The 55621-nt window shown below is 63.8% G+C and carries 54 protein-coding genes (2 of these 54 running past the window's edge); 24 read left to right on the forward strand and 30 right to left on the reverse strand.

Annotated elements, in window-relative coordinates:
- On the forward strand, positions 1–155 hold the end of the coding sequence (locus KVP70_RS15285; protein ID WP_217943074.1) for a thiamine pyrophosphate-binding protein. 1540 nt of this gene lie to the left of the window's left edge; only the last 155 of its 1695 coding nucleotides appear in the window; the start codon falls outside the window, past its left edge; its stop codon occupies positions 153–155.
- A gap of 109 nt (positions 156–264) precedes the next feature.
- Here KVP70_RS15285 and KVP70_RS15290 read toward each other — a convergent pair whose 3' ends face one another.
- Complete coding sequence (locus KVP70_RS15290) at positions 265–822, reverse strand: hypothetical protein (protein ID WP_217943075.1); 558 nt, start codon at positions 820–822, stop codon at positions 265–267.
- A gap of 71 nt (positions 823–893) precedes the next feature.
- Positions 894–1970, reverse strand: a complete 1077-nt coding sequence (locus tag KVP70_RS15295) for a porin (protein WP_217943076.1) — start codon at positions 1968–1970, stop codon at positions 894–896.
- A gap of 1150 nt (positions 1971–3120) precedes the next feature.
- Here KVP70_RS15295 and KVP70_RS15300 point away from each other — a divergent pair.
- The 5 genes from KVP70_RS15300 to rpoH all read left to right on the forward strand — a co-directional run bounded on the left by KVP70_RS15300 (position 3121) and on the right by rpoH (position 7993).
- Positions 3121–4065, forward strand: coding sequence for a MerR family transcriptional regulator (locus KVP70_RS15300; protein ID WP_217943077.1), 945 nt, complete (start codon positions 3121–3123; stop codon positions 4063–4065).
- Between the two features lie 119 nt (positions 4066–4184).
- Positions 4185–5231 carry a signal recognition particle-docking protein FtsY gene (gene ftsY / locus KVP70_RS15305; protein WP_217943190.1) on the forward strand — a complete coding sequence of 349 codons (1047 nt, stop codon included), beginning with the start codon at positions 4185–4187 and terminating at the stop codon, positions 5229–5231.
- 18 nt (positions 5232–5249) lie between these two features.
- Positions 5250–5906 carry a cell division ATP-binding protein FtsE gene (locus KVP70_RS15310; RefSeq protein WP_217943078.1) on the forward strand — a complete coding sequence of 219 codons (657 nt, stop codon included), beginning with the start codon at positions 5250–5252 and terminating at the stop codon, positions 5904–5906.
- Positions 5903–6823: a permease-like cell division protein FtsX gene (gene ftsX, locus KVP70_RS15315; RefSeq protein ID WP_217943079.1), complete on the forward strand. Its 921-nt coding sequence runs from the start codon at positions 5903–5905 to the stop codon at positions 6821–6823. Before KVP70_RS15310 ends, ftsX begins: the two co-directional genes overlap by 4 nt.
- 270 nt (positions 6824–7093) lie before the next feature.
- Entirely contained in the window at positions 7094–7993 is a 900-nt protein-coding gene (rpoH, locus tag KVP70_RS15320) for an RNA polymerase sigma factor RpoH (RefSeq protein WP_217943080.1), read from the forward strand.
- Between the two features lie 128 nt (positions 7994–8121).
- Here the strand turns inward: rpoH and KVP70_RS15325 are convergent, their stop codons facing one another.
- Positions 8122–8385, reverse strand: coding sequence for a hypothetical protein (locus tag KVP70_RS15325; RefSeq protein ID WP_217943081.1), 264 nt, complete (start codon positions 8383–8385; stop codon positions 8122–8124).
- A gap of 136 nt (positions 8386–8521) precedes the next feature.
- Between KVP70_RS15325 and KVP70_RS15330 the strand changes: the two genes are divergently transcribed.
- Together KVP70_RS15330 and ggt are read left to right on the forward strand one after the other, a co-directional pair.
- Positions 8522–9013, forward strand: coding sequence for a hypothetical protein (locus tag KVP70_RS15330; RefSeq protein WP_217943082.1), 492 nt, complete (start codon positions 8522–8524; stop codon positions 9011–9013).
- An 18-nt stretch (positions 9014–9031) separates the two neighbouring features.
- Positions 9032–10792: a gamma-glutamyltransferase gene (gene ggt / locus KVP70_RS15335; protein ID WP_217943083.1), complete on the forward strand. Its 1761-nt coding sequence runs from the start codon at positions 9032–9034 to the stop codon at positions 10790–10792.
- Here the strand turns inward: ggt and KVP70_RS15340 are convergent.
- From KVP70_RS15340 to KVP70_RS15355, 4 genes are all read right to left on the reverse strand, one after another.
- Positions 10789–11667, reverse strand: coding sequence for a hypothetical protein (locus KVP70_RS15340; RefSeq protein ID WP_217943084.1), 879 nt, complete (start codon positions 11665–11667; stop codon positions 10789–10791). The two genes, ggt and KVP70_RS15340, sit on opposite strands and share 4 nt — an antisense overlap.
- Positions 11664–12995 (reverse strand): hypothetical protein, encoded by a 1332-nt coding sequence (locus tag KVP70_RS15345; RefSeq protein WP_217943085.1) that lies wholly within the window; start codon positions 12993–12995, stop codon positions 11664–11666. Before KVP70_RS15345 ends, KVP70_RS15340 begins: the two co-directional genes overlap by 4 nt.
- Positions 12992–13537, reverse strand: coding sequence for a PAAR domain-containing protein (locus tag KVP70_RS15350; protein WP_217943086.1), 546 nt, complete (start codon positions 13535–13537; stop codon positions 12992–12994). The genes KVP70_RS15345 and KVP70_RS15350 overlap by 4 nt, the downstream gene beginning before the upstream one ends.
- 83 nt (positions 13538–13620) lie before the next feature.
- Complete coding sequence (locus KVP70_RS15355; RefSeq protein WP_217943087.1) at positions 13621–14757, reverse strand: cytochrome P450 family protein; 1137 nt, start codon at positions 14755–14757, stop codon at positions 13621–13623.
- A gap of 122 nt (positions 14758–14879) precedes the next feature.
- Here KVP70_RS15355 and lepB point away from each other — a divergent pair, with 122 nt between their 5' ends.
- The 5 genes from lepB (at position 14880) to KVP70_RS15380 (ending at position 20942) form a co-directional block, all read left to right on the forward strand.
- Positions 14880–15560: a signal peptidase I gene (lepB, locus tag KVP70_RS15360; protein ID WP_217943088.1), complete on the forward strand. Its 681-nt coding sequence runs from the start codon at positions 14880–14882 to the stop codon at positions 15558–15560.
- Between the two features lie 69 nt (positions 15561–15629).
- Positions 15630–16370 (forward strand): ABC transporter ATP-binding protein, encoded by a 741-nt coding sequence (locus tag KVP70_RS15365; protein WP_217943089.1) that lies wholly within the window; start codon positions 15630–15632, stop codon positions 16368–16370.
- Entirely contained in the window at positions 16367–18754 is a 2388-nt protein-coding gene (locus tag KVP70_RS15370) for a CPBP family intramembrane glutamic endopeptidase (RefSeq protein ID WP_217943090.1), read from the forward strand. Before KVP70_RS15365 ends, KVP70_RS15370 begins: the two co-directional genes overlap by 4 nt.
- Positions 18755–18853: 99 nt before the next feature.
- On the forward strand, positions 18854–19924 hold the full coding sequence (locus tag KVP70_RS15375) for a DJ-1/PfpI family protein (RefSeq protein ID WP_217943091.1): 1071 nt from the start codon (positions 18854–18856) through the stop codon (positions 19922–19924).
- Positions 19925–19946: 22 nt separating this feature from the next.
- Positions 19947–20942: a GlxA family transcriptional regulator gene (locus tag KVP70_RS15380; protein ID WP_217943092.1), complete on the forward strand. Its 996-nt coding sequence runs from the start codon at positions 19947–19949 to the stop codon at positions 20940–20942.
- Here the strand turns inward: KVP70_RS15380 and KVP70_RS15385 are convergent.
- Both KVP70_RS15385 and garD read right to left on the reverse strand, forming a co-directional pair.
- Positions 20939–21748 carry an NAD-dependent epimerase/dehydratase family protein gene (locus tag KVP70_RS15385; RefSeq protein WP_217943093.1) on the reverse strand — a complete coding sequence of 270 codons (810 nt, stop codon included), beginning with the start codon at positions 21746–21748 and terminating at the stop codon, positions 20939–20941. The genes KVP70_RS15380 and KVP70_RS15385 overlap by 4 nt on opposite strands.
- 17 nt (positions 21749–21765) lie before the next feature.
- Positions 21766–23328, reverse strand: a complete 1563-nt coding sequence (garD, locus tag KVP70_RS15390) for a galactarate dehydratase (RefSeq protein WP_217943094.1) — start codon at positions 23326–23328, stop codon at positions 21766–21768.
- Positions 23329–23649: 321 nt separating this feature from the next.
- Here garD and KVP70_RS15395 point away from each other — a divergent pair, with 321 nt between their 5' ends.
- The 7 genes from KVP70_RS15395 (at position 23650) to KVP70_RS15425 (ending at position 35077) form a co-directional block, all read left to right on the forward strand.
- Positions 23650–24354 (forward strand): FadR/GntR family transcriptional regulator, encoded by a 705-nt coding sequence (locus tag KVP70_RS15395; protein ID WP_229224842.1) that lies wholly within the window; start codon positions 23650–23652, stop codon positions 24352–24354.
- A gap of 216 nt (positions 24355–24570) precedes the next feature.
- On the forward strand, positions 24571–27294 hold the full coding sequence (locus tag KVP70_RS15400; RefSeq protein ID WP_217943096.1) for a TonB-dependent receptor: 2724 nt from the start codon (positions 24571–24573) through the stop codon (positions 27292–27294).
- An 11-nt stretch (positions 27295–27305) separates the two neighbouring features.
- Complete coding sequence (locus KVP70_RS15405; protein WP_217943097.1) at positions 27306–29180, forward strand: glycoside hydrolase family 28 protein; 1875 nt, start codon at positions 27306–27308, stop codon at positions 29178–29180.
- A 58-nt stretch (positions 29181–29238) separates the two neighbouring features.
- Positions 29239–30033 (forward strand): rhamnogalacturonan acetylesterase, encoded by a 795-nt coding sequence (locus KVP70_RS15410; protein WP_217943098.1) that lies wholly within the window; start codon positions 29239–29241, stop codon positions 30031–30033.
- Complete coding sequence (locus KVP70_RS15415; RefSeq protein WP_217943099.1) at positions 30030–32657, forward strand: pectinesterase family protein; 2628 nt, start codon at positions 30030–30032, stop codon at positions 32655–32657. Before KVP70_RS15410 ends, KVP70_RS15415 begins: the two co-directional genes overlap by 4 nt.
- A gap of 10 nt (positions 32658–32667) precedes the next feature.
- Entirely contained in the window at positions 32668–34512 is a 1845-nt protein-coding gene (locus tag KVP70_RS15420; RefSeq protein WP_217943100.1) for a glycoside hydrolase family 28 protein, read from the forward strand.
- A 79-nt stretch (positions 34513–34591) separates the two neighbouring features.
- The gene (locus KVP70_RS15425; RefSeq protein WP_217943101.1) at positions 34592–35077 is read left to right on the forward strand and encodes a hypothetical protein; all 486 of its coding nucleotides are present in this window, start codon (positions 34592–34594) and stop codon (positions 35075–35077) included.
- 10 nt (positions 35078–35087) lie between these two features.
- On the opposite strand, the gene KVP70_RS15430 is transcribed toward KVP70_RS15425, so the two are convergent.
- The 12 genes from KVP70_RS15430 to KVP70_RS15485 form a co-directional block, all read right to left on the reverse strand.
- On the reverse strand, positions 35088–35357 hold the full coding sequence (locus KVP70_RS15430; protein ID WP_217943102.1) for a hypothetical protein: 270 nt from the start codon (positions 35355–35357) through the stop codon (positions 35088–35090).
- Positions 35357–35578, reverse strand: a complete 222-nt coding sequence (locus KVP70_RS15435) for a hypothetical protein (protein ID WP_217943103.1) — start codon at positions 35576–35578, stop codon at positions 35357–35359. The genes KVP70_RS15430 and KVP70_RS15435 overlap by 1 nt, the downstream gene beginning before the upstream one ends.
- 85 nt (positions 35579–35663) lie before the next feature.
- Positions 35664–37250, reverse strand: coding sequence for a glycoside hydrolase family 43 protein (locus tag KVP70_RS15440; protein ID WP_217943104.1), 1587 nt, complete (start codon positions 37248–37250; stop codon positions 35664–35666).
- A gap of 11 nt (positions 37251–37261) precedes the next feature.
- Entirely contained in the window at positions 37262–38140 is an 879-nt protein-coding gene (locus KVP70_RS15445; RefSeq protein WP_217943105.1) for an SMP-30/gluconolactonase/LRE family protein, read from the reverse strand.
- Complete coding sequence (locus KVP70_RS15450; RefSeq protein WP_217943106.1) at positions 38128–39702, reverse strand: aldehyde dehydrogenase (NADP(+)); 1575 nt, start codon at positions 39700–39702, stop codon at positions 38128–38130. The genes KVP70_RS15445 and KVP70_RS15450 overlap by 13 nt, the downstream gene beginning before the upstream one ends.
- 69 nt (positions 39703–39771) lie before the next feature.
- Positions 39772–40683, reverse strand: coding sequence for a 5-dehydro-4-deoxyglucarate dehydratase (gene kdgD / locus KVP70_RS15455; protein ID WP_217943107.1), 912 nt, complete (start codon positions 40681–40683; stop codon positions 39772–39774).
- A gap of 144 nt (positions 40684–40827) precedes the next feature.
- A complete protein-coding gene (locus tag KVP70_RS15460; protein ID WP_217943108.1) occupies positions 40828–41595 on the reverse strand; it encodes a FadR/GntR family transcriptional regulator in 768 nt (255 codons plus the stop codon).
- A 149-nt stretch (positions 41596–41744) separates the two neighbouring features.
- Positions 41745–42563, reverse strand: coding sequence for an HDOD domain-containing protein (locus KVP70_RS15465; RefSeq protein ID WP_217943109.1), 819 nt, complete (start codon positions 42561–42563; stop codon positions 41745–41747).
- 130 nt (positions 42564–42693) lie between these two features.
- Positions 42694–43275 (reverse strand): TerD family protein, encoded by a 582-nt coding sequence (locus KVP70_RS15470; protein ID WP_217943110.1) that lies wholly within the window; start codon positions 43273–43275, stop codon positions 42694–42696.
- Between the two features lie 18 nt (positions 43276–43293).
- A complete protein-coding gene (locus KVP70_RS15475) occupies positions 43294–43992 on the reverse strand; it encodes a TIGR00266 family protein (protein ID WP_217943111.1) in 699 nt (232 codons plus the stop codon).
- Between the two features lie 30 nt (positions 43993–44022).
- On the reverse strand, positions 44023–44598 hold the full coding sequence (locus KVP70_RS15480) for a TerD family protein (protein WP_217943112.1): 576 nt from the start codon (positions 44596–44598) through the stop codon (positions 44023–44025).
- Positions 44599–44693: 95 nt separating this feature from the next.
- Positions 44694–45743 (reverse strand): DUF475 domain-containing protein, encoded by a 1050-nt coding sequence (locus KVP70_RS15485; protein ID WP_217943113.1) that lies wholly within the window; start codon positions 45741–45743, stop codon positions 44694–44696.
- Positions 45744–45847: 104 nt separating this feature from the next.
- On the opposite strand from KVP70_RS15485, the gene nhaR reads away from it, so the two are divergent.
- The 3 genes from nhaR to KVP70_RS15500 are packed head-to-tail and all read left to right on the forward strand — an operon-like array spanning position 45848 to position 48969.
- Complete coding sequence (gene nhaR / locus KVP70_RS15490; RefSeq protein WP_217943114.1) at positions 45848–46759, forward strand: transcriptional activator NhaR; 912 nt, start codon at positions 45848–45850, stop codon at positions 46757–46759.
- 44 nt (positions 46760–46803) lie between these two features.
- Positions 46804–48141: a hemolysin family protein gene (locus tag KVP70_RS15495; protein WP_217943115.1), complete on the forward strand. Its 1338-nt coding sequence runs from the start codon at positions 46804–46806 to the stop codon at positions 48139–48141.
- Positions 48142–48156: 15 nt separating this feature from the next.
- Positions 48157–48969 (forward strand): substrate-binding periplasmic protein, encoded by an 813-nt coding sequence (locus KVP70_RS15500; protein ID WP_217943116.1) that lies wholly within the window; start codon positions 48157–48159, stop codon positions 48967–48969.
- Here KVP70_RS15500 and KVP70_RS15505 read toward each other — a convergent pair.
- The 6 genes from KVP70_RS15505 to KVP70_RS15530 are packed head-to-tail and all read right to left on the reverse strand — an operon-like array spanning position 48966 to position 54022.
- Entirely contained in the window at positions 48966–50006 is a 1041-nt protein-coding gene (locus KVP70_RS15505) for an AI-2E family transporter (protein ID WP_217943117.1), read from the reverse strand. The genes KVP70_RS15500 and KVP70_RS15505 overlap by 4 nt on opposite strands.
- Complete coding sequence (locus KVP70_RS15510; RefSeq protein ID WP_217943118.1) at positions 50006–50605, reverse strand: SCO family protein; 600 nt, start codon at positions 50603–50605, stop codon at positions 50006–50008. The genes KVP70_RS15505 and KVP70_RS15510 overlap by 1 nt, the downstream gene beginning before the upstream one ends.
- Before the next feature lie 2 nt (positions 50606–50607).
- Entirely contained in the window at positions 50608–51501 is an 894-nt protein-coding gene (cyoE, locus tag KVP70_RS15515; protein ID WP_217943119.1) for a heme o synthase, read from the reverse strand.
- Positions 51502–51520: 19 nt separating this feature from the next.
- A complete protein-coding gene (locus KVP70_RS15520; RefSeq protein ID WP_217943120.1) occupies positions 51521–52687 on the reverse strand; it encodes a COX15/CtaA family protein in 1167 nt (388 codons plus the stop codon).
- A gap of 2 nt (positions 52688–52689) precedes the next feature.
- On the reverse strand, positions 52690–53307 hold the full coding sequence (locus KVP70_RS15525) for an SCO family protein (RefSeq protein ID WP_217943121.1): 618 nt from the start codon (positions 53305–53307) through the stop codon (positions 52690–52692).
- On the reverse strand, positions 53291–54022 hold the full coding sequence (locus tag KVP70_RS15530; protein ID WP_217943122.1) for an SURF1 family protein: 732 nt from the start codon (positions 54020–54022) through the stop codon (positions 53291–53293). The genes KVP70_RS15525 and KVP70_RS15530 overlap by 17 nt, the downstream gene beginning before the upstream one ends.
- A gap of 39 nt (positions 54023–54061) precedes the next feature.
- Here KVP70_RS15530 and KVP70_RS15535 point away from each other — a divergent pair, with 39 nt between their 5' ends.
- A complete protein-coding gene (locus tag KVP70_RS15535) occupies positions 54062–54265 on the forward strand; it encodes a twin transmembrane helix small protein (protein ID WP_161082547.1) in 204 nt (67 codons plus the stop codon).
- A 153-nt stretch (positions 54266–54418) separates the two neighbouring features.
- Here KVP70_RS15535 and KVP70_RS15540 read toward each other — a convergent pair whose 3' ends face one another.
- The 3 genes in view from KVP70_RS15540 to KVP70_RS15550 are tightly spaced (at most 16 nt apart) and all read right to left on the reverse strand, a layout consistent with a single transcriptional unit that may run on beyond the window.
- Positions 54419–55279 carry a cytochrome c oxidase subunit 3 gene (locus KVP70_RS15540; protein ID WP_217943123.1) on the reverse strand — a complete coding sequence of 287 codons (861 nt, stop codon included), beginning with the start codon at positions 55277–55279 and terminating at the stop codon, positions 54419–54421.
- A 16-nt stretch (positions 55280–55295) separates the two neighbouring features.
- Positions 55296–55502 carry a DUF2970 domain-containing protein gene (locus tag KVP70_RS15545; protein ID WP_217943124.1) on the reverse strand — a complete coding sequence of 69 codons (207 nt, stop codon included), beginning with the start codon at positions 55500–55502 and terminating at the stop codon, positions 55296–55298.
- Positions 55503–55513: 11 nt separating this feature from the next.
- Positions 55514–55621 carry the 3' end of a cytochrome c oxidase assembly protein gene (locus KVP70_RS15550; RefSeq protein ID WP_217943125.1) on the reverse strand. 450 nt of this gene lie beyond the right edge of the window, so only the last 108 of its 558 coding nucleotides appear in the window; the start codon falls outside the window, past its right edge — the gene reads right to left on this strand; its stop codon occupies positions 55514–55516.

Genomic DNA, 55621 nt, shown 5'->3' on the forward strand with positions numbered 1-55621 from the left:
CGACGGCGGACTTCGCACCGGCATTGGAACGCGCGCTGGCCTACGCCAACAGCGAGCGGCTGCCGGCCGTGATCGAGCTGCGCTACGACGGCAACCTGATCACGCCGGGCGCCACGCTCGACACCATCCGCAAGAACGCGCTGGCCGCCAAGTAACCCCGGCGGGGGTCAGGTCTGACATTCGGACACGACCTCTACCGTACACGCCTGTACGGCCGGGGCCGTGTCCGAATGTCAGACTTGACCCCCAATGAAAACCGCCGGCTCAGAGGCCGGCGGTGGTGGTCTTGTCGGCCTCGATGACCGGGGCCGGCAACTCTTCTTGCAATTCCTTCTTCTGCTTGGGCGCCGGACAGGCGCGGCAGGCGCCGGCCTTGCGGCCGAAATCGGTCACCCGCGACAGCCGCATCGGCACCGCCGCGTCACCGCAGTAGCCGCCATCTAGCACCAGCGTCTTGCCGCCGTCGGCCAGCTTGCCGCTGATGGTGCGCTCGTCCTCGTCCGGCGGCCGCACCGTGAAGTACAACTGCTGGCCGCGCGGGTCGATGGTGACGTCGCTGGCCACCACCGGCCAGCTCAGGCCGCCAGCTGTGTATTCATACAGCACCGTATCCACTTCTGAAAACCGTTGCAAGGTGATGCGCTGCCCGCCGAACTCGCCGCTATCCATGTGGATGCACAGGTCCGAGTACACCACCATGCCATAGCGCGGCAGGCTGCCGCCCGGCGCGGCCGGCTTGCGCGCCACCTTGGGCGCGGCGAACACGGCGCAGGAAGCGAGCAATATGGCGCCGGCCAGCGCGGCGCGTCGTGAGGTCGTCATCGTAACGGCTTTCAGAAATGAACAACGGCTGCACCAGGCAGCCGTTGTGGATACTAACTGATCAGATCAGATTAGAACGAGTGACGCATGCCCAGGTTGAAGGCTTTGTCGCCCGAACCAGCTTCGGTGTTGTTACCAACGGTGTAGCTAGCGCCGTTCTTGTTCTTGATCTTAGCGAAAGCAACGTAGGTGCTGGTGCGCTTCGACAGAGCGTACGAGTAGCCAACTGCCCACTGGTCTGCATCGTGGTTAGCGACTTCTTTGTCGTTCTTGCGGGTGTACGACGCCATCAGGGTGCCGTTAGGACCGATAGGAGCGGTAGCACCGATCAGAGCAACGCTGCTGTCTTTCGACGCCAGAGGAGCGACGACGTAGCCGAATGGGTTGTTGCCGTTAGCCAGAGCCGAGCTGTTGGTGCCCTTGTCTTTGCTGTAAGCAGCGAAAGCCTTAACCACGACGAAGTCGTAGTTAGCAGCGATCAGGGTGTTGCGGCCGATGTCGGTGCTCAGCTTAGGAGCAACGGTGTCGTTGTTGCGTGCATTGTAAGCAACGCGAACGTTCAGAGGACCGTTCGAGTAGCCAGCCCATGCGCCGATTTGGCGTTGTGCCGATGCGTCGCCAGCTTGCTCGCCTACCGAGTAGGACACTTCGCCCTGGAAGCCTTCGATCGATGGCGACTGGTACACGATAGCGTTGCTGTTGCGGGTGTTGTTGCCAGCCACGCCGAACAGGTTCTTGGCGGTACCAGCGTAGCCCATTGCGAACGGGTCAGCCACGTCACGCACGGTTTCGTAGTAAGGGGTGTACTGACGGCCCAGGGTCAGCTGGCCGGCGGTGGTCGACTTCAGACCAACGTAGGACTGACGGTTAGCGATCGAACCAGCAACATCGGACTCGCCGGTGTCAGCTTTGATGCCCGATTCCAGCACGAAGACAGCGCTCAGACCACCGCCCAGATCTTCCGTACCTTTGAAACCCAGACGGGAGGCCGAGCCTACGCCGCTGGTGACTTTGGTGGTGTTGGCAACGCCGCCGCGCTCGCTGACGATACCGGCATCGACGATACCGTAGATCGTTACGTTCGATTGTGCAAATGCTGCCGAGCTCATTGCGCCCAGGACGGAGATGGCGATAAGGGATTTTTTCATTACGTGTTTCCTTCAGTTGTGTTGCTGTAAAAAGGTAAAGCTAGTATTACGGCGTGTTCGGTGCTTATCGGCGCCTTCTGCTGCGCCGTCTATGCGTGAGGGCAAACTCCCCAGCTGCCACTATGCGGTCCCGGCTTGCGGGTCGCGTTCACTTAAGTTGCGGCCGATTGTATCGACGCCGGCTTTATCGCAGCGCAAAATGCGCCAGAGGCGGCACTATACTGATGCTTTGCTTGTCGATCAAGTGTAAAAGCGTTCATGTTGCCTGCCATTACCCCGACCGTTTTCAAAACAGCAGCATTTTACCGCATCGCAATATTTCCTGCCGAGTAAGCCTAACTAGCCCGGTAATTCCGCCCGATGCATCCATTGCAGCATCCCGTTGTGCAGGCTGCCCGAGTGACAAATGCAAGCGCTAGGCATGCGTGACTACATCGTTGTCGGACCAAGTAAAAATAGCCACTTTGCTATTTCTGACGCCATTTTATACTGAAGCACCCCGCCGTTCGCCTCGACTCAATGGTAATAAGCTTACAACTCAGGACTTTGTTTGGCAGTTTATATCGCCAAAATAGCCCGGAGACCAACTTTGCTCATAGTGATAGCCCTTTATTAGTGTAGGAAATTCTGTCGTCTCCGTAAGGTGTTGCACTGCATCAGCAATTTGTAAGAAATTGCTACGTGTTGCGAATCGGAGACACTTCGCGCGACAAGTCTTGCAAAATACGACGGAATGCTGTGGGAATCGCGCAGCATCTGCATGAATCCCTTGCATGCCGCGCGCCGGGCCGCCGCGTTTGATCTGGCGCATAAAACCGGGGCCGCGGCGGCCGTCCGGCGTCGAAATGACGCTCACTGCAACAGTTATTGGGATATTTTTCACACTCTTGCAAAATATCTTGTCCATGACAAAGCAAGGGGAAAGCCGATAAACAGTTCATTAGTTCTGTATGTCAACTGTGTGTCGTGGACAAGCACTTTTTCATAGCGAAAACGCGGCAAAACCCGATAGCGCGCACCATACTTTCGGGCGCAAATCGAATGTAAAATGCAGGTCGCGTGATCCGGGCCTGGCCTGTTCGCGCACTGTGCACCTGGACCCCGTGCCAACCCTCGCGACTGTCAAATAAATGGCCGCCGCCTATGCCTGATGACTATTAAAGTTTCCTCACAAACAGTTCCCAGCACGATCAGCGACGTCGAGCGCGACACCGGCGTCGCCAAGGAAACCCTGCGCGTGTGGGAACGGCGCTACGACTTCCCGCAGCCGCTGCGCGATCCGAACGGCGAACGGGTCTACCCGATCGAGCAAGTCCACAAGCTGCGCCTGGTCAAGCGCCTGATCGACCTGGGCTACCGCCCCGGCAAGGTGATCCAGTACACCACCCCCGAGCTGCAGGCGCTGAGCGGCCAGGCCAGCGGCGGCCAGCACGGCGCCAGCGCCACGCCGCCGGCCCTGCAAGGCTATCTGGACCTGTGCAAGAGCCACCAGATGGAGGCGCTGCGCCGCAAGCTGTCGCAGGCGCTGCTGATGATGGGCCTGAAAAGCTTCGTGATCGAGCTGGTGGCGCCGCTGACCGCGCTCATCGGCGAAGCCTGGGCCAGCGGCGCCCTCGCCACGTTCGAGGAGCACTTATATACCGAGTCCCTGACGGTGGTCATGCGCAGCGCCATCTTCGCCATGCCGCAGGCCAACGCCAGCAACCTGGGCGCGCCGCGCATCATGCTCACCACCCTGCCGCAGGAACGCCACGGCCTGGGCCTGCTGATGGCCGAGGCGATGGGCGTGGCCGAAGGCGCGCACTGCATCTCGCTGGGCGTGCAGACGCCGCTGCTCGACATCGTCGAGGCGGCGCGGGTGCAGCGGGTCGACATCATCGCGCTGTCGTTCTCGGTCGGCATGAACGCGCGCCAGGCGCTCGACGCCCTGAGCGAGCTGCACACCCGCCTGGGCGGCGGCATCGAGCTGTGGGCCGGCGGCGGCAACGCCGCCTTCAAGCGGCGCCGCCCGCCGTATGTGCGGGTCTACGCCCTGTCCGACATCAGCGCCGCCATCGCCGAATGGCGCCAGCGCAACGTCCCGGTTGCCGGCTAAAACGTTGTCATTCCGGTAGCACCGGCGGGCGGGAGCACCGCGCTCTGGTAAAATAGCCGCATTTCCCCGTGTCCGGCGCTGCCGGACATCAGCTTGAAGCGCCCCCCAACCACATGTCCATGTTTAGTTTCTTCAAGAAAAAACCCGTCGCCCCGGAAGTGCCTGAGGTCAAAACCCCGGCACCGGCCCCCACCCCCAGCGCAGTAATCCACCCCGAAGCGCCGCCCGTAGCGCTGCCCGAACTGCTGCCGATCGAGGAACCGGCGCCGAAACTGTCGTGGATGTCGCGCCTGAAGGCCGGCCTGTCCAAGACCTCGAACAACCTGTCCATCCTGTTCGTCGGCGCCAAGATCGACGACGAGCTGTACGAGGAGCTGGAGGCGGCGCTGCTGATGGCCGACGCCGGCGTCGACGCCACCCAGTACCTGCTTGACGCCCTCAAGCAAAAGGTCAAGGACGACAAGCTGCTCGACGCCGCCGCCGTCAAGGCCGCCCTGAAGCAGCTGCTGATCGAGCTGCTGACCCCGCTGCAGCGGCCGTTCGAGCTGGGCCGCCACCAGCCGACCGTGATGATGATTTCCGGCGTCAACGGCGCCGGCAAGACCACCACCATCGGCAAACTGGCCAAACATATGCAGACCCACGGCCAGTCGGTGCTGCTGGCCGCCGGCGACACCTTCCGCGCCGCCGCCCGCGAGCAGCTGATGGTCTGGGGCCAGCGCAACAACATCACGGTGATCTCGCAAGCCTCGGGCGACCCGGCCGCCGTCTCCTTCGACGCCGTGCAGTCCGGCAAGGCCAAGGGCCTGGACGTGGTGATGATCGACACCGCCGGCCGCCTGCCGACCCAGTTGCACCTGATGGAGGAGCTCAAGAAAGTCCAGCGCGTCATCGCCAAGGGCATGGAAGGCGCGCCGCACGAAACCTTGCTGGTGATCGACGGCAACACCGGCCAGAACGCGCTGGCCCAGGTCAAGGCCTTCGACGACGCCCTCAAGCTGACCGGCCTGGTCATCACCAAGCTCGACGGCACGGCCAAGGGCGGGGTGCTGGCCGCCATCGCCCGCGTGCGCCCGGTGCCGGTGTACTTCATCGGCATCGGCGAAAAGATCGAAGACTTGCAGCCCTTCGTCGCCGCCGAATTTGTCGAAGCCCTGCTGGGCTAACCCCACCGATAAGCCGCCATGATCGAATTTCGCAAGGTCTCGAAACAATACTCCCCCGACGCGACGGCGCTGCGCGACGTCTCGTTCACGGTGGCCAAGGGCGAGCTGGTGTTCCTGGCCGGCCCCTCGGGCGCCGGCAAGTCCACCCTGCTGAAGATGATCGCCGCCATCGAGCGCCCCAGCGCCGGCCAGGTGATCGTCAACGGCCAGGACATCGCCCGCATCAAGCCGGCCGCCGTGCCCTTCCTGCGCCGCAACCTGGGCCTGATCTTCCAGCAGCAGCGCCTGCTGACCGACCGCTCCATCCTGGCCAACGTCATGCTGCCGCTGCTGGTGACGGGCGCCTCGCGCGCCCAGGCCGAGCAGCGCGCGCGCGCCGCCCTCGACAAGGTCGGCCTGCTCGAGCGCGCCGACGCCCAGCCGCTGGCCCTGTCCGGCGGCGAGCAGCAGCGGGTGTCGATCGCGCGCGCCATCGTCAACCGCCCGCAAGTCATCCTGGCCGACGAGCCGACCGCCAACCTGGACCGCGCCAGCGCCAACCAGGTGCTCGACGCGCTCAAGGCTTTCCATTCGGTGGGCGTGACCTGCCTCATTTCCAGCCACGATGAACAGATGCTGGATGCGGCCGCGCGCGTCATCCATCTCAAGCAAGGTCAACTGGAGGTGACGGCATGACGCTGTGGTTCCGACAACACCGCTACGCGCTGGCCGCGGCGCTGGTCCACCTGCGCCGCTCGCCCGGCGGCTTTCTGTTCAACATATTGGTGGTGGCGATCGCGCTGGCGCTGCCGTTCACCGGCGTCACCCTGCTCGACAACGTGCGCCCGATGTCCGAGCAGCTGTCGGTCGATCCCGAGATCAGCGTCTTCCTCAAGCAGGACACCCCGCGCGAGCAGGCCGAGGCGCTGGCCGTGTCGCTGCGCCAGACCGTCAAGGACAAGCAGGCCAAGATCATCTTCACCCCGCGCGAAAAGGCGCTCGACCAGCTCAAGGACAAGAGCGGCCTGGCCGACGTGCTGACCACCCTGGGCGACAATCCGCTGCCGGACAGCTATGTGCTCAAGCTGGACGCCTTCCGCAACGCCCTGGCCGGCGGCGATGTCGACCAGCTGGCCGAGCAGATCCGCGCCCTGCCCGGCGTCGACACGGTGCAGGTCGATTCTGCCTGGGTCAAGCGGCTGGCGGCGCTGCTCAACGTGCTGCGGCTGGCGCTGCTGCTGCTGGCGGCCACCCTGGGCACGGTGGTGATCGCGGTCATCTTCAACACCATCCGCCTGCAGGTGATGACCCAGCGCGAGGAAATCCTGGTCTCCAAGCTGATCGGCGCGACCGACAGCTTCATCCACCGCCCCTTCTACTACACCGGCGCGCTGCTGGGCCTGTGCGCCGGCGGCGTGGCGCTGGGCGCGGTGTCGCTGGCGCTGCGCCCGCTGAACATCGCGATTGCCGAATTCGCAAGATTGTACGCCTCCGAATTCCAGCTGGCGCCGCTGCCGCCGCTGGCCATGGCCGGCCTGCTGGCGCTGTCGGCCGGCCTCGGCCTGGCCGGCGCGCTGCTGTCGGTGCAGCGCCACCTGTCCCGCCTGAACTGATCCCGCGTCCTTCCGTGCGTCCCCGCACGGAAGCGCCCCTCCCTACCCGCTTAGCATTAAGTCCAGCCTAAGCTGCGGCGCGCATGCTGGCCCAGACACCACCATGATGTGGAAAAACCTCATAGCGTCTTGCTATCGAAGCAATTAATATCCGGTGATTGGCACTCGACGAAGGAGAGTGCTAATATAGCTGAACTGAAGAGCAAAACAATTCTCTACAGCATCAAGCAACATTAAGAACAAGCAATATCATCGAGCGAAGGAATGAATATGACTATGATGTCCGCACCGACCGCCTTGGTACCTGCGACCAATCGCGCCCTGGGACTCGGGTTCACTGGCAACCTGGGCAACCTGGACGCCTATATTTCGGCCGTCAATCGCCTGCCGATGCTGACGCACGACGATGAAATCTCGCTGGCCAGGCGCCTCAAGGAACAGAACGACCTCGGCGCCGCCCAGGAACTGGTGTTGTCGCACCTGCGCCTGGTGGTGTCGATCGCCCGCGGCTACCTGGGCTACGGCCTGCCGCACGCCGACCTGATCCAGGAAGGCAATATCGGCCTGATGAAGGCGGTCAAGCGCTTCGACCCGGACCAGGGCGTGCGCCTGGTATCGTACGCGATGCACTGGATCAAGGCCGAGATGCACGAGTACATCCTGAAAAACTGGCGCCTGGTCAAGGTGGCGACCACCAAGGCGCAGCGCAAGCTGTTCTTCAACCTGCGCAGCCACAAGACCGGCCTGGACGCGATGACGCCGACCCAGATCGACAGCCTGGCCAAGCTGCTGGACGTCAAGCGCGAAGAAGTGATCGAGATGGAAACCCGCCTGAGCGGCCGCGACATCGCGCTGGAGTCGCCCAACGACGACGAGGACGACAAGTTCGCCCCGATCGCCTATCTGTCGTCCGAAGCGAGCGAGCCGACCCGCGTGCTGGAAGCCGAACAGGTGACCCGTTTGCAATCGGAAGGCCTGGAAGAGGCGCTGGGCAAGCTGGACGCCCGTTCGCGCCGCATCGTCGAGAGCCGCTGGTTGGCCAACGACGACGGCTCCGGCGCCACCCTGCACACCTTGGCGGAAGAGTTCGGCGTCTCGGCCGAGCGCATCCGCCAGATCGAAGTGGCGGCGCTGAAAAAGATGAAGGGCTCGCTGGCCGCCTACGTCTAAGAGTCAACCCCGCGCGCGTTCAGCGATACGCTTGCCGCGCCGCTTAGGGGTCTGACCCCGAACGGGGTCAGACCCCGCCTGGCCGTGCGGGGTAAAAAAAGCCGCCCGGTTCGCACCGCGCGGCTTTTTTACGCCGCCAGGCTTTGCGCCAGCAGTTCACCGACCAGCTGGTTCAGGTCGATATCGCGTTGTTTCGCCCTGTCGTGCAGCTGCTGCACCAGGTCGCCGTTCAGCTTGACCGCGAACGGCACCAGCCCCAATGCCTGATCGCGCTTGCGCTGCTCCCGCTTGTCGACCACCTCGGCCACCTTGCCGAAGCTGGCGCCGCCGGGGGCGGACATCTGGCCCATCAATTTTTTAGCGTCGCTTTTCGCCATGCCGGTCTTTTTCATTTTGTTCAGTCAATGTGATTCAGGGCCCCTATTCTACGGCACATAGTTTGACCCAGCGCTGTAAAGCTGCGGTTCGTGCGACATGGGCATGATCTTTTTGCTAAGCTTGCCGTCTACTTCGAAGGAAGAGATATCTATGAAATCCACATTATCCAGGCAGTTGATCATCCTGCCGCTGCTGGTGGCCATGCTGGCGCTGCTGCATGCCTGCGGCTGCGCGTCGGCCATCAACCGCGCCGCCGCCACGCCGCAGGCGTTCTCGCAGACCTACGTGCTGACCCAGGGCGCCAGCGTGGCCATCGCGCCGGCCGCCGCGCCCGGCGTCAGCGGCGCCACCGCCGGCGCGCCCAGCCTCAAGCTGGAGCGCGTCAACGACAGCCGCTGCCGCACCGGCGCCGTCTGCGTCTGGGCCGGCTACATCAGCTACAGCTTCGCGCTGACCGCCCCGGACGGCACCACCAGCAACTTCGTGCTGTCCGACAGCATGCCCAACGCCAGCGCCAGCGTCACGCAAAACGGCCTGACCTTCACGCTGACCGGCGTCGAGCCGCAGGCGGTCCCTGCCAAGAATGAAGCAGCGCCGGATTATCGGGTAAGCTTGAGGGTGAGCAACGCACCTTCATCCTAACCCGGACCCAGCGCACCCATGACCCAGCCCCGCCGCCCCGCCCGCACCGTTCTCGTTACCACCCTCATCCTGACGTTGATCCTGCCACCGGCGGCCTGGGCCAAGACCCCGGTCGCCACCGGCAGCGGCGGCGCCGTCGCCACCATCAGCGAGCCGGCGTCCAGGGCGGCGCTGGCCATTCTCAACCAGGGCGGCAACGCCATCGACGCCGCCGTCGCCGCGGCGGCAACGCTGGGCGTGACCGATCCGTTCAGCTGCGGCATCGGCGGCGGCGGCTTCATGGTCATCTACCTGGCCAGGGACAAGCGCGTGATCACCGTCGACCACCGCGAAACGGCGCCGGCCAACTTCACGCCCACCGTGTTCCAGCGGGACGGCAAGATCATGGACTTCGACACCGTGGTCGCCAGCGGCATGGCGGTCGGCGTGCCCGGCGCCGTGCGCGGCTGGCACGAAGCGCTGGACCGCTACGGCTCGATGTCGTTCAAGCAGGTGCTGGCGCCGGCCATCGCCGTGGCCAGCGACGGCTTCGCCGTCAACGCCAACTTCACCCATCTGGTCGAGGACAGCGAGGCAAAGTTCCGCATGTTCCCCGACACCGCCGCGCTCTACCTGAAGAACGGCAAGGCCATCCAGCCCGGCAGCCTCCTGCGCAACCCCGGCCTGGCCAGGGCCTACCGCGAACTGGCGGCCGGCGGCGTCAAGGTTTTCTATGAAGGCAAGATCGGCCGCGCCGTGGTCGACGCGGTGAACCAGCCCAAGGTCGCCAGCGGCGTGCAGGTGCGCGCCGGCCAGATGACCATGGCCGACCTGGCCAACTACGAAGCGCGCCTGCGCCAGCCGGTGCACAGCACCTACCGCGGCTACGACCTGTACGGCATGCCCCTGCCGAGCAGCGGCGGCATCGCCATCGCCGAAGCGCTGAACATCCTCGAAGGCTACGACCTCAAGGCCATGCCCAAGGAGAAGGCCGAACACCTGTACCTGGAAGCGAGCCGCCTGGCCTTCGCCGACCGCAACGCCTACCTGGCCGATCCGGAGTTCGTCGAAGCGCCGGTGGCCGGCCTGCTGAACAAGGACTACGCCGCCCGCCGCCGCGAGCTGATCAACCCGAACCAGGCCAGCGTGCAAGCGCCGGCCGGCGATCCGTATCCGTTCCAGAACGACGTCAGCGTGCCGTTGCGCCCCAACGCCAACAAGCTGCTGGCCGAAGGCGCGCACACCACCCACCTGACCGTGTCGGACAAGGACGGCAACATCGTCTCCTACACCTACACCATCGAATCCTGGGGCGGCAGCGGCATCGTGGTGCCGGGCTACGGCTTCCTGCTGAACAACGAGATGACCGATTTCGACTTCTCCGGCCCGGCGCCCAACGTGCCGGAAGCGGGCAAGCGTCCGCGCAGCAGCATGTCGCCAACGCTGGCCTTCAAGAACGGCAAGCCGGCGTTCTCAATCGGCAGTCCGGGCGGCGCCACCATCATCACCACCGTGCTGCAGACCATCTTCAACTACGTCGACCTGGGCATGAGCATGCTGGACGCGGTCAACGCGCCGCGCCTGTCCGAGCGCAACGGCACGGCGACCGACGTCGAGCCCGGCTTCGCCGGCAGCGCGCAGGCCAAGGCGCTGGAAAAGACCGGCCAGCACTGGAACGCGCCGGAAGAAATCGGCGCCGCCAACGCGCTGGTGTTCAACCCGGACGGCACCATCACCGCCGTCAGCGAAGGCCACCGCCACGGCGCCGGCAGCGCGCTGGTGCAGAAGGCGGCGCACTAGCGGCGGTCGGCCTCATCGATGTCGTCCAGATATTTTGAATTGGGATAGAGCGGCTGGTGGGATGGCTGCTCCGGCATTGGATAATGATGCTTCGCCGTCCATTTCCTCATATCTGGAATAAGCCCGGGCTGCTCGCCCGGTGGACAGTCGTGCAGACATAGCCACGTCTTGCCCTGCAATCCGATCACTGGCTTGCGCGGATCAATGAAGCGCGACCAGCCAACGAAGTTGCCAATGAAACTGCCGTGCGGCGAGTAAGACGTTACGTCGATATAGGGCCGGTCGTCCTGATATAGTTGCGCGGTCCATTCACGGCAGCCGAAGCCGCCCGCATGGTCGCTGTCGTTCCATAAGGCGCCATATCGGCTCTCGTCCCAAACCGAACACACCGCAGGCGAAAACATGTCATTGCCTGGAATGCCTTGCGACCAGTCCGCGAGATAATAGAGTTTTCCAGAATCGGATTCGGCATCGACGGCCACCATGTGATCAAGCAAATTATGCCTGCCCCGCAGCATCCGCAGCTGTTTGCTGGCGCCTCCAATTCGCCCATCCTTGTCAAACGGGATTACAAAAATTCCCAGCGTAGCGGCAGGCCCCGCCTTCAGCTTGGCGAACGGTTCGAAGAATTCATTGGCATCGATGTAGGTGTCGCGAGATTCTGACCGCATCGTTTTAAGATTCTGCTTTCGCGCCGCGGCAACCATCGCCGCCATCATTTCCGATTCGCCTACGAACATGATGTATCGGATCTCCCAAGGGCGATCTATCCATCTACGGGATGAGTCCATGCCTGCACGATCAGCCGCGGCGCAGGAGTTCGCATGTGCTGCCAGCAGAGTCAGGGCCAGAAGTGTCAACAGTACTTTCTTCATTGCAGCTTAGGCTCCACTATTGTGATATGCAGGTGATTATTATGAAATTTCTCGACCTGACTTCGTTGTTCATTGGCCCCACCGGCCGTCTCGCGCGTATCAAATTTCATATACCAAGGATCAAGTATCTGCCGAATGCTGCTGTTTCGACTCAATTTGCTTCTCAAATCTGCCATCAACCCGGGCTCATCACGTCCACGTGCTTTATCCCACTCGCCTTTGGCTAATCGAAGCGATGTTTTAGACTCAGCTAAAAGTCTCCGAGCCTCTGCAACGTCTTTCTGTAGATCGTCAGTTTTCGCCGCGTCATGATTTTGGTGCAACTTACGTTCAGCCTTGGAGAGCGTTTCTTCCTTCGCTGCCGACTCCCTCTTTTTCTGCTCATAGTCCTCATACAGCCTCCGTTCCTCATCACTCACATTCTCTCCGTGACCGACGCGAGGCTTCGTCAAGGCACTACGATTCAGATGTACCTGCTGGGTCGCACTCTCGATATAGGTAACATCCAACCCAAGCCCCGCACGGTGCACAACGGAACCCAGCATTGGGCGCCAACATGAGGTGACCTGCACTTCAGTGACCGCGGCTGCATGTGCTTCAGTTATGAGGGCGGCAAAGGTACTTGGATGCGTGCGAGGTAGTACCCCCGCCAACAATGGACAGTAGGTAACGTTATTTCGCACGTTATCAGACTCCTGAAATTGCAAACGCAACGTCGATCGCGGCGCAGAATCGCTGGCTGGAAATTGCACCACCAACTCAGGCTTTGATAGCACCGCATAAATGCTGGTCACCGCATCGCGCACCGTCGGCGAAACATCGGCAGGTAGCCGATCCACGACCTCAGCCACGGTATAAAGATGGGAAATTTCCATCCATATATCACCGGTCAGCGTTGCCGAGTACAAGTCGATCTGCTTACCTCCAATGATAGACAAAACTGGCGCGGGCAAAACTGAGCGCTCGTGACCCAGTCGCCCGGGACGTTCGACAATTCTCACCAATACATCCCGTTCACCAGCCACAACCGTGTACACCGGATGCAAACGAAAATCCGGATGAGCATCGCTGTTGAGAAATAACGCCACCTTGCTGCCAGACGAAACGAGCAAGTTAATTTTCCGACTTTTGTCGAGGATGCCTGGCTGATCAGCGTAGGCGGATTGTACCTTGCCATCGACAGCCACCGCGTAGCGCAGCGCCAGGTCGGCGGCCGAAGCTTTGGTGTCGAACTCATAGCAGATGCTGCGCCGCGCTCCAACCTGCACCGTGGTGACCGTACCACCAGTGCTCAACGTGCTGCTGGCAACCGCCGCTTCGGAACTCATGTCCCGGCTCCACTTTCGTCAATATCCATTGGTGCTTCAACCTCCCAATGCAGCGTGATCGTGGCAGGATCGTGTCCAACTACCCGTTCGGTGTTGCCATCGGCATCCGTCACGCCGCGCAAGCTTTCGCCATCGGGCAATCCGATGCGATACGCGAGACCTGACACCGCAGCCCCAGTCTCTTCATCGACAGCCCGAAACGACGCAGTGTACTGTCCCTCCTTATGCGTGGATCCAGTCAGATTATCTGCACTATCGCTTCGGTCGGCGGCTCCACCAATGTCGATAAACATTCTGTTCTGGGTAGCCGTCAGGGTCGCGCCACACCCAGTTTTCATCCCATCCACTACTGTTCCAAGTCCGGCAAAGGTATGGAAGTCCAATCCCTCAATAATCGGGAACTTCCCTTTGCACTGAGGACAAAACGTCATATGCCCAAGCAGCGCAATCGGCTTACCATCGATTGTGGCAGTCTCACTGCCCTCGAGTACTTGCCCTCCGTGTGAGGTTGGGTCTCCCTTGCAGATAACAGCGCGTTGCATGGCTTACTCCGTGACACTATAAAGGTCTCACTTTAGCGAGACCTCGTGTCTACGGAATGATTTGGCGCAACATTGGCGGGAGTTCAGGTTTGCGCAAAGACCGGCATGCGGGCGTTGGGCGAACGGCGATAAGTCCAGCTCAGCGTCCGCAGCAAAGTCGATTCAGCTTGCACGTCCAATGCCGACATCAATGCCCGCATCGCGCCGGTAGCCAAGGCTAGCGCAAGCGCCTGCCCCGGACATGCATGCGCGCCATGGCCGAAGCCGAACTCGCGGCCTTCGCCGCGTGGATCGCGTCCTGCTGCGGCCAGCACCAGCAATATCGTTTGCCCCACCAGCAAAGGCACGCCGCCGATCTCGCAATCGCGCGCCACGAAACGGCGCGTGTTCTGGATGGGCGGATCGAGACGGCTGACCATGCGCACCAGAACGGCGGCATCTTCCACGCCGCTGCGCTCATCTGCCGGCTGGCGCGCCAGCGCCAGCACGCTGTTGCCGACCAGCCCGGCCGTGGCTTCATAAGTCTGCGACAACAGGCCGACCAGGTTGGCCAGCAAACCATGCGACTCGCTCCACCCCACCGCCTGCGCCTCCGCAATCACTAGCGACAGTAGGCTGTCCGGCGCCGCCGACGATGCGGCCCCGCGCAGCAAGTCTTTGAAGCTGCCCAGCAGCGCCAGCGCCGCCGCATGCGCGCGCTCGATCTGCGAGGCGTCGCTGTACGGCGACAGGCAGGCCACGAACTCGCCCATCCACGCCGCCACCGCCGGCAACTGGCTGTCCGCGAAGCCCAGCAGACTGGCCATCGCCGACACCGGCACCTCGAACACCCACGTCGCCAGGCCATCGTCACGCCACAAGCGCCGGCCGATCAACTCCGCCCGCTGCTGCGCCACCTGCACGCTCACGCCGGCCAGCGCCCGCTGCAAGGCCAGCTTGGGGGCGGCATGCCGCTCGCCGTCGTTCATGCGCACCAGCGCGCCGAACACCTGCCCCGCAGCGCCGCCCGCGATGGCCGCCGGCACCGGCTCGGCCAGCGGCCGCACGCGACAATCGGGATGCCGCATCACCGCCATCACGTCGGCCGCGCTGGCGGCGATCCACAGGCCCAGGCCCGCGTCGAAGCGCAAGCCTTGCAGCGCCGCCAAAGCGTCGTAATATGGATAGGGATGGTCATGCGTCACCGCAGCGAGCGCGTGTTGGGGATAGGTAGGATTCATGTGGCTAGCATGCCACCATTTTCACCGCGATAGTTAGGCCTGCGCCGAAGTAAGCCCGCCGCTAAGCCATGTTTAAGAATCGGCCAACAAACTAAGCCACCGACACCACTCTGGGGACCACAATGAAAAACTGGGCACGCGCCAACAAAGGCTTCTTACTCTTCCTGATGCTGTTCGGGATCTTCCGCACCGCCGTCGCCGACTGGAATCCGATCCCCTCCGCCTCCATGCACCCCAACCTGCTGGAAGGCGACGTGGTGTTCGTCAACCGCCTGGCCTACAACGTCAAGGTGCCGCTGACCGACGTCGTCATCGGCACCACCGGCGAACCGCAGCGCGGCGACATCGTCACCTTCTCCTCGCCCAGGGACGGCACCCGCCTGATCAAGCGCGTGATCGCGCTGCCGGGCGACCGCGTCGAGATGCGCAACGAACAGCTGGTCATCAACGGCCGGCAGGCCGGCTACTCGGCGCTCGGCCACGCCACCGAATCGATCAAAGGCCTGGGCGACATGGCCGCGCTGCACGTCGGCGAAGCCATCGCCGACGCCCGCGCCCACTCGATCCAGCTGATGCCGCAAGTGCAGGCCCGCCGCGATTTCGCCCCCGTCACCGTGCCCGCCGGCCAGTACATGATGTTGGGCGATAACCGCGACAACAGCGAAGACTCGCGCTACATCGGCCTGGTGCCGCGCGCCCTGCTGATCGGCCGCGCCGAGCGCGTGCTGGCCTCGGCCGACATCACCGGCAACTGGCATCCCCGCACCGAACGCTTCGGTATGAGCCTCTACCCGGCGCCTTAGCCCCCCTCCCCGCCGGCTCCCGGCAATGCTATGATCAGTAGAAAATCTCATAACATTGTCGGGAACTTTATGATCGAATTCCAGGGACTGTCCAAAGTCTACGGCGGCTTCAATGCCGTCAAACCCCTGAACCTGGCCGTCCGGCGCGGCGAGGTGTTCGGCTTCCTCGGCCCCAACGGCGCCGGCAAGACCACCACCATCCGCATGATGATGGGCATCCTGGTGCCCAGCGCCGGCCACGTGCTGATCGACGGCCTCGATTGCCACGCCGAGCCGGCCGAAGTCAAACGCCGCGTCGGCTACCTGCCCGACACGCCCATCTTCTACGACTACCTGCGCGGCCGCGAGATCCTGCAATTCGTCGGCGAGATGCACGGCTACTCGCGCGCCGAAGCGACCGAACGCGGCGCCCGCCTGTTGGCGGAATTCGGCCTGGAGGAAGCGGCCGAAGACTACGCCGTCAACTACTCGCTGGGCATGAAGAAGCGCCTCGGCCTGGCCTGCGCGCTGATCCACGATCCGGCGGTGCTGATCCTCGATGAACCGATCAACGGCCTCGATCCGCGCGCCTCGCGCGACGTGCAGGAGCGCCTGCTGGCGGCGGCCGCGCGCGGCGTCACCATCTTCGTCTCCACCCATTTGCTGGACATGGCGGAAAAACTGTGCGACCGCGTCGGCATCATCCACCACGGGCAGCTGGTGGCCACCGGCACCCTCGACGAGATCCGCGCCGAAGCGTCGGCCAGCGGTTCGCTGGAAGACGTGTTCCTGAAGATCACCGACGAAGCGGCAGAGGAGCACACCCAATGACGCAGCAGGCGGCACAGCCGCTGTCGCCGGCGCGCGCCATCTGGCTGATGACGAAAATGCGCCTGACCCGCCAGCGCAACATGCTGGCCAATAACCTGTTCCGCAAATTCCGTAAAAAGAAGGCGCGCGACGGCATCGCCGGCAAGAAGAGCAGCCTGTGGGTGCTGACCCTGGTCATGGTGCTGTTCATGGCCTTCTCCTTCGTCAGCCTGTCGCGCAATGTGGTGCTCAACATGGGCTGCCACCTGGTCGCCGACAGCGCCTGCCACCTGGTCGACAAGGACGGCGACCGCCACGACAACCTGGAGCTGACTGCGGACGAGCTGCATCAGGCGCCGTTCCAGCCCGAGCTAACGCACGGCCTGACGATGGTGGTCACGCTGCTGTTCGGGATCGCCGTCCTGCTCCCGCTGGGCAGCAAGGAACTGGCGCAACCTGACTGGGATATGGAATGGCTGGTCACCATGCCGGTCGAACGCTCCACGCTGTTGTGGGGACGCCTGCTGGAACGCAGCGCGGCCAACTTCAGCGGCATGTTCGCGCTGTTGCCGCCACTCGGCATCATAGGCTGGTACTCGGGCCTGGGCTGGTTCGCGCCACTGGCCGCGCTGGCAGCCTTGTTCGTGCTGCTGCCACTGGCCGCGCTGCTGCATACGCTGGCCGACACCGGCTTGCGCATGTGGCTTCCGGCATCCCAGCTGCGCAACCTGCAAGCCGTCACCGGCTTGTTCAGCATGCCCCTGATGTACTTCGTCATGGCGCTCGGCATGCCCGGCGCCAGCGGCTTCGTGATGGACTGGGCGCGCGCCTTCCCCGCGTGGGGCGGCTGGACGCCGCCCGGCCTGGTACTGCAAGCGATGCAGGCCTCCAGCCTGGCGCACGCCGCGCAGGCCATCGCCCTGCTGCTGGTCCAAACGGCGGTGCTGATATGGGCCGGCGTGGCGCTGATGCGCTACCAGCTGCGCAACGGCGTCGTCAACGCGGGCGCGCGGGAGAGCGTGCGGCGCAAGCAGCCGGCCGTCGCCGGCGCGGCGGCGCGTGGCGGCCTGCGCGCCCGGCTGTCGGCCAGCATGTCGCCGATCAAGCGCCGCGAGCTGCGCCTGCTGAGCCGCGACCGCAACTTCCTGGTGCAGACACTGGTGCTGCCGGTGGTGATCGTGGCCAGCCAGATGATCTTCAACGGTAAATTGAGCAGCTTCGAAGAACTTGGACAGCACCACACCACCACCGCCGCCATCGCCTTCGGCATCGGCGTCTACGTGCTGATGCTGTCAGCCTTCCAGACGCTGAACAACGAAGGCCAGGTACTCTGGCTGCTGTACACGGCGCCGCGTTCGATCGAAAGCGTGTTGAAGGAAAAAGCCCAGCTGTGGGGCGCGCTGACGATGGTCTACCCGCTGGTCGTCATCGGCATCGGCGCCTGGTACACCACGCATTTCGAATGGTCGATGCTGGTATTGCTGCTGACGGTCTTCGCCGGCATTCCGATCTACTCGCTGATCGCCGTCTCGCTGGGCGTATTCGCCTGCGATCCGCAAGCGGTCGACGCGCGCGCCCGTGTGCGGCCGACCTACATCTACCTCTACATGCTGCTGGCCAGCTTCTACACCTGGTCGATTTACAGCAGCGTGTGGTCGCAGAAACTGGTGGTGATGGTGTTGATCGCATCGATGGCGCTGGCGCTATGGCAGAAGGCGCGCGACGCCCTGCCCTTCCTGCTGGACCCGGCCGCCGCGCCGCCGCCGCGCGTCTCCACCTCCGACGGCCTGATCGCCGCCACCGCGTTCTTCATCATGCAGGGCCTGGCCACGCTGATGATCATGCAGGATGCGACGACGCCAACGCTGAAGGCGGTGACGATGGCCTTCGCCGCATCCGGCCTGCTGGTCTATGTGCTGATGCGCTTCGTCTACTGGCGCAGCAAGACCACCGGCGTGCCGGCCATCCTGCGCGGCGGCGACATGGTGCTGACGCTGGGCTACGGCGCGATGGCCGCAGTGGTAGCGTGCGCCGTCGGCCTGGCTTACATGGCAGGCCTGCAGCACTCGTCGCTGTGGCCCGAGATCGCCCGGCAGATGTCCGCGTCGACCGGCACGCGCGGCTGGCTGCTGTTGCTGGCCGTGCTGGCGGCGCCCCTGTTCGAGGAGTTCATCTTCCGTGGCCTGATCTTCGGTGGCTTGCGCCGTTCGATGCCCGCAGTGCCGGCAATGATAATGAGCGCCGCCGTCTTCGCCGTCGTCCACCCGCCGGTGTCGACGCTGCCGGTCTTCGTGCTTGGTCTGTGCACCGCGTGGACCTATGAACGCAGCAAGACCCTGCTCGGCCCGATGCTTGTGCACGCGGTGTACAACGGCGTCATCCTGTCCTGGCAGTTCTGGATGTAGTAATCAAAACCGCCGTGGCAGGAATTGACTGTTTTATGTCATCCTGCCACGACCCGCGCCCCGGATAATCCCTGTCAAACCCCACACAGGACCGTCACTATGCGCAAACTGATCTACCTCTTCCTGCTGATCGGCCAACTGGCCACCGCCGGCGAAGTTCCCGCCTACCAGGACCGCTTCGGCCGCGCCAAACCGGTGGTCGCCGTGGTCGGCGAAAACAGCGGCACCGAATTGACCGATTTCGTCATCCCCTACGGCGTACTGGCCCGCTCCGGCGCGGTGCAGCTGTTAAGTGTCGCCACGCAAACCGGCCCGTTGACCATGCGCCCGGCGCTGAAGCTCCAGCCCGACGCCACCACCGCCGAATTCGACCAGCGCTACCCGCAAGGCGCCGATTACGTGATCGTGCCGGCCGTCGTCAAGCCGGACGACGCGACGCTGGTCGCCTGGGTCGCGGCAAAAGGCGCAAAAGGCGCCACCGTCGTCAGCATCTGCGACGGCGCGCTGGTGGTCGCCAACGCCGGCCTGTTCAAGGGCAAGCGCGCCACCGCGCACTGGGCCACCGAATCCTATCGCAAGGAGCACTACCCGGATACGCAATGGATCAGCAATATCCGCTACGTCGCCGACGGCAAGGCCATCTCCAGCGCCGGCGTCAGCGCCGCCATGCCGACCGCGCTGGCACTGGTGGAAGCCATCGCCGGCGGCGCGCGCGCCAACGAGGTGGCGCAGCAGCTGGGCGTCGCCGACTGGAGCACCACCCACGACAGCGACATCTTCCGTCCACGGCTGGGCACCAACCTCACCGCCTACATCACCGGCTACACCAATCAATGGTTTCATTCCCGCGACAGCATCGGCGTGCCGGTGGCCGCCGGCGTGGACGAAATCACGCTGGCCTTCACCGCCGACGCCTGGTCGCGCTCCAAGCGCAGCAAGGTCTACACCGTCGCCGCCAGCGCGGCGCCGCTGCAATCGCTCTCCGGCCTGACCATCGTGCCGGATCGCGTGCAAGGTGCCGCCGACGCGCCCGACCTGCTGCCCGCCAGCGCCGGCATCGCCTTGCCCGGCAAGGCCCTGGACCGCGCGCTGGAAGGACTGGAACAGCGCTACGGCCGCCGCACCGCCCTGCTGGTCGCATTGGAATTCGAGTATCCTTCCTACCATTGAGGCCAACCAAACCAGTTCCGTCATGCCGTCCAAGAAAACCCTGCGCGTCGTACTACTAGCCTACGACGACATGAACCTGCTGGATCTGTGCGGCCCCTTGCAGGCGCTCGCCACGGCCAGCAAGCGCCACACCGGCAAGGGCCCAGCGTTGTACGAAACCATCGTCGCCTCGGCCGACGGCGGCATGGTCACCACCAGCGCCGGCCTGCCGGTGATGACGGTCTCCATCGCCAGCCTGGACGGCTTGGTCATCGACACGCTGATCGCTCCGGGTGGCTGCAAGGGACAGGAATACTACGCGCCGCCGACGCTGGTGAACTGGATCGTGCGCCAGGCGCCGCTGGTGCGCCGCCTGTGTTCCGTCTGCACCGGCGCCTTCCTGCTGGCCGCCGCCGGGCAGCTGGACGGCAAGCGCGCCACCACGCACTGGGAATGGGTAAACCGGCTTCAGAGCCAATACCCCGGCATCAACATCGACGCCGACAAAATCTTCATACAGGACGGTTCGGTGTGGAGTTCGGCCGGCGTCAGCGCCGGCATCGACCTGACGCTGGCGCTGATCGAAGAGGATTACGGCCATCACGTCGCCATCGAAACGGCGCGCCAGCTGGTGATGTTCATCAAGCGTACCGGCGGCCAGTCGCAATTCAGCGTGCCGCTGGCGGCGCAGGCGCACGAAGGCGGTCGCTTCGACGGCCTGCACGCCTGGGTCGCGGCCAACCTGCACGAAAACCTGAGCGTGGAACGGCTGGCGGAAAAAGCCGGCATGACGCCGCGCACCTTCGCCCGCACCTACGCCAGCCAATCGGGACGCACGCCGGCCAGGATGGTGGAAGCGATGCGGCTGGAGGCCGCGTGCCGTGCCTTGGAGAAGACCATGCTGCCGCTGAAAGCCATCGCGGCCAACACCGGCTATGTCGAAGAGCAGAACCTGCGGCGCGTGTTCCAGCGCCAGCTGGGCGTGAGTCCAAGCCAGTACCGCAGCCGCTTCTCCGGCCACGGCGCGACAGTGAACTAGTCTTTGTACTGCGGGCCGGACATCAGGAAGCCGCCGCCCTGGTAAATGGTTGCCACATCATCCTTCGGCGGATAGGCGCCGGTGTCAGGGAAGTTCGCCGCGAACCGCGTCGAGCTGTCCTTGGGCTTGAAGCCCAGGTGCGCCGCCTTGCTGTTATCCCACCAGCTGGCCGGATTGGCCGAAGCGCCAAACAATATCGTATGCCCCACGCGCGGCGTGAACAGCGATACCCGCAGCGACTCCAGCAGGTCATCGTAGCTGAACCACGTCACCAGCATGCGCGGATTGACCGGCTCCGGGAACGATGAACCGATGCGCAGGCACACCGTCTCGATGCCGGCGCGGTCGTAGTAATAGCGCGACAGCGACTCGCCGAAGCATTTGCTCACGCCGTACAGGCTGTCCGGCCGCATCGGGCTGTCGGCGTCGATGTAGTCGGTGGTCTTGTAGTAGCCGATGGTGTGGTTGGAACTGGCAAAAATGACCCGCTTGACCCCGTGCTTGTGCACCGCCTCGTACAGGTTGTAGGTACCGGCGATATTGGCCGCCATGATGTTCTCGAAGGTGTTCTCGGTCGAGATGCCGCCGAAGTGCAGCACCGCGTCCACGCCTTCGAGCAGCTTGAATACGGCGGCCTTGTCGGCCAGGTCGCACTGGACGATCTCCTCGCCCTCGCGCGCTTCGCCCATGTCGCCGATATCGGACAGGCGCACCACATCGGCCCAGGGCTTGATGCGGTCGCGCAGGATTTTACCCAGGCCGCCGGCGGCGCCGGTCAGCAGCAATCGTTTGAATGGTTTGGTCATGATTTCGTCTCTTGTTATCAGGTCACCGGGGCCGGGTTGAACAGCACCAGTGCGTTATGCAATTTCCATTTTTCCGCCCATGTGCGGCGGCCGCTGGCGACATCCAGCAGCAGCTGGAACATCTCCCAGCCGACGTCCGCGATGGTGGCGTCGCCGCTGGCGATGCTGCCGGCGTTGATGTCCATCAGGTCATGCCAGCGCGCCGCCAGTTCGTTGCGGGTGGCGACTTTAATCACCGGCACTTCGGCCAGGCCATACGGCGTGCCACGGCCGGTGGTGAAGATATGCACGTTCATGCCGGCCGCCACCTGCAGCGTGCCGCAAATGAAATCGCTGGCCGGCGTGGCGGCGTAGATCAGGCCCTTCTGCGTCAGCTTCTCGCCCGGCGACAGCACGCCGGAAATCGGACTGCTGCCGGATTTGACGATGGAACCCATCGCCTTCTCGACGATGTTCGACAAGCCGCCCTTCTTGTTGCCGGGCGTGGTGTTGGCGCTACGGTCCACGCCGCCGCGCTTGAGGTAATTGTCGTACCACTCCATCTCGCGGATCATCGCCTGCGCCACTTCCGGCGTGGCCGCGCGTGAGGTCAGCTGGTCGATGCCGTCGCGTACCTCGGTCACTTCGGAGAACATCACCGTGGCGCCGGCGCGCACCAGCAGGTCGGTCGCATAGCCGACGGCCGGATTGGCGGTCACGCCGGAGAAGGCGTCGCTGCCGCCGCACTGCACGCCGACCACCAGCTCGGAGGCCGGCACCGTCTCGCGGCGGCGCAGGTCCAGCGCGGCCAAGTTGATCTCGGCCTGCTTCATGATCGAAGCTATCATCGACATGAAGCCCACATGGGCCGCGTCCTGCAGGCACACCAGCGCCGGATCGGCGCCGCCGCCGTTCTGGATCGGGATCGAACCTTTGGGGAACAGGCGCGCCGGCTGCAGCTTCTCGCAACCGAGGCTGACCACCATCGCCTGCCCGCCGAAATTCGGATTCAAACTGATATTGCGCAGCGTGCGGATCGGCACCATCGCACCCGGCGCATCGATCGCCACGCCGCAGCCGTAGGTGTGCTCCAGCCCCACCACATCGTCGACGTTGGGATACTTGGGCAGCAGTTCTTCCTTGATGCGCTTGACCGCGAACTCCACCACCCCCGCCACGCACTGCACCGTGGTGGTGATGGCCAGGATGTTGCGCGTGCCGACGCTGCCGTCGGGATTGCGGAAGCCTTCAAACGTATAGCCTTCCAGCGGCTCGGCCGCCGGCGGCAGGTTGGTCGATATCGGCAGGTTGACCAGTTCGCGCGCGGGCGGCATCTCCACCTGCGGCTCGGCGACCCAGCTGCCGGCGGCGATGTCGTGCGCGGCATAGCCGATGGTGACGTTGTAGCGCCGCACAGGATCACCCTTGGCGATAGCGCACAGCGCCACCTTGTGGCCCTGCGGGACGGCTTCCAGCAGCGCCAGGCCGCTGGCGAATACCGCGCCGGCAGGCAGGCCGCCGTCGTTGACGACTATGGCGACGTTATCGTTGTCGTGCATGAGGATGTAGCGCGGCGTACCTGTGATCGTCGGTGTCGGCATGTGGATTCCTTGTCTTCCTGTTCCGGGCACTACGTCCCGGCGAACGTTGTTTTTGGCGTTGTTTGGTGCGCTGAAAAAGTGGTCAGGCCACTTCTCCGGTGCCCGGACCAGCGCTGTCTGTGGCCTTGGCACCACAGGCTGAAACGGCTTGTTTGCGGGGCTACAGCCCTGTAAACTCCCTCTTCCCGCAGCTGCATGACGATTTTAGTATGACAGCTAAAAATTAATTTGGCTAGTCCACATTGCGTATTTGGTCTGACCACCTTAGAATGGCCTGACCAGATGGCGATGTCCAGGTCACCCTACGTATACGAGACACAGATGCTGAAAAAGACGACCGTCCCTGCCGATAGCAACGCCCACGAACCGCGCCTGTACCGCGTTGTGGCCGACCGCATCCAGGACCTGATACGCGAAGAGAAGATCGCCGGCGGCGAACGCCTGCCGTCGGAACGCGACCTGGCCACCAAGTTGAGCGTCAGCCGCGCCTCGCTGCGTGAAGCGCTGATCGCGCTGGAACTGGGCGGCGTGATCGAAGTGCGCGGCGGCTCCGGCGTCTATGTCAGCGAAAAGCCGGAACCCGCGACCGCCGACTTGCCCGAAGCCGGCCCCGGTCCCTTCGAAGTGCTGTCGGCGCGCCGCCTGATCGAATCCGAGATCGCCGCCATCGCCGCCCGCGTCGCCACCGACGGCGCCATCGACGCCATCCTCAAGGCGGTCGTCGAGATGGAACAGAACCACGCCAATTATTCGAGCAACGAGCAGGCCGACCGCAACTTCCACCTGGCCATCGCGCGCGCCACCGGCAACAGCGCGCTGGTCGGATCGCTGAACTACCTGTGGGACCAGCGCGGCCGCCTGTGGCACAAGTTGAAAGAACACTTCCAGACCGAGGAACTGCGCCAGGAAACGCTGAAGGATCACCGCCGCATCCTGGAGGCGATCGCCGCCCACGATCCGGCGGCCGCGCGCAAAGCCATGCGCGCCCACCTGGAACGCGTGACCCGCACCTTCTCTCGTGGATAAGAAGTTGTAGCAAGCAGTAAGGCAGTAGCGCAGGACCGGCCTCGATGCCGGTCCGCGAACAAAGCAATAAGTTATCGACCGTTTTGCGACCTCGGCCCGTGTTCACCACGACGGCCCTCGTCTCAACGGCACGGAGTACGCGAGGTGCTCCAATCACGTCCAGTGCTTTTCCCAGCACGGCGCATAACTTTATTCAAAAAGACGAAGGAGACACGCATGAACACGTCCGATCACTCGGTCCAGAACCGTTCCGCCCAACCCCGCCTGCTGCTGTCGGCCATCACCGTGGCCGTGCTGACGCTGGCCAACCAGGCGGCCGCGCAACAGAGCGCAGAACCGGCGATGACCCGCGTCGAAGTGACCGGCTCCAGCATCAAGCGCCTGGCCACCGAGGCATCGCTGCCGGTCAGCACCGTCAAGGCCGAGGACTTCATCAAGCAAGGCATCACCACGCTGGCCGACGTCATGATGTCGCTGCCGCAGTCCGCATCGCTGGCGCCGTCCAACGCCGGCTCGGGCACCAACATCAACCTGCGCGGCCTGGGCGTGAACCGCACCCTGGTGCTGCTCAACGGCCGCCGCATGGCCAACGAGGCGATCGCCGACGGCTACGCCAATCTGGATGTGATTCCGATGAGCGCACTGGCGCGCGTCGAGATCCTGCGCGACGGCGCATCGTCGATCTACGGCTCCGACGCCATCGGCGGCGTGGTCAACTTCATCACCAAAACCTCGTACGAAGGCTTGTCGCTGACCGGCCAGGAAGTGCAGCCGGAGAAGAACGGCGGCGGCGACGAGCAGCGCGCCAGCATCACCTGGGGCAAGGGCAACCTGGAACGCGACGGCTGGAGCATCTACGGCACCATCGACGCCCACCAGCGCACCCGCCTGGCCGCGCGCGACCGCGCAGACCTGAGCTCCGCCGCCATGCTGACTTCCATCGGCCGCCCGCCGACGCTGGGCACCGGCGGCAACGCCACGCCGGCCAACTTCACCACCTCCACCAACAAGACCGCACAAAACCCATACGCCGCAAGCGGCTGCCTGGCGCCCTACTCGATCGTCGGCCAGAAGGGCACCTGCGTCCTCGACGCCAACGAATACGGCACCGCGTTGTACGCCAACCAGCAGGTCACGTTCTACGCCCGCGCAGCCAAGAAGCTGAGCGAAGACCACGTCGTCACCATCGACTACTCGCGCGGCGAGGAGTTCATCCTCGGCACCAAGAACCCGACCAACGCGCTGGCCGTCAGCGGCGTCAGCGCCACGCTGCCATCGACCAGCAAATGGTATCCGGGTAAGAGCGGCGGCGTGCCTGCGGTCGCAGGCCTGAACAACGCACCGCTGATCCTGACCTGGGCCGTGGCCGACCTGGGCCTGGCCACCACCAAGGACGTGCAGCTGAACCAGCGCCTGTCCGTCATGGATGAAGGCACCCTCGCAGGCTGGGACTACAAGGCTGGCCTGGTGGTCGGCGTTTCGCAGCGCGACAACTACTACCAGTCCGGTTACGCCAAGGGCCAGGGCCTGCTGGACGGCCTGAAAAGCGGCGCACTGAATCCCTTCGGCGTGCAGGATGCGGCCGGCCAGGCCTACCTCGACACCATCAAGGTCGATGGCGCCAAGAACCGCACCTCCAAATCGACCTTCACCGGCGTCGACCTGACCGCCAGCCGCACGCTGATGGAACTGCCGGGCGGCTCGATGGCGCTGGCGCTGGGCGCGGACTTCCATCGCGACACCACCGAAGACACCAAGCTGCCGATCAGCGCGGAAGTCACCTATGCCAGCGCCTCGCCATCGCACGGCGAAGGTTCGCGCAACGTCGCCGCGCTGTTCGCCGAGCTGAATGTGCCGGTCACCCAAAAGCTGGAACTGAACCTCGCCGTGCGTGATGACCATTTCAGCGATTTCGGCAACACCATCAATCCGAAGATCAGCTTCCGCTACGAGCCGACCAAGCAACTGATGTTCCGCGGTTCGGCCAACACCGGCTTCCGCGCACCGACGCTGTTCGACCGCTACGGCTACCGCCTGCCCGGCGCCACCGGCCTGACCGCCGCCAAGTGGGACGATCCGATGCTCTGCCCTGGAGGTACGCCTGGCGTGGCCGGCACCGGCAAGCCACTGGCCGGCTATGTCGCCTCGGCCGTCTGCAACACCACGCTGCCCAAGCAGACCGGCTCCAATCCCGAGCTGGTGCCGGAAAAATCGAAAGGCTTCACGCTGGGCACCGTGTTCGAACCGACCAAGTCGGCGATGGTGTCGATCGACTACTGGAACATCAAGATGACCAATATGCTGGCCAACTTGCCGGAGCAGGTCTACTTCCTCGATCCAGTCAAATACGCATCGTTCTTCGTGCGTAACGCCGACGGCACCATCAACTACATCAAGAACACCACGATGAACCTGGGCGGCCAGAAGGCGGCCGGTATCGACGTCTCGGGTTCGTATGCCTTCCCGCACACGGCGTATGGCGACTTCAAGGTTTCGCTCGACGGCACCTACCTGACCCAGTTCGACAACCAGCTCGATAACGGCAGCCCTTACGTGTCGAATATCGGCCAGTTCGGCCTGGCCAGCAACGGCACCACCAGCAGCCTGCCTATCATCACCTTCCGCTGGAAGCACACGCTGAAGCTGAACTGGGCCGCCGGCAACTGGAACACCCAGCTGACCCAGAACTACAACTCCAAGTACACCGACCAGAACCTGGTGGCGCAGCAGTACTGGCGCAACATCAACTCGTACAAGGTATGGAACTGGACCACGACCTACACCGGCTTCAAGAACATCCAGGTTACCGCCGGCGTCAACAACCTGTTCAACGTGAATCCGCCTGTGACCAACAGCAGCCTGTATAGCTTCGGTTACCTGAGCAGCGCCGCCAGCCCGATCGGCCGCGCCTACAACGTCCGCGCCACCTATACCTTCTGATGAGAACACAGATGCAAAAAGACGAACAGAAAGGCGGTGGCCTCGGCCGCCGCCGCTTCCTGCAAGCCTTGTCGGCGGCCGGCCTGGCCGGTGGCGCCGGTCCGGCGGCGCTGGCCGCCAGCACCAAGGCGGCCGATCCCTGGAAGGAGGCGCAAGCCATCATCGACCGCTTCAAGAAGCCGTTGAAGTTCCGCGACGAAGACTTCGTGGTGACGGCCTTCGGCGCCGCCACCTGCGTAACCAAACCGGTGACGGCGTGGACCTCGTTCACCGAGTCGGACACGCTGCAAACCCCGGTGGCAGGTTCGCACGACTGCTATCCGGCGATCGCCGCTGCCATCGCGGCCTGCCACAAGGCCGGCGGCGGCCGCGTGGTGATCCCGGCCGGGAACTGGCTGTGCGCCGGTCCCATCGTGCTGCTGTCGAACGTGAACGTGCACCTGAAGGCCGGCGCCCACGTCTACTTCAGCAACAACCCGGCCGACTACGCCAAGTACGGCGCCTACGACTGCGGCAAGAACGGCAAGCTGTCGATCACGCGCTGGGAAGGCAACGACCTGCTGAACTACTCTTCGATGGTGTACGCGCACGGCCAGGACAACATCGCCCTGACCGGCGAGGACAATACCGCCATCCTGGACGGCCAGGCCGGCGTCGCCTTCGACGGCGATCCGGATTGCTGGTGGTCGTGGAAAGGCCGTGAGAAACCGAATTGGGCCGGCGACATCGCCGCCGGCGCGGGCAACTACGTCAAGCACACCAAGGGCAAGACCGAAGTGCACGTCAATCCGGCCAACCCGGTCTCGCTGCGCGAGATCGCACCGCACCTGAGCGAAGCGGAAGCCCTGTTCATCCAAGGGCCAAACGACAAGTGGCGTACCGACTCCTACTATCTGCGTTCGCTGGCGGAAGCCCGCGTGCCGGTAGCGAAGCGCGTGTTCGGCATCGGCCACTACCTGCGGCCGCACATGGTGCAGTTCATCAGCTGCACCAACGTGCTGTTCGAGGGCTACCAGACCACCAACACGCCGTTCTGGCAGCACAATCCGGTCAACTGCCACGACATGCATGTGAAGAACATCTACGCCAACAGCATGGGGCCGAACAGCGACGGCTTCGATCCCGAGTCCTGCACCAATGTGCTGATCGAGGACTGCCACTTCAACACCGGCGACGACTGCATCGCCATCGATTCTGGCAAGGGTCCGGACATCCAGTTCGGCCCCGCCAAGAACATCGTGATCCAGAACTGCAAAATGCAGAGCGGTCATGGCGCGCTGACGCTGGGCAGCATTATGTCCGGCGGGATCGAGAACATCTACGCGCAGAACCTGGTGTTCGAGAACAGCAACTGGAAAAGCGATCCGCTGAACATCGCGATCCGCCTCAAGACCAATATGAGCCGCGGCGGCTACCTGCGCAATATGCATGTGCGTAACGTGCACATCCCGAACGGCATCCGCACCACGCCGGCGTTCTATTCGACCCTGCCAGGTTCGCTGATCCCTACCAAATCGGTGGCCACGTCGGCGGGCGGCATCATCACCATCGACTGCGGCTACGATCCGATCAACGACAACGTGCGTATCCGTCCGCCGAGCGTCAGTCATGTGCGGATCTCCAACGTCACCTGCGCCAACGTCGAGACCAAGGCTGGCAGCTACTCCTGCTACCAGGCGATCGTGATCCTGGGGCCGGTGGCGTCGGATTACAACGGTCCGGGCAAGCCGGTGGTGCTGCCGGTGTCCGATATCGAAATCAGCGACTGCGATCTGGGCACGCCGGTCAACACCGACAAGCCTATGTATCTGTACAACGTCAAGGGGCTGAAACTGAAGAACGTCAAGATCGGCGGCAAGGCCGTCAATCAAAGCTTCTCCGCCTGAGTTCAGGCGCCGGACCGCGACGCGGCCGGCGCCTTTTTTTTATTCCCCGGATATCGTCATGAACTTCCAGAACCTCACCCTCGCCGCCGCGCTATTGCTGGCCGGCGCCGCGCCGCACGCCGCCGAAGCGCCCGCCAAACCTATCCGCGTCATCCTGGTCGGCGATTCGACCATGGCAAACAGCAGCGGCTACGGCGATGCATTCTGCGCGCGCATCAACCGCGCCAACACCTGCCTCAATCTGGCCAAGGGCGGCCGCAGCTCCGGCAGCTTCCGCGCCGAAGGCCGCTGGGACGAAGTGGAAGGCCTGCTGCGCGGCGCCGCCGCGTATCGCGCCACCTATGTGCTGATCCAGTTCGGCCACAACGACCAGCCTGGCAAGCCTGGCCGCTCGACCGACCTGAAAACCGAATTCCCCGTCAACATGACGCGTTACGTGCAAGACGTGAAGGCGCTGGGCGGCATCCCGGTCCTGGTCACGCCGCTGACACGCCGCAGCTTCACCAACAAGGTCCTGGAAAACAACCTGCTGCCGTGGGTCGATGTGATCCGCGCCACCGCCGCCGCGCAGCACGTGGCGCTGCTGGACCTGAACGCCGACAGCTACGCCGCAGTACAGGCGATGGGCGAGGACGAAGCCGATACGCTGGCCGCGGCGCCGCGCCCCGAAAAGTTCACCGAGGCCGCACTGGCGGCCGGCAAGGTGGAAGTGGCGGGTGCCGCAAAATCAGCCTTCGACCGCACCCACGTTGGCGCCAAGGGCGCAGCCTACTTTTCGCGCATGGTGATGGAGGAAATGAAACGCGCCTTGCCGGAGACGGCCGGCCAGTTCAAGCCAGAGAGCGAGCAATGACGAAGCGGTTGTCCAACGCAGGCATCGCCTATCTGCTGGCCGCCTCCTGCGTCGGCGCCGCGCAAGCGCAGGACATGCGCACGGTCGCCGAACCTGTCGCGCCGGCGTCCTGCGCTGTGCTGGTGGCCGCTGGCGACGCGCCCGGCAAGGACGATACGGTCCGCATCCAGCACGCCATCGACCAATGCGCGCCTGGCCAGGCGGTGCGGCTTTCCGCGCAAAATGAGAAGCGCAGCTTCGTCGCCGGCCCGCTCACACTGCGCAGCGGCGTCAGCCTGCTGGTCGACGCCGCGACCACGCTGTACGCCAGCACCAATCCCAAATTATTTGATCGTGGCGCCGGTACTTGCGGCACCGTCGACAAGCAGGGCAAAGGCTGCAAACCCTTCATCACTGCCGACAAGACCAAGGGCAGCGGCATCTTCGGCGAAGGCAGCATCGACGGCCAAGGCGGCCACGTGGTCGACGGCGCCAGCGAATCCTGGTGGCAGCTGGCGCGCCGCGCACAGAAGGAAGACGCGCGCCAGAACGTGCCGCGGCTGATCGAAGTCACCGGATCTCAGGATTTCACACTGCACAAAATCACGTTGCGCAATTCGCCCAACTTCCACGTCACGCTGAACAACGTGGATGGCTTCACCGCATGGGGCATGCGCATCGACACGCCGGCCACCGCGCGCAACACCGACGGCATCGATCCCATCTCGTCGCGCAACATCACCATCGCCTACAGCCATATCCGCACCGGCGACGACAATGTCGCCATCAAGGCCGGCAACAACGGGCCCACGGATAACATCTCCATCCTGCACAATCACTTCTACAGCGGCCATGGCATGTCCATCGGCAGCGAGACCAACGGCGGCGTGCGGCGCGTGCTGGTCGATGACTTGAGCATGGACGGCACCACCTCCGGCCTGCGCATCAAGAGCGACGTCTCGCGCGGCGGCGTCGTGGACCAGGTCAGCTACCGGAATGTCTGCCTGCGGGACGTCAAGGCGCCGATAGACATCAGCACCCACTACAACCCGCGTGCGGAAGGTACGCAGGTTCCGGTCTACACCAACATCGTTCTCGACGGCGTGCATAGCGTCACGCCGGGTCGCGTCATCATGCAAGGCTACGACGAGCAGCATCCGCTACAGGCGACACTGCGCGACGTCGGCGTCGCCGGCACGGCGGAAAGGAAGATCGAATTCGCCAAGCTCGCCGGCGAGTTCACCACCACGCCGGCAACCGCCTGCGCCGACCGGTTCACTCCCTTCCCTGCTGCCACGACGGTCGCCACGCGTCCGCAGCTCAGCATCGAACAGTCCAGGCAATACGCGTACAGCGAAGTGTTGAAATACGTCGGCGCCGCCGGCAGCGAAACCGTCGATCCATGGGACCCGCTGTCCGATCCGCTGGCAAAAGGCGCGGCCTTTGTGCCCGACTACATCGTTGACAAAACCGCGAAGGCCGACGGCATCAGATTGTTCAACACCGTGCAGGAAGCCATCAGCCGCGCGGTCGTCGACAGCATGGCCCATCCCGCCAAACGCCTTTACTTGCTGCTCAAGCCGGGCATCTATCAGGAGCTGGTCTACATCCCAGCCTCCACCGCGCCGATCACCATGTACGGCGAAGGCAAGGACGCAGGCGCCACCAAAATCACCGCCCGGCTGGATGCCTCCAACACCGGCGCCGACTACGCCCGGCAATACGATGCGCAATTCGCCAAGGCCGCTCCTGCGGTGCAAGCGATGTACGCGACCATCAAGGACCGCGCCCAGATCGGCACCTTCGGCACCGCCACCGTCTGGGTGCAGGACAGCGGCTTCCAGGCTCGCAACCTGACGTTCGAAAACGCCTACAACAAAGACACCGGCAACGCCCGCGCCGAAGCGCCCCCCAACGTCAACAACATCCACCACCAGGCGCTGGCGCTGCAGGTGGATGGCGCCGACAAGACGCAATTCGAAAACATTCGCCTGATCGGCTTCCAGGACACGCTGTACCTGAAGGCCCCGCAGCTAGCCAACACCTCGCGCAGCTTCTTCAACAAATCCTACATCGAAGGCGACGTCGATTTCATCTTCGGCGACAGCACCGCCTACTTCCACCAAACCGAAATTAAATCGCTGGGCGACCGTGGCCTGTCCTACGCCGCCGCGCCGGATACCCACGTCAAAACCAGGTACGGCTTCGTCTTCGACAACTGCCGCTTCACGCATGACGGCTCGCCCAACGCCGGCGCGGGCGCGTTCTACCTGCTGCGCCAGTGGTTCCACAACTCGCGCTGCACGCCCTATGACAAAGTCCCCGTCGATGGCTACGCCTGCACCTTCGGCCCCGCCAACGGCTACCAGGCGCCGAAAGGCACAGTCGCCAGGAACTCGCTGGAGGCAGTCGGAAAAATGATCGTCATGAATTCGCGCATCGGATCGCACATCAACCGCGCGGCGCCGTGGTCGGACTGGAACAAGAAAGGCACGCTGGCCTACCGCCCTGCCCAATACAACTCCGACGACCATTGGAACAACCTGATTAAAGCCGGCATCGATCCCGTCAAGGATCTCGGCTACACCGCAAAGCCATCGCCGGCGGAAGTCTTCCTCGGTGAGTTCAACAATTCGGACGAATAAGGAATACCGCATGACTATCAACACCCAGCGCCGCAGCCTGATGAAAGCCCTGCCGGCCGCCGCCGGCCTGTCGCTCGGCATGCCGGCGCGCGCCGCCACCGCGCCCGATCCGTGGCTGCAAGCGCAAGCCATCATCGACCGCGTCTCGCGGCCACTCACGTTCCGCAAGCAGGACTTCGTCATCACCGCCTATGGCGCGCAGACCTGCAAGATGGTCAAGGTCAAAGCCTGGATCTCGTTCGAGGAACAGGACACCGTCGATACCCCTGCCGCCGGATCGAGCGACTGCTACGCCGCCATCAAGGCCGCCATCAAAGCCTGCCACGAGGCGGGTGGCGGCCGCGTGCTGGTCCCGGCCGGGAACTGGTACTGCGCCGGCCCTGTGGTGCTGCTGTCGAACGTAAACCTGCACCTGAACGCCGGCGCGCAGATCTACTTCAGCAACAACCCCGCCGACTACGCCAAATACGGCGACATCGATTGCGGCAAACAAGGCAAGCTGACGATCTCGCGTTGGCAGAGCAACGACTGCCTGAACTTCTCGTCCATGATCTACGCCTACGGCCAGGACAACATCGCCCTGACCGGCGACGACTGGACCAGCACCCTGAACGGCCAGGGCGGCGTGCCGTTCAACGAACAGGGCGACTGCTGGTGGACCTGGAAGGGCAAGCTCAAAACGCTGAACGCAGTGGCGCAAGGCTCCACGCCCAACTTCACCAAGGGGAAGATGTCGGAGAATACCGAGAACCCGTTGAACGCCGAATCGCTGTCCACCATCGCACCGCGACTGACCGAGGCGGAACGCCTGCTGATACAAGGCGAAGACGCCCGCTGGCGCGCGGACGCGCAATACCTGCCGGCGCTGTCGGAAGCGGGCGTGCCGCTGTCCAGGCGCGTGTTCGGCCTGGGCCACTTCCTGCGGCCGCCGATGATACAGCTGATCGGGTGCACCAACGTGCTGCTGGAAGGCTACCACGTCACGCACACGCCGTTCTGGCAGCACCACCCTGTCCATTGTCGCAACATCGTCATCCGCAAGGTCCACTGCGAAAGCCTTGGTCCCAACAGCGACGGCTTCGATCCGGAAGCGTGCGACCATGTGCTGATCGACGGCTGCACCTTCGACACCGGCGACGACTGCATCGCCATCAAAGCCGGCAAGGATCTCGATACGCAGTATGGCCCATCGCAAAACATCGTGATCCAGAACTGCACCATGCAGAGCGGCCACGGCGCCGTCACGCTGGGCAGCGAGATGGCGGGCGGCATCCAGAACGTCTTCGCGCAGAAGCTGGTTTTCCAGAACATCAACTGGGCCACCAATCCCTTGAACACGGCGATCCGGCTGAAGACCAACCTCAATCGCGGCGGCTACCTGCGCAACTTCCATGTGCGCGATGTCTCGATACCGAACGGCGTGCAAACCAGCCCTTCGTTCTACGCATCGCTGCCGGGATCGCCGATACAATCGAAGACCGTCGCCACGGCGGCCGGCGCCATCGTCACTTTCGACTGCGACTACACGCCGCTCAGCGACAACGTCCGCACACGGCCGCCGGTGGTCAGCAACGTCCAGATCTCCAACATCAAGGTCGGCAACGTCAAGACCAAGGATGGCAAGGTGGTGTCGTGCTATCAAGCCATCGTGATTCTCGGCCCGGTGGCGTCGGACTACAACGGCCCGCTGCCGATGCCGGCGGTCGTTCCCGTCAGCGACGTCACCATCACCGACTGCGACTTCGGCCTGCCCGCCAACATGGCGCAGCCCTGGTTCCTCTACAATGTGCAGGGCCTGACACTGAAGAACGTCACGATCGGCGGCAAGGTCCATAACACGACGCTGTCCACCTGAGCGGGGTGGTCCGGCGCCATTTGATAACGGCGATATGGATTCGCATATACTGACGTGACTTACACGTCCGGAGTCCGCCATGCGACCACTGTTCATGCTGCTGTTGCTGTCTTCCGCCGCCGCGCAGGCGGCGCCCGTCGAGGCGCTCAAGCCGATGGCTTTCCTGGCCGGGCATTGCTGGAAGGGTGACTTCCCGGAAGGTAAGCAGAGCGACGAGCACTGCTTCCAGTGGCAGTACGAAGGCAATGTGCTGCGCGACGTGCACACGGTGCGCACGCCGGGCAAGCCGGACTATGTCGGCGAGACGATCTACTACTACGATTCAGCGGTCAGGCAGGTGGCGTTCCTGTACGTGGAAAACGGCGGCGGCTACAGCCGCGGCACGATGACGCCGACCACCACCGGCCTTGACTTCCCCGCCACGCAATACGTGGCCGACGGCCAGTCCCTCACCTACCGCGTCCGCTGGACGCCCGCAAGCGCCGACGCTTACGAGGCCTTCAGCGAAATGAACATCAAGGATAAATGGGTCACGCAGTTCAAGCTCGTGCTGAAGAAGCAGTAAGCGGCAGCGATCATTTCTTAGAGCCATTAGGAAAATAGAACGAGATAACCAACGTGACGATTGGCAGGGCACCTATCTTTACCAGCTCAGAGAGCTGCGCGGGTGCACTGTTCGCCGGATAGCAAGCATATCCAGCAATGATGCCTGAAGAGATGATCGCGAGTCCCAGTAATATCTGCTTGGCGAATTTCAATCGGTCGCTGGCGGAGACTTCAACGCTGGGGTGATCGCGAAATACACTTCCCGGAATATCGATGTCATGCTGTTCCGGCGTGGACATCATATCCCCGTCACGACACCTACTGCTTGCAGCCTGTTATCAGGCAAGCGGCGAACCAAACCAAGCGACGAGCCATCGCCCTTCTGCTTCTCATCATAAGCAACCTTCAGCAAAGCAAAAGCACGCAGCATTGCTTCTCCTTTACTAATTCCTCTGGCGCAGGCAATCATGTTGAGCGCATCGTCAACTTCAGGGGACATTTCCACAGTCATGCTTCTCATGATGCACCTCCGTCGCAGCACATTTGATAAAAATTATACTGCGCTTTTTTTTGCCAGCTTGTTTGAGAAAAGCCAAACGGGCGGACTAGAGTGTAACGTGGAAATAGTCGATGTCGACATAGCCGCCGTTTGTGGCGAACAGGCCCATTTGCGCGCCCACCCAGCGGCCCATGCGGGCGGTAAAAGATTTTCCGATGATGGTGTAATTCTGCTCGTCGCGGCTATATGAGAAGGTGGTTACGCCGCCCGGCCGCACTTGCATGCGCAGCCAGACTTGCGGGCCGGCCAGCTCGGCTCCGGCCTCCTCCTTCTCGCCACACGTGGCCTCGGTTTTGTAGCAGCTGACCAGCGCCAGCCTGGTCTTGCCGCCTTCGCGACGTGCGCCCAGCCATGCATAGTCGGCGCCGTACATGATCAGGCCCGCAGTGCCGCCCTCGCCCAACGCGCTCACATCCATCAGCGTCGTGACGGTGAACGATTCGGCCGGAAGTTTTTGCAGCAGCAGCGACGGCGCGTCCCACAGATTGCGGCCTGCAGGTTGGCCGTGCAGCCGCAGGTAACCCATGCGCGCAGACAGCGAATACCACTCGGGCTTCCAGTTCGCGTTCCACTGCCATTGAAGGCCGAGCGACGCGCCGTCGAATTCGTCGCTGGTCGCAGGCGCCGTGGCGGCGTGCCCCGCCACCGGTTTGCGATATTGCAGCACCGGCTGCCCCGTGCCTTTGCCATCCACGTCCTCACCGATCACCGGCCAGCCATCGCGCCACCGCATCGGCTGCAGATGCACCACGCGGCCGTAGGCGCGCTTGTCCTGGAAGTGGATGAACCAATCCGCCCCCGCCTGGGTGCGCACCCACGCGCCTTGATGCGGGCCATTGACCGGCGTGCGTCCCTTCGCCATCACGATCCTGTCCTCGTAAGGCCCGTCGATGCTGCGCGAACGGAACACCGACTGCCAGCCGAATTCCACGCCGCCCGCTGGCGCGAAGACGTAGTAGTAGCCGTCATGCTTGTACAGCTTGGGTCCTTCCAGCGTGGTGTAGTTGGGCAGGCGGTTGCCGTCGATGACGGTCTTGCCCGCGTCGTCCAGCATGCGGCTGGCGTCCGGCGCCATGCGGCGCAAGTTCAGTTGGTTGGCGATGCCGGCGCGGCTCTTGGCCCACGCGTGCAGCAGGTAAGCCTGGCCATCGTCATCCCACAGCGGCGCCGGATCGATGATGCCCTTGCCGGCCAGCAGAAGACGCGGTGCGCTCCAGGGCCCGGCGAATTCGGTCGCCGTCATCACGTAGACGCCGAAATCAGGATCGGGATAGAAGATCCAAAACTTGCCGTCGTGGTGGCGCAGGCACGGCGCCCACACGCCCTTGCCATGCTGCGGCGACGCGAAGACATCCAGCGGCAGCTGCTGCGGCAGGGCGTGGCCGACCAGCATCCAGTTCACCATGTCCGGCGATTGCAGCAACGGCAGGCCGGGCGCGTTGTTGAAGCTGGAGGAAGTCAGGTAGTACATGTCGCCGACGCGGATCGCGTCGGGATCGGAATAGTCGGCGTGCAGCACCGGGTTTTGATACTGACCGTTGCCCAGGTCGGGCATCCACGGCGACGCCACCGGTGCGGCGCCACATGCGGCCAGCAAGGCCGCAAACAGAAAGGGCAGAAGCCTGTTCAGCATCTGCCCCGTCATTACAGTCCGAACGGCGTTTCCGCCACGCCCTGAACACCAGGCCGCAGCAGCGCGACTGCACCGCCCCACTCCGCGTCCTCCGGCTTGCCGGAGACGATGGACGTGATCATCAGCGTATCCAGATCCTTGCCGCCGAACGCGCACATCGCAGGCTTGAGCATCGGCACGTCGATGCGGCGATCCAGCTTGCCGTCCGGCGTGAAGCGCAGCACGCAGCCGCCGTCGTTACCGCAGATCCAGTAGCAACCGTCGCTGTCGATGGCGGCGCCGTCGGGACGGCCCACATGCGTCGACATGTCCGCGAACACGCGACGGTTGGACGGCACGCCATCGGCTATGTCGTAATCGAAGGCCCAGACCATGCGCCGCGCCGGATGCGAATCCGACAGGTACATGGTGCGGCCGTCCGGCGAGAACGCCAGGCCGTTCTGCGTGAGCAGCTCCGACACCACCGGCGCCGAAATGCCACGCACCGCATCATAGCGATACAGCTCGCCGACCGCGCGCGCGGCCGACATGTCCATGAACATGGTGCCGCTCCAGAAGCGCCCCTGACGGTCGCAGCGGCCGTCGTTGAAGCGCATGCCCTCGCCCAGCCCGGCGGCGGGCGCCGCCAGCCTGGTCTGGACTACGGCTTCCGCCTCGCCCAGCTCCAGGCTGAAGATGCCCGTCTCCATGCCGGCGATCAGCCCACCGTCCGCCTTGGCCGCCACGCAGGCGACCATTTCGGTGCTGGTCCAAAAGCGCGCCGCGCCGCTGACGCCGTCCAGGCGCCAAACGCGTTTGGCGGGAATATCGACCCAGTACCAGGCCGATTCCGCCGTGCTCCACGTTGGGCTTTCGCCCACCGTGCAGCAAATGTCGCTTATGCGTTCCATGCCAGGTCGCCGTTGACGACACGCGGAATGTTTTGCGGGTTGGCGTCAGCCAGCGACTCAGGCAGCAGGTACGAAGGCACATCCTGATAGCACACAGGACGCAGGAAACGGTCGATGGCCGAAGCGCCGACCGACGTCGTGCGGCTGTCGGAGGTCGACGGGAACGGGCCGCCGTGCACCATCGCGTGCGACACTTCCACGCCGGTGCCGAAGCCATTGAACAGGATGCGGCCCACTTTGCGTTCCAGCGTAGGCATCAGGCGCGCCGCCAGTTCGCGGTCGTCGGCGGTGGCGTGGACGGCAGCGGTCAGCTGGCCTTCCACATGTTCGGCCACGGCCAGCATTTGCGCCTCATCGTCGCAGACCACCAGCAGCGAGGTCGGTCCGAAGATCTCGCCTTCCAGCGCGGTATTGGTCAGGAAGGACTTCGCGTCCACCTGGTACAGGAAGGCCTGCGCGGCGCACGGTGCGTCCGTGCCCTGGCCTGCGGCGACCTGCTGCACGCCGTCGATGGCGGCCAGGCCGCTGACGCCGGAGACATAGGCTTTGTGGATGCCGGGGGTCAGCATGGTGGTCGCGCTCTTCGCGCCCAGCGTGCCCGATACGGCGGCCACGAAGGCTTGCAACTTGTCGCTCTTCAGGCCGACCAGCATGCCTGGGTTGGTGCAGAACTGGCCCGAGCCCAAGGTCAGCGAATCGGCGAAGGCTTGCGGCAGCTTGGCGTTATCCAGTGCGCCCGGCAGCAGGAAGACTGGATTGATCGAGCTCATTTCGGCGTAGACCGGAATCGGCTCTTTGCGCGCGGCAGCGGTGCGCATCAGCGCCAGGCCGCCCGAACGCGAACCGGTGAAGCCCACGGCCTTGATCGCAGGATGGCTGACCAGGTTCTGGCCGATGGTCTGGCCGGAGCCGATCAGCATCGAGAACACGCCTTCCGGCATGCCGCATTCCTGGGCAGCCTTGGCGACCGCCTTGCCGACCAGTTCAGAGGTACCCAGGTGGGCCGAGTGGGCCTTGACCACCACCGGGCAGCCGGCAGCCAGTGCCGACGCGGTATCGCCGCCGGCCACCGAGAACGCCAGCGGGAAGTTCGATGCGCCGAACACGGCGACCGGGCCCAGGCCGATCTTGCGCAGGCGCAGATCGCTGCGCGGTGGCGTGCGTTCCGGCAGCGCGCTGTCCAGCGTCGCCGATTGGAAGCGGCCGTCGCGCACGACTTTCGCGAACAAACGCAGCTGGTTGCAGGTACGGCCACGCTCACCTTCGAGACGGGCTTGCGGCAGACCGCTTTCCTGCATCGCGCGTTCGATCAGCGCAGGGCCGATGTCCATAATGCGGTCGGCGATGGTTTCCAGGAACTTGGCGCGCGCTTCCAGGCCGGTGGCGCGGTAGATGTCGAAAGCCTGGTCGGCCAGTTCGCAGGCGCGCTGCAGGTCGGCGGCGCCGGCCAGGCCGAAGGCCGGTTCGATTTCCACGTTACGCGATGGATCGATCGCCTTCATCGTGCCTTCTTTGCCCAAGACCGCGCTGCGGCCGATAACCATTTCACCAGCAACTTGCATAATGACTCCTCAATGTATGAAAAGCGCGGACGAGCCGCGCTTGTTTTATATTTGTCGCCGCCGCAGGGATTACTGAGCGCCTTGTTTGCGGATCAGTTTATCCAGCATGTCGCATTCTTCCGCAGTCAGATCGGTCAGTGGTGCGCGCACCGGGCCTGCATCGTGGCCCACCAGGCGTGCACCCGCTTTAACAATACTCACTGCGTAGCCGGCCTTGCGGTTACGTATCTCCAGGTATGGCAGGAAGAACTCGTCCAGCATGCGGTTTTGTTCGGCGTGATTGTCCGACGCGACGGCATGGTAGAAGTCCATCGCCAGTTTCGGCATGAAGTTGAATACCGCCGACGAGTATACCGGAGTCCCCAAAGCCTTGTACGCGGCCGCGTAAACTTCGGCGGTCGGCAGGCCGCCCAGGTAGCTGAAGCGGTCGCCCATCTTGCGCCAGATCGAGACCATCAGCTCGATGTCGCCGACGCCGTCCTTGAAGCCGACCAGGTTAGGGCAACGGTCGGCCAGCTTGGCCAGCGAGTCCGGCGTCAGGCGGCAGTTGGCGCGGTTGTAGACCACCACGCCCAGCTTGGTCGCCTTGCAGACTTCGGCGACGTGTTCGATCAAGCCATCCTGGCTTGCTTCGGTCAGGTAGTGCGGCAGCAGCAGCAGGCCCTGCGCGCCAACGCGCTCGGCTTCCTTGGCGTAGGCTGCGGCCACGCGGGTCGGGCCGCCGACGCCGGCCAGGATAGGCACTTGGCCGGCGCAGGTGTCGACGGCGGTCTTGATGATGTCGGTGTATTCGTTGGCCGTCAGCGAGAAGAACTCGCCCGTGCCGCCGGCGGCGAACAGCGCGGTGGCGCCGTAGGGAGCCAGCCATTCCAGGCGCTCGATATAGGTCGACTTGCGGAAGTTGCCTTCAGCGTCGAAGTCGGTGACCGGGAACGACAGCAGGCCGGAGGAAAGAATTTTTTTAAGGTCATTCGGTTGCATAAGGTCTCCAATAATCGACAGCGCATCTCAGGACGGGGAATTCGGCGGCTGCGCGCCACCTGTTGTATGACATCGTACAACTATCTTCGTGAGTGAGCAAGCGATTTAGCGAAATCCGCCGAATCGCCCCGCTATCGTTGCTTTTTATGCAGTCTGGCCGGCGGCGATGCCTTCTTGCGCGCGGCGCAGGCGCTCGCGGCTGTTGCTCAGGTGGGTGCGCATGGCGGCGCGGGCCGCCTCGGCGTCCTTGCGCAGGATGGCGTTGTAGATGTCGTCGTGCTCGCGGTTGAGGCGTTCCAGGTACACGGCCGGATCGTCATGCGCCAGCTGCGCCGAATTGACGCGCGCGCGCGGGATGATGGTGTTGCCTAGGTCGCTGAGGATGTCGACGAAATAGCGGTTGCCGGTCGCTTGCGCGATCAGCAGGTGGAAGGCGACGTCCGATTCCACCGAGCCGGGACGGCCCTGCGAATGCTGGATGCGCTTGAGCACCGCGCCCATCTCCTGTACTTGCTCCTCGGTGCGGCGGGTGGCGGCCAGCCAGGCGGCCTCGGTCTCCAGGCTGATGCGCAGCTCCAGGATGGCCAGCACGTCGCCGATGGTGCGGATGGTGTCGGCCGAGATGCGCAGGTTGGCCGGCTGCGGCTCCAGCACGAAGGTGCCGATGCCGTGGCGGGTCTGCACCAGCCCCGCCGCCTGCAGGTGCGAGATGGCCTCGCGCACCACGGTGCGGCTGACGCCGTGGATCTCCATGATGACCGACTCGGTCGGCAGCTTTTCGCCCGGCTTCAGGGTGCCGGCCTGGATGCTGTTGGTGAACGCCTCGACCACGCCCTGGGCGAGGTTGCGATGCTTCTTCTTCGGCACGAGGACGGTAGGAGCGGACATGGGAGCGGCGGCGGTCTGGTTCATGGTCTTTTTACTGTTGTATGACGACTGTTAGCATACACGCTTCTGGCGTGTCGCACGATCCGCATATTGCCAGACTTTGGGCAACAATTGTGCCTTAGACACTATTTTCGGCACGATTAGTGCATATGGACTAGTTCGTTAAACAACACTCAGGCCAGCAGCGCGGCGCTCATGGAGGCGGCTTCGTCGGCCGATTCGAACAGGATTTGCTCCAGCGCGGCGTTATCGTCGAAGAAGCCGGCCAGGCTGGCGTGTTCGCGTTGCGGCGCCAGCGGCGACGGCACGGGGGCCAGGTGCTTGGCGATCAGCAGGGTATCGCGCAGGCCCAGCGGCGGCGGCGTCAGCGTGGCGCCGCGCAGCGAGACGATGGCCTGGCTGACCGGCTCCGGGATCGCCATCTTCTTCATGATTTCGCGGGTGATGATTTCCTGCGCCGCGGCCATCCAGTCTTCGGGATCGTCGAGCAGGCCGGGGATGTCGTCGGCGCGCGCCAACAGGTAGAAGCCCCCTGCCTCGTGCACGATGCCGGCGAACAGCGCGGTATCGGCGTCGGTGCGGGTCAGCTTGCGGGCGATCACGTGGGACAGCGCGGCCACGTGGGCCGAGTGGCGCCACAGTTGTTCGGCCTGGGCGCGCAAGGCTGCGTCGCGGATGCGGCTGCCGAACTGGCGCACCACCATCGCGGCGGCCATCGTGTACAGGTTGCGGAAGCCGACCCGCTGCACCGCCGCGCGCACGCTGGTGACCGGCGCGCCGCCGCGGTTGAACACCACCGCATTGGCCAGCGCCACGGTGCGCGCGGCCAGCAGCGGCTCGCCCAGCACCTTGCGGATCACGTCTTCGGTGTCGCAGTCGGGATCGGCCAACGCCAGTTGCAGACGCAAAGCGGCATTGACGCTGGTTGGAAAAACCAGCTCCCCCTTTGAAGCCTGGGCAACAATCTCAGCGTAGTCTTTTAGTTTTTCCATGGAAACATTATACCGTGGAAAACTGGGGTCAAGTCTGACATTCGGACACGAACTCCGCCGTAGCGGCCGCTACGGCGGAGTTCGTGTCCGAATGTCAGACTTGACCCCGGGGCTTACTTGACCCCGGGGCTTACAGGTGAGCGGCGATCTGCGGCAGCAGCTCGTCGAAGGTGCGGCCTTTGCCGTTTTCACCGATGGCGTGCATCTTCCATTCGCCGTTGTGGCGATACAACTTGGCCATGATCTGCGCCGAGTGCGCGCCCTGCACGGACAGGTTGAAACGCGCCACTTCCTTGCCGCTGCTGGCGTCCAGCAGGCGGCAGTAGCCGTTCTCCACTTGCTCGAAAGTCTGGCCGGTGAAGCTGTTCACCGTGAACACCAGGCTCTTGATCGTGGACGGCACGGCGTTCAGGTCGACGTTGATCTGCTCATCGTCGCCATCGCCGGCGCCGGTGCGGTTGTCGCCGGTGTGCTGGATGCTGCCATCCTTGCTCTTCAACTGGCGGAACCAGATCACGTCGACCGGCGCGCCGGACTCGTTGAACATCACGCACGAGGCGTCCAGGTCGACCGCCTCGGTCTTCGAGCCGAAGCCCAGGAAGCCCTTGGTCTTGATCGCATCCCAGCCCAGGCCCATGGTCACGCGGCCCAATGCGCCGCCCGATTCCTTGGCCAGTGAGATCTTCTGGCCCTTGCTTAAACTGACTGTCATCTTGCTACTCCTTAGAATTTACTGCGCAACGCCGCGCTGCGCCCAGGCCTGGAATGCCGCGCCGTTGCGCGAGCAGATCAGGATTTTTCCGTGGCCGGAAAAGCGCAGCACCATGCCTTCGCCGCTGGTCTGGCTGTTGACCAGATTGCTCAGAAAGCCGCTGTTGCCGCCGGTGGTGACCGAGATTTCGTAGCGCAGCGCGCTATCCCATGCCACCACATGCGAGTTATCGATAATCACATCGCGCCCCGGCGTGACGTCCAGTTGCGACATCGAGCCGAAGCCCGACACCGCCACCTGGCCGACGCCCGCGGTCTCGGTGATGAAAAAGCCGCCGCTCTGCGCGAACAGCGCATTGCCCAGGCTTTGGGTACGCACCTTCAACTCGACGCCGGAGGTGGCGGCGACGAAGGCGCCGTCGCTCAGCATGTACTGCCGCTGGCCGACGTCGAGCACCTGCATCGCTCCCGGCAGGCGCGGCGCCAGCAAACAATCGCCCTCGCCGCGCACTGCCTCGATGTGCTGCTGGAAGAAGGACTCGCCGTTGGCGAAGCGGCGCATGATGGCCGCGCCGATGCCGCCGGTGACCTTGCCCTTCAGATCAAGCGCCGCTTCCATCATCACCATCGCATCCGACTCGCAGTAGATTTTTTCACCGTGAGCCAGCGAGACGTGCAGGAAGGGATCGATGTCGCCGGTGATCGAAAATTTAGGCATGGTGGAGTCCTTTCTTCTTCAGGTTAAAAATTAAACGCGCACGCCGAACGACGACGCCAGCGGACCGAGGCCGCCCTTGAAGCCCTGGCCGACGGCCTTGAACTTCCAATCGGCGCCGTTGCGATACACCTCGCCGAAGATCATCGCAGATTCGGTCGAACCGTCTTCGGACAAGTCGTAGCGGGCGATCTCGCCGTTGCCGGCGCCGTTCAGGCAGCGGATGAAGGCCTTCTGCACCATGCCGAAGTTCTGGCGGCGCTCGTCGCCTTCGTGGATCGTCGCGCAGATGGCGATGCGTTCCACGTCGGCCGGCACGCGGGTCAGGTCGATGGTGACGGTTTCGTCGTCGCCATCGCCGGCGCCGGTGCGGTTGTCGCCGGAGTGGCTCACCGACTGGTCCGACGATTTCAGGTTGTTGTAGAAGATGAAGTCGTTGTCGGCGCGGACCTTGCCGTCGACTTTCAACAGGAAGGCCGAGCCGTCCAGGTCGAAGTCCTTGCCGTCGGTGCTGCGTACATCCCAGCCCAGACCAACCACGATTTTCGACAGGCCTGGCGCTTCTTTGCTCAGATTGACGTTGCCGCCTTTTTGCAGACTGATTGCCATGATGTGATGCTCCTAAAAAGAGAACCGGACTTTATTGCTTACTTCCGTACTACAGGCGGCGGACCGTGTCCGTAATTAACGGTCCGCCGAATTCTTTACGCTGCGATAGCGACAGCGGCTTCCTTGTGACGGCGATGACGCACCGAGGACCACAGCGAGGCGCCGATGAAGGCCACGCCTATCAGCCCGGTGAACAGTTCCGGGATGTGGAACTTCATACTCGCCAACATGATCGCGGCCAGGATACCGATCGCATAGTGCGCACCGTGCTCCAGGAAGACGAATTCGTCGAGCGTGCCCTTCTTCACCAGGTACACCGTCAGCGAGCGGACGAACATCGCGCCAATCGCCAGGCCCAACATGATGATTACGACGTCGGTGGTGATGGCGAACGCGCCGATCACGCCGTCGAAGCTGAACGAAGCATCGAGCACTTCGAGGTACAGGAAACCACCGATACCGCCACGCTTGACCAGGTCACCGACATTGCTGCCTTCCTCTTCCTTCTCCAGCAGGTTGCTGACCGCGTCGACGCCGACGTAGATCAGGATGCCCCACAGGCCGGACACCAGCACCACCAGCTTTTGCGCCTCGCCTACCAGGCCCATAGAGCCCAGTAGGACGGCCAGCGCAATCATTACCGAGATCGAGGAGACCTTGCCCAGCGAGCCGAGTTTCTTCTCGACGTTGCCCAGCCAGTGGACTTCTTTCTCGTCATCGAACAGGAAGTTCAGGAACACCAGCAGCAGGAACATGCCGCCGAAAGCCGCCACTTCCGCGTGGTGATTCGTCAGGTGCATCGAATACGTCTTCGGGTCGTTCAGCGCCAGGTGCCACACATCCATGATGCCGATGTCCGCAGCCACCGCCACGATCACCAGCGGGAACAGCAAGCGCATGCCGAACACCGCGATGATGATGCCGACGCCGAGGAACAGCTTCTGCCAGTAGTCGTCCCAGGTCTTGAGCACGGAGGCGTTGACCACCGCGTTATCGAACGACAGCGACACTTCCATCGCCGCCAGGATCGCGGCGATACCCACGGCGGACAAGGCGCCGCTCCAGCCAGACAGTTCGTAGCCCCACCAGCCCGCTGCAGCAAGGCAGAGGAACGTGACGAGGAATGACACTTTGAAGTGTTTCATTCTTTTCTCTCATGGATATAAATCGATGGGATGCAGTGTAGAGAACAATGCGTTTTTTAAAAATAGAAGATAATTGAAGTATTACTTCGTAAAAGCAGAAGATCATGAAAACCAGCGGACTCAATTTTCGACATCTGTACTTCTTCTGGATGGTGGCCAAGGAAGGCGGCGTCACGCGCGCGGCAGAGCGCCTGGGGCTGGCCGTGCAGACCATCAGCATGCAACTCGCATCGCTGGAACAATCGATCGGCAAGCAGCTGCTGGAGCCGCAGGGCCGCAGGCTGGTGCCGACCGAGGCGGGCAAGCTGGCGCTCACCTACTGCGACCAGATCTTCCTGCTGGGCGACCAGTTGCAGGACGCGCTGGACGAAACGGAGGCGAGCAAGATGCGGCTGACGGTCGGCATCTCCGACTCGCTGCCCAAGCTGATCGCCTACCGCCTGCTGCAGGCGACGCAGCAGCTGGAGCAGCAGGTGCGGCTGGTGTGCATGGAGGATGAATTCGAATCGCTGCTGGCCGACCTGGCGCTGGGCAAGCTGGACGTGGTGCTGACCGACCGCGCCGTGCGCGCCGGCGGCAGCCTGAAGGTGTTCAGCCACTTGCTGGGCGAAAGCGACATGAAGCTGTACGGTGTGCCCAAGCTGGCGCGCAAGTACCGGCGCAACTTCCCGGACAGCCTGCACGGCGCGCCGCTGCTGCTACCGACCCGCAACAACGCCCTGCGCGGCCGCATCGACGCCTGGCTGGTGCAACACCAGGTGCGGCCGGACATCGTCGGCGAGTTCGAGGACAACGCCATGCTGAACACTTTCGGCCGCAACGGCCTGGGCCTGTTCTTCGCGCCGTCGGCGCTGGCGCAGGACATCGAGGAGCAGTTCGGCGCCGTGCTGGTGGGCGACGCGCCCGAGCTGCGCGAACAGTTCTACGCCATCTCCAACGCCCGCAAAATCACGCATCCGGCGATCGAAGCCATCCTGTCGGCGGTCCATAGCGGGCCCTTCGCCATCGCCGAATAGGCTAAGATGCTGGTTTTGACTACCTGAGCCACCGCTCGGCCCCTATGCAAAACCTCATGCTTGTCGTGCTCGCCGTGTTCCTGGTCGCGCTCAATGGATTCTTCGTGGCGGCCGAATTCGGCATCGTCACGCTGCGCAAGACGCGCGTGCGCGCCATCGCCAAGACGCAGGGACTCAGGGGCCGCATCCTCGGCAAGGTGCACGGCGAGCTGGACGCCTACCTGTCCGCCTGCCAGCTGGGTATCACGCTGGCCTCGCTGGGCCTGGGCTGGGTCGGCGAGCCGGCCTTCGCCGGCCTGCTGGAGCCGCTGCTGCACGCGGTTGGCGTCAGCTCGCCGGAGATCGTCCACGGCGTCGCCTTCGTGTTCGCCTTCTGCGTGATCTCCTTCCTGCACATCGTGGTCGGCGAACTGGCGCCGAAGTCGCTGGCGATCCGCATGCCGGAAGTGATCGGCCTGTGGAGCGCGCTGCCGCTGTACGGCTTCTACTGGGCCATGTACCCCTTCATCTGGGTGCTCAACGCCAGCGCCAACATGGTGCTGGGACTGGCCGGCTTGTCCGGCAAGGGCGGCCACGACAGCCACTATTCGGTCGACGAACTCAAGCTGATCCTGCGCACCAGCCAGCCGGGCGAGAAGTTCAACGAGGACGAGCGCAACATCCTGGCCCACTCGCTCGATTTCAGCGACCTGGCGGTGTCCGACTTGATGCGCCCGATTAACGAGGTGATCGGCCTGTATGCCAACCGTCCGCTGAACGACAACCTGCAAACCATGTTGCGCAACCGCTTCAGCCGCTACCCCTACTACGACAAGGACGGCGAGACCGTGCTGGGCGTGGTGCACCTGAAGGACCTGTTCTTCGCCCAGCAGTCCGGCAAGCCGGTGACCGACCTGGTGCCCTTCCTGCGCCCGGTGGAGACGATTTCCGCCCGCACCCCGGCGCTGGAGCAGTTCCGCCGCTTCCGCGACGGCGCGCCCCACTTCGCGCTGATCGGCGAGAAAGGCAAGCGCCCGCTGGGCTTCATCACGCTCGACAACCTGCTGGGCGCAATGGTGGGCGAAATCCACGACGAATTCCGCCTCAACGAGAACGATTGGCTCAAGCAGCCCGACGGCACCCTGGTCGGCAAGGCCAGCTTGCCTATCTTCTCGCTGGAGCGCACACTGGGCATAGACATCGAAAACGAAGGGCTGGGCCTGGAAGAGGTAGAATCGGTGGGTGGCCTGATCATGCTGAAACTGGGCGATATCCCAAAACAGGGCCAACGCATCAGTTTCCGCGGTTTCGACATCGTCGCCAAGAAAATGAACGGTCCGCGCATCCTGCTGGTCAAGGTCATTCCCAAGGATGACACCGAGGATAACGCCGACCTGGACTAACCGATGGGAGGAGTCATGCTCAGTCGCCTTGTCCTTCGTTGCGCCCTGAGCTGTACCCTGCTCTGCGCCACCGGCGCCGGCGTGGCCGAGCCGCGCAGCGGCTGCCAGCATCTGCGGGTCGCCTTCTACGAGGACGGCGCGCTGTTCTACCATGCCGCCGGCGGCGGCTGGACCGGCATCGACAAGGATGTGGTCGACGAGCTGGTGCGACGGCTCGGCTGCACCATCGAGCCGAGCGTCGATTCCCGCGTGCGCATCTGGGCCGGCCTCGGCAGCGGCAGCATCGATATGTCGGTGTCCGCGATTCCCTTGCCCGAGCGCGAAAAGATCGGCCGCTTCGTGCCCTATATGACGGGCCGCAATTTCGTCTTGTTGCACAAGGAGCTCAGCGGGCGCCTGCACAGCATGGACAACTTCCTGGCCCATCCGCAATACAAGATTGCCGTGGTCAAGAGCTACAAGCATGGCCACTCCTACGAAGTCTGGCTGGCCAAGCTGCGCGAGCAGGGCCGCGTGTTTGAAACGGCCGACCACCTGGCGATGATGCGATTGTTCAAGCTGGGCCGGGTGGACGCGGTGATGGCCACGCCGACCACCTGGTATCCGCTGGTCAAGCAGGAACAGCTGGCCGGCACCTACAGCGTGATGGATTGGGCGCCGCGCGAGAATATGGTGTCGGGACTGGTGCTGTCGCGCCGGAACGTCGACGCCGCCACGGTGGCCCGCTTCAGCCAGGCGATCCGCGCCATGCGCGAAGACGGCACGCTGCGCCGCATCTTCGAGCGCCACACCGACGCCGAGCGCGCCGGGCAGATGCTCAATTTCTAGACGGTTTCGTCGCCGGTCCAGTTGCGCAGCAGGCCCAGCGCCACCGCCAGCAAGGTCGGGCCGATGAACAGGCCGACAAAGCCGAACGCCAGCACGCCGCCCATCACGCCCAGCAGCACCAGGATGAACGGCAGGCTGCTGCCGCGGCTGATCAGCATGGGCTTGACGACGTTGTCGACGCCGCTGATCAGGAACATGCCCCACACCAGCATGAAGATGCCCCAGCCGGTATGCCCCTGGTTGAACAGCCAGATCGCCGCGCCGCCCCAGATCAGGGGCGGGCCGACCGGGATCAGCGAAAACAAAAAGGTCGCCACCGACAGCAGCGCCACGGCCGGCACGCCGGCGATCAGGAAGCCGACGGCGGCCACGCCGGCCTGCGCCAGCGCCGTGCCCAGCAGGCCGTACATGACGCCGCGCACGGTGCGGCTGACGGTGTCGGCCACGGCCGTGCTTTGTCTGCCGATCAGCTTGTCCATCAGCGAGGCCAGCGCCGCCAGCAGCGTCTGGCCGTCGCGGTACAGGAAGAAGCTGACGAACACCGCCAGGCTGACCTGGGCCACGCCGCTGCCGAGCACCATGCCGCCGCCCAGCACGAAGCGGCGCGCCGGCTCCAGCAGGTTCTTGGCGACGTTGAGCAATTCCTCGCGGCTGCCCAGCAGCTTGCGCAGATAGGTGTCGGCCGCCTCGCCCACCAGCGGCACGTCCTTCAGCCAGGCGGGCGGCGCCAGTGTGCCGCTTTCGAGGCTGGCTTTGATCTGGTCGTAGAAATCGCTGGCGTTGTCGGCCACGTTCCACGTCACCAGCGCCAGCGGCACGATGATCAGCACGGTCAGACCGACGCTCATGATGGCGGCCGCCAGCCAGCGGCGCTGCCTGCAGCGCGCCAGCAAGCCCAGGTACAGCGGCCAGCTGGAGATGGTGATGGCGGCGGCGAACAGGATCGCGGCCAGGAACGGCCGCAGCACGGTCAGGCAGCCGATCACCAGCAGGACGATGGCCGCGAGGCGGGTGTAAGGCTGGAAGCGTTGCTGCATCAAGGCTGGGCCAGCAGCAGCTTCAGGTCATGCACGATGGGCGCCGGGCCTTGGCCGGAGCGCACCAGCAGGCGGATCTTGCCCTGCTTGTCGAACACATAGCTGGCGGCCGTGTGGTCCATCGTATAGCTGCCCGGCGTCTTGCCCGGCACCTTGGCGTAGAACACCTTGAATTCCTTGCCGACGGCGGCGGTCTGTTCGGCGGTGCCGTACAGGCCGAGGAAGCGCTTGTCGAAGGCCGGCACGTATTCGGCCAGCAGCTGCTGGGTGTCGCGCTCGGGGTCGACGGTGACGAACAGCACCTGCACCTGGTCGGCCTGCGGGCCCAGCTCCTTCATCGCGGCCGCCATCTCGGCCATCGTGGTCGGGCATACGTCAGGGCACTGGGTATAGCCGAAGAACATCAGCACGACCTTGCCCTTGAAGTCGGCCAGGGTGCGCGGCTTGCCGTTGTGGTCGGTCAGCGCGAAGTCCTTGGCGTATGGCAGGCCGGTCAGGTCGGTGTTGGTGAACTCCACGCGCGGCGCGGCGGCGCGGCGCTCGCAGGCGGCCAGTAATGCGGACAGGGCCATCAGGCCGATGACGAGCAGTTTTTTCATGGTCAGTATTTAAAGTAGTGGTCCACCAGCAGCGCCAGGAACAGCAGCGACAGATAGATGATCGACCAGGTGAAGGCCTTGCGGGCGACCAGGTCGGTGTAGTGGCGGTAGATTTTCCACGCGTGGTGCAGGAACACGGCGTTCAGCGCGACGGCGCTGGCCAGGTAGATCAGGCCGCTCATATGCACCGCGTACGGCAGCAAGGTGGTGGCGGCCAGCGCGATCGAATACAGCCAGACGTGGAACTGCGTGAACTTCATGCCGTGCGTGACCGGCAGCATCGGCAGGCCGGACTTGGCGTAGTCGTCGCGGCGGTACATGGCCAGCGCCCAGAAGTGCGGCGGGGTCCAGACGAAGATGATCAGCACCAGCAGCCAGGCTTGCATCGGCACGTCGTTGGCGACGGCGGCCCAGCCCAGCGCCGGCGGCATCGCGCCCGACAGGCCGCCGATGACGATGTTCTGCGGCGTGGCCGGCTTCAGTATCATGGTGTAGATGATGGCGTAGCCGACGAAGGTGACAAAGGTCAGCCACATGGTCAGCGGGTTCACCAGCGCGTACAAAATCCACATGCCGGCGCCGCCGATGACGGTGGCGAAGATCACGGTCTGGATGACGCTGATGTCGCCCATCGCCATCGGGCGGCGGGCGGTGCGGGCCATGCGGGCGTCGATCTCGCGCTCGGCCAGGCAGTTGACGGCGAAGGCGGCGCCGGCCAGCAGCCAGATGCCGACCGTGGCGGCCACCAGTAGGCGCCAGTCCGGCATGCCGTCGCTGGCGAGGAACATGCCGATCACGGCGCAGAAGACGGCCAGTTGCGTGACGCGGGGCTTGGTCAGCGCCCAGTATTGGGAGGCCCGGCTGGCGGGTTTGGAGGTGGCGGTATGTGTGGTCATTAGTGGGGCTTAGTGATGCTTACTTTTGCCGGGCAGCGGGAGTGTGCGAGGATGCCGCGCCCGAGGCTGCCTTTTTTGCAATATCGTACTGGTACTTAGCCTTGTAGTTTAACATGGTCAGTAACAGCACCAGCAACGCCGCCCCGGCGTTGTGCAACACCGCGATCATCAGCGGCAAGCTGAGGTAGATGGTGGCGACGCCGGTGGCGATCTGCGCCGCCAGCGTCAGCGCCAGGTAGCGGGCGGTTTTGTGCAGCGCCCGGTGTTCCCAGGCGCGCCAGGCCGTGTAGCCGGCCAGCAGCGCCACCAGCAGGCCGAAGTTGCGGTGCACCCAGTGGATCGCCGTCAGCGCCGCGAACGGCAGGTAGTGGCCGGCGGCGGTCTTGCCCAGCTCGCGCCACAGGGTGAAGCCGTGTTCGAAGTCCATGTCCGGCACCAGCTTGCCGCCGCACAGCGGGAAATCGGTGCAGGCCAGGGTGGCGTAGTTGGTGCTTGTCCAGCCGCCCAGCGCCAGTTGCACCAATAGCAAAATTGCCGACGCGCCCGCCAGCAGGCGGATGTTGCGCATCGCCGGCGGCGAGGCCGTCACCGTGCGCACCGGCGCGATCAGCTGGTTCTGGCGGCCGCCGTACCACGCCAGCAGGGCCAGCAGGCCCATGCCCAGCAGCAGGTGGGTGGTGACGATCACCGGTTGCAGCTTCAGGGTCACGGTCCAGGCGCCGAACGCGCCCTGCAGGCAGACGAACAGGAACAGCACGGTCGGCAGCCACGGCGCGTATTCCGCGCGCGTGCCCTGCGACTTGCGCCATTGATACCAGGCCTGCGCCATCATCGCCACAATCAGCACACCGATCGCCATCGCCAGGTAGCGGTGGATCATCTCGATCCAGGCCTTGAACACGGTCACCGGGCCGGTCGGCAGCAGCGCTTCGGCCGCAGTGATCTGCTCGTGCGCCAGGAAGGGATTGGCGGCGCCGTAGCAGCCAGGCCAGTCCGGGCAGCCGAGGCCGGAATCGGTCAGGCGCGTGAAGGCGCCGAACACGATCAGGTCGAAGGTCAGGAACACGCAGACCCAGACCAGCTTGCGGTATTTGTTGGCGTCGGACGAGGTCCACACCAGCGACAGCGGCAGCAGCGCCACCAGCAGCGCCGTCACGGCCATTTGAGCGAGAGTGGTGGAATGCATGATCAGCCTATCGCGGAAGCCTTCAGCAGCTTGCTGATGTCCTTGTGGACTTTCTTCACCTTCTCGGTGTCGCTGGAGACGGCGCCTTTCGGGAAGCGCATCATCAGGTTGCCCAGCGGGTCGATCAGGTAGATGTGGTCGGACACGCGGTCGCCGGCGCCCTGCTCCAGCGGCAGCCATTGGTCGATGACGGCGGCCGGCGCGCGCAGCATGCGGGTGCCGTCGTTGACGCGCATCAGCAGCGTATCGAGTGGCTGGTCGTCGGTGATCATCCAGACGCGCTCGATGCGCTCCATCTCCTTGCCCTGCATGGTGCGCAGCTGGCGCATGGCGAACAGCTGGTCCTGGCAATCCTGCTTGCAATCGGACGGGCCGACCTTGAGCATGATCCACTTGCCCTTGTAGCTCTCCAGCGTGGCCGGCTTGCCGTCCAGGGTGGTGCTGGCCATGGCCGGGATGGGATGGTCGCGCGGATCGATCAGCGCGCCGAAATTGGTCACACCGCCCTTGGGCTTGATGACGTAGTAAGTGAGATAAGACCCCACCAGCGGCGCCGCGCACACGGCCAGCACCAGCAACAGCTTCCAACGACCACGGCTTTGATTACTTTTGTTTTCCACGTCTGAATCCGTTCACCACAAAGAAGATAACAGCCATCGCCGACAGTGCGTACCACTGGAAGGCGTAGCCCTGATGTTTTTCCACGTTCAGCGCCGGGGCCGGCCAGTCGCGCACCATCTGCGCGTCGTCGCCGGACGGCTGGGCCGCGGCGGTTTGTTCGATCACGAACGGCTGCATGGTCAGGCCGCTGTCCCTGGCCACCTGCAGCGGATCGGCGTTCTGCACGATGGCCTTGGGCGTCAGGGTCGGCGTCCTGGCCAGTTCCATCACATGGCCGGCGTCCAGCCGCGCCATGCCTTGCAGGGTCACCGTGCCGGACGGGGTGGCGTAGGCCGGCAGCCGGGCGCGATCGGCCGGGTCGCGCGGCAGCCAGCCGCGCGCCACCAGCACATGCATGCCCGTGCCCGCAATTTTAAACGGCATCAGCAGGTAAAAACCGGAGCGGCCCGCCGACGGGCGATTATCCAGGTACAGCGGCCAGTTGGCGACAAACTCGCCGGTGACCGAGACGCGGCGGAACTCCACCGCCTCGGCCGCCAGCGGCGCGCCGTCCAGCTGCACCGGCGCGCTGGCGTTGCCCTGGGTCAGCTTGGTCTGCAACACGATTTTCTGCGCGGCGCGGCGCTGCTGCCAGTTGCCCAGCTGGATGCCCAGCGCGACCACCAGCACGGTCGCCACGAAAGGGATCAGTTTAAATCGGAACGCAATACCCATTACAATGGAACCCTCTTCAATTCACTTTCCAAGCCCGCCATGAAAATTGCTGTCGCCATCGCGTTCATCCTGATCATCGGCAGCCTGGCTTCCGCGTTCTTCTTCCTGATGCGCGACAAGGGCAAGAGCAACAACACCGTGCGCGCGCTGGCGGTGCGGGTCGGACTGTCGATCGCGCTGTTCATCGCCCTGCTGGTCGCATACAAGCTCGGCTACATCCAGCCCACCGGCATCCGCGGCTAGCCGTTTACCCCGAACCGACGCGGGGGTCTGACCCCGTGCGGGGTCAGACCCCTGTGGCCGCATTGCGGGGTAAAAAAATAGCCGCATCCGGGATGTCCCGCATGCGGCTTTTCTTCAGCGCCGCAGCAGCATCGCTGCGGCATTATAGCCTCGTTACAGCCAGTACACGACCACGTACAGACCCAGCCAGACGACGTCGACAAAGTGCCAGTACCAGGCCGCGCCTTCGAAGGCGAAGTGGTTGTCGGCCGTGAAGTGGCCCTTGAGCACACGGAACAGCACCACCGACAGCATGATCGCGCCCATCGTCACGTGGAAGCCGTGGAAGCCGGTCAGCATGAAGAAGGTCGAACCGTAGATGCCCGAGGTCAATTTCAGGTTCAGCTCGGTGTAAGCGTGGTGATATTCATAAGCCTGGAAGCCCATGAAGATCGCGCCCAGCGCCACGGTGGCGAACAGCCAGAACGCGGTCTGCGCGCGATGGCCGGCGCGCAGCGCATGGTGCGAGATGGTCAAGGTCAGGCCCGAGGTCAGCAGCAAGGCGGTGTTGATGGTCGGGATAGGGAACGGACCCATGGTCTTGAATTCCTGCACCGTGCCGGCCGGGCCGGTGTTGCCCCAGTGCGCGGCGAAGTCTGGCCAGATGAACTTGTGGTCCAGGTCGCCCAGCCACGGCATCGAGATCGAACGGGCATAGAACAGCGCGCCGAAGAAGGCGCCGAAGAACATCACCTCCGAGAAGATGAACCAGGCCATCGACCAGCGATAGGAATGATCCACGCGCTGGCCGTACTGGCCGGCTTCGGATTCCTTGATGGCGTCGCCGAACCAGAAGTACAGCACCGAAATGATGGCAGCCAGACCAATGAAGTTCACGGTCGGGCCCCACGACACATCATTGACCCAGGCCGAAGCGCCGATCATGGTGGTCAGCAGGGACATGCCTGCGAACAGCGGCCATTTGGATGGACCAGGCACGAAGTAGTACGGTGCCGAGGCGTTATGTGAACTCATCTTCATCTCCCTAAATTTATTTTGAAACTACAACCTTAACGATAGTGATCAGCAGTCCAATAAAACACGCCACGCCGATCAAGGCCGCGATGATGATGTGCACCGGATTCAGCTTGGCCGAATCGGAGTCGAAATCGCTTTTGCGGCGCAGGCCGAAAAACGACCAGAACACCGCTTTCATCGAATACATGAACGACGCTTGTTTCTTTTTCTCTTGTTCCATGACGCCCACCTTTACTTGGATGCGGTCTTGTCCAGACCGCCCACCTCGAAGAAGGTGTACGACAAGGTGATGGTCTTCACTTCCTTCGGCAGCGCCGGATCGATGAAGAACACCACCGG

The sequence above is a fragment of the Duganella violaceipulchra genome (assembly GCF_019166075.1).
Lineage (GTDB): Bacteria > Pseudomonadota > Gammaproteobacteria > Burkholderiales > Burkholderiaceae_D > Rugamonas > Rugamonas violaceipulchra.

What these genes read in the sequence shown, in the direction of transcription:
- KVP70_RS15290 (WP_217943075.1), bottom strand. Translation starts at nt 822, where the DNA reads ATGACGACCTCACGACGCGCCGCGCTGGCCGGCGCCATATTGCTCGCT.
- KVP70_RS15295 (WP_217943076.1), bottom strand. Translation starts at nt 1,970, where the DNA reads ATGAAAAAATCCCTTATCGCCATCTCCGTCCTGGGCGCAATGAGCTCG.
- KVP70_RS15300 (WP_217943077.1), top strand. Translation starts at nt 3,121, where the DNA reads ATGACTATTAAAGTTTCCTCACAAACAGTTCCCAGCACGATCAGCGAC.
- ftsY (WP_217943190.1), top strand. Translation starts at nt 4,185, where the DNA reads ATGTTTAGTTTCTTCAAGAAAAAACCCGTCGCCCCGGAAGTGCCTGAG.
- KVP70_RS15310 (WP_217943078.1), top strand. Translation starts at nt 5,250, where the DNA reads ATGATCGAATTTCGCAAGGTCTCGAAACAATACTCCCCCGACGCGACG.
- ftsX (WP_217943079.1), top strand. Translation starts at nt 5,903, where the DNA reads ATGACGCTGTGGTTCCGACAACACCGCTACGCGCTGGCCGCGGCGCTG.
- rpoH (WP_217943080.1), top strand. Translation starts at nt 7,094, where the DNA reads ATGACTATGATGTCCGCACCGACCGCCTTGGTACCTGCGACCAATCGC.
- KVP70_RS15325 (WP_217943081.1), bottom strand. Translation starts at nt 8,385, where the DNA reads ATGAAAAAGACCGGCATGGCGAAAAGCGACGCTAAAAAATTGATGGGC.
- KVP70_RS15330 (WP_217943082.1), top strand. Translation starts at nt 8,522, where the DNA reads ATGAAATCCACATTATCCAGGCAGTTGATCATCCTGCCGCTGCTGGTG.
- ggt (WP_217943083.1), top strand. Translation starts at nt 9,032, where the DNA reads ATGACCCAGCCCCGCCGCCCCGCCCGCACCGTTCTCGTTACCACCCTC.
- KVP70_RS15340 (WP_217943084.1), bottom strand. Translation starts at nt 11,667, where the DNA reads ATGAAGAAAGTACTGTTGACACTTCTGGCCCTGACTCTGCTGGCAGCA.
- KVP70_RS15345 (WP_217943085.1), bottom strand. Translation starts at nt 12,995, where the DNA reads ATGAGTTCCGAAGCGGCGGTTGCCAGCAGCACGTTGAGCACTGGTGGT.
- KVP70_RS15350 (WP_217943086.1), bottom strand. Translation starts at nt 13,537, where the DNA reads ATGCAACGCGCTGTTATCTGCAAGGGAGACCCAACCTCACACGGAGGG.
- KVP70_RS15355 (WP_217943087.1), bottom strand. Translation starts at nt 14,757, where the DNA reads ATGAATCCTACCTATCCCCAACACGCGCTCGCTGCGGTGACGCATGAC.
- lepB (WP_217943088.1), top strand. Translation starts at nt 14,880, where the DNA reads ATGAAAAACTGGGCACGCGCCAACAAAGGCTTCTTACTCTTCCTGATG.
- KVP70_RS15365 (WP_217943089.1), top strand. Translation starts at nt 15,630, where the DNA reads ATGATCGAATTCCAGGGACTGTCCAAAGTCTACGGCGGCTTCAATGCC.
- KVP70_RS15370 (WP_217943090.1), top strand. Translation starts at nt 16,367, where the DNA reads ATGACGCAGCAGGCGGCACAGCCGCTGTCGCCGGCGCGCGCCATCTGG.
- KVP70_RS15375 (WP_217943091.1), top strand. Translation starts at nt 18,854, where the DNA reads ATGCGCAAACTGATCTACCTCTTCCTGCTGATCGGCCAACTGGCCACC.
- KVP70_RS15380 (WP_217943092.1), top strand. Translation starts at nt 19,947, where the DNA reads ATGCCGTCCAAGAAAACCCTGCGCGTCGTACTACTAGCCTACGACGAC.
- KVP70_RS15385 (WP_217943093.1), bottom strand. Translation starts at nt 21,748, where the DNA reads ATGACCAAACCATTCAAACGATTGCTGCTGACCGGCGCCGCCGGCGGC.
- garD (WP_217943094.1), bottom strand. Translation starts at nt 23,328, where the DNA reads ATGCCGACACCGACGATCACAGGTACGCCGCGCTACATCCTCATGCAC.
- KVP70_RS15395 (WP_229224842.1), top strand. Translation starts at nt 23,650, where the DNA reads ATGCTGAAAAAGACGACCGTCCCTGCCGATAGCAACGCCCACGAACCG.
- KVP70_RS15400 (WP_217943096.1), top strand. Translation starts at nt 24,571, where the DNA reads ATGAACACGTCCGATCACTCGGTCCAGAACCGTTCCGCCCAACCCCGC.
- KVP70_RS15405 (WP_217943097.1), top strand. Translation starts at nt 27,306, where the DNA reads ATGCAAAAAGACGAACAGAAAGGCGGTGGCCTCGGCCGCCGCCGCTTC.
- KVP70_RS15410 (WP_217943098.1), top strand. Translation starts at nt 29,239, where the DNA reads ATGAACTTCCAGAACCTCACCCTCGCCGCCGCGCTATTGCTGGCCGGC.
- KVP70_RS15415 (WP_217943099.1), top strand. Translation starts at nt 30,030, where the DNA reads ATGACGAAGCGGTTGTCCAACGCAGGCATCGCCTATCTGCTGGCCGCC.
- KVP70_RS15420 (WP_217943100.1), top strand. Translation starts at nt 32,668, where the DNA reads ATGACTATCAACACCCAGCGCCGCAGCCTGATGAAAGCCCTGCCGGCC.
- KVP70_RS15425 (WP_217943101.1), top strand. Translation starts at nt 34,592, where the DNA reads ATGCGACCACTGTTCATGCTGCTGTTGCTGTCTTCCGCCGCCGCGCAG.
- KVP70_RS15430 (WP_217943102.1), bottom strand. Translation starts at nt 35,357, where the DNA reads ATGTCCACGCCGGAACAGCATGACATCGATATTCCGGGAAGTGTATTT.
- KVP70_RS15435 (WP_217943103.1), bottom strand. Translation starts at nt 35,578, where the DNA reads ATGAGAAGCATGACTGTGGAAATGTCCCCTGAAGTTGACGATGCGCTC.
- KVP70_RS15440 (WP_217943104.1), bottom strand. Translation starts at nt 37,250, where the DNA reads ATGCTGAACAGGCTTCTGCCCTTTCTGTTTGCGGCCTTGCTGGCCGCA.
- KVP70_RS15445 (WP_217943105.1), bottom strand. Translation starts at nt 38,140, where the DNA reads ATGGAACGCATAAGCGACATTTGCTGCACGGTGGGCGAAAGCCCAACG.
- KVP70_RS15450 (WP_217943106.1), bottom strand. Translation starts at nt 39,702, where the DNA reads ATGCAAGTTGCTGGTGAAATGGTTATCGGCCGCAGCGCGGTCTTGGGC.
- kdgD (WP_217943107.1), bottom strand. Translation starts at nt 40,683, where the DNA reads ATGCAACCGAATGACCTTAAAAAAATTCTTTCCTCCGGCCTGCTGTCG.
- KVP70_RS15460 (WP_217943108.1), bottom strand. Translation starts at nt 41,595, where the DNA reads ATGAACCAGACCGCCGCCGCTCCCATGTCCGCTCCTACCGTCCTCGTG.
- KVP70_RS15465 (WP_217943109.1), bottom strand. Translation starts at nt 42,563, where the DNA reads ATGGAAAAACTAAAAGACTACGCTGAGATTGTTGCCCAGGCTTCAAAG.
- KVP70_RS15470 (WP_217943110.1), bottom strand. Translation starts at nt 43,275, where the DNA reads ATGACAGTCAGTTTAAGCAAGGGCCAGAAGATCTCACTGGCCAAGGAA.
- KVP70_RS15475 (WP_217943111.1), bottom strand. Translation starts at nt 43,992, where the DNA reads ATGCCTAAATTTTCGATCACCGGCGACATCGATCCCTTCCTGCACGTC.
- KVP70_RS15480 (WP_217943112.1), bottom strand. Translation starts at nt 44,598, where the DNA reads ATGGCAATCAGTCTGCAAAAAGGCGGCAACGTCAATCTGAGCAAAGAA.
- KVP70_RS15485 (WP_217943113.1), bottom strand. Translation starts at nt 45,743, where the DNA reads ATGAAACACTTCAAAGTGTCATTCCTCGTCACGTTCCTCTGCCTTGCT.
- nhaR (WP_217943114.1), top strand. Translation starts at nt 45,848, where the DNA reads ATGAAAACCAGCGGACTCAATTTTCGACATCTGTACTTCTTCTGGATG.
- KVP70_RS15495 (WP_217943115.1), top strand. Translation starts at nt 46,804, where the DNA reads ATGCAAAACCTCATGCTTGTCGTGCTCGCCGTGTTCCTGGTCGCGCTC.
- KVP70_RS15500 (WP_217943116.1), top strand. Translation starts at nt 48,157, where the DNA reads ATGCTCAGTCGCCTTGTCCTTCGTTGCGCCCTGAGCTGTACCCTGCTC.
- KVP70_RS15505 (WP_217943117.1), bottom strand. Translation starts at nt 50,006, where the DNA reads ATGCAGCAACGCTTCCAGCCTTACACCCGCCTCGCGGCCATCGTCCTG.
- KVP70_RS15510 (WP_217943118.1), bottom strand. Translation starts at nt 50,605, where the DNA reads ATGAAAAAACTGCTCGTCATCGGCCTGATGGCCCTGTCCGCATTACTG.
- cyoE (WP_217943119.1), bottom strand. Translation starts at nt 51,501, where the DNA reads ATGACCACACATACCGCCACCTCCAAACCCGCCAGCCGGGCCTCCCAA.
- KVP70_RS15520 (WP_217943120.1), bottom strand. Translation starts at nt 52,687, where the DNA reads ATGCATTCCACCACTCTCGCTCAAATGGCCGTGACGGCGCTGCTGGTG.
- KVP70_RS15530 (WP_217943122.1), bottom strand. Translation starts at nt 54,022, where the DNA reads ATGGGTATTGCGTTCCGATTTAAACTGATCCCTTTCGTGGCGACCGTG.
- KVP70_RS15535 (WP_161082547.1), top strand. Translation starts at nt 54,062, where the DNA reads ATGAAAATTGCTGTCGCCATCGCGTTCATCCTGATCATCGGCAGCCTG.
- KVP70_RS15540 (WP_217943123.1), bottom strand. Translation starts at nt 55,279, where the DNA reads ATGAGTTCACATAACGCCTCGGCACCGTACTACTTCGTGCCTGGTCCA.
- KVP70_RS15545 (WP_217943124.1), bottom strand. Translation starts at nt 55,502, where the DNA reads ATGGAACAAGAGAAAAAGAAACAAGCGTCGTTCATGTATTCGATGAAA.